Consider the following 57671-nt stretch of genomic DNA (forward strand, 5'->3'; position numbering starts at 1 on the left):
ACGCCCGTGCGTCCCGTGCGAAGTGTGCGGGCGACGAGGTTGGGGCGGTAATCTAGCTCGTCGACCGCCTGCTGGACGCGGCGGCGCATCTTCTCGCTCACGTGCTCGTAGCCACTGATCACATTCGACACGGTGCGGATCGACACGTTTGCGCGGTCCGCGACGTCCTTCAGTGTTGCGGGCACGTCCGCTCCCATCGGTTCTGAACTTTCTCCCAGCATAGTGTTTGCAACGTGTGCAAATGCGATATAGAATTTGCACACGTTGGCAAATAGGGTAGCGTCGCTGTCAGCAAGCGTGAGGTGCTACCTGAATCCGGTTACCCCGACCGGTTTGCCCGCTCACAAAGGAGTGTTCATGGAAACCCCGTACGCCCCCCGAGGCGACCGGAACAAGCGGAACCGCGCTCGTTCACGTCGTCGCCTTACCGCAGTAGCCGCGGGCATCACGGCCGCTGCAGTCGCCGTCGTGCTCACGGGCTGCGGCCCGCAGATCGAGTCTGGCTCGCCGACCCCCGCAGGCAAGGATGTCCTGCAGGCGCCGACCGCTGCATCCCCCAAAGGCACGATCACCATCTGGGACCGCTCCGGCGACCTCTTCAACGTCTTCGACGCGACGATCAAGAAGTTCAACGAGAAATATCCCAACATCAAAGTCAACCACCAGGCCGTCGACATCGACGCGAAGCTCCAGAACACGCTGACGACAGGCACCGACGTGCCCGACGGTGTATTCCTCGACGATTCCCTCGTAGCCGGCTATTCGCAAAGCCTGTGGAACCTCTCGGATGTCCTCAAGCCCTTCCTCGGCAAGATCGCCAAGCAGAAAGTGGCCGTCAACTCCATCAAGGGCGGCATCTACGGCGTGCCGTTCGACCTCGACCCCGGGCTGCTCTTCTACAACGCGACGGTTCTCCAGAAAGACGGAATCGATCCAGCGACGATCAAGACCTACGACGATCTGCTCGCTGCCGCACGCAAGGTCAAGCAAGCAGACCCGACCTCTGGTCCGATACACCTCGAGAATTCCGCCTTCCTCGCACAGCTCTGGCTCGAGATGTTCGCAAGCCAGCAGGGAACGAGCATGACGGACGCCTCGGGAAAGCTGCGCCTCGACTCGCCCGCCTACAAGCAGATCCTCACCTGGCTCGACACCGTCCAGAAGGAGAAGCTCGGAATGCGGGCCGACTACCTCGGCCCGACCGACATCAACACTCTCGACAGTGGCAAGCAGGTCTTCGTTCCGTGGGCGATGTGGTTCGACTTCGCTCCGCAGCAGCTGCTGAAGAAGACAAGCGGTGACTGGCGCGCCATGCCGCTTCCCGCCTGGTCCGACGGCGGAGCGCGCTCCGGCGCAATGGGCGGGTCGTCATTCGTCATTCCGAAAGACGCCAAGAACCCGGGACTCGCGTGGTTGTTCTACAAGTTCCTGATGTACGACAAGCAGGGATACTCAGCCGTGTACGGGCCGAACTCGGTCTACCCGAAGGGGCTCAACACCTCGATCCCGAGCTACCAGCCTGCGGCCAACCCGGCGAAACCGCTGTTCGGAACGGTTGACGCACTGGGCGGACAGAACCTGTGGAAGACCGCGGTCGGCGCCGGCAACCAGATTCCGGGCGGAACTCCCACGCCCAAATGGTGGGCGAGCGCCGTGAACTACCTCGGGAACAACCTCGAGAAGATGTTCGACGGCACGATGACACCCGACCAGGTGATCCAGCAATCCACCCAGCAGATCCAAACCAATCTGATCGACCGCCAGTAAGTCCGTCGCCGTATCGCACCACGACCGAAAGAGACCGATCCACCATGACCGTCACGACAACCACGCCGGTGTCGCGGACGGCTCCGCACGCGTCGCAGCGGGGGCCACGCTGGTCCCTGGTGCGACGCAAGGCGGCGCCCTATGTCTTCATTCTGCCGTTCCTGGCGATCTTCGCTGCCTTCACGATCTACCCGCTCGTCTTCACGTTCCGGCTGAGTTTCACGAGCTGGCACGGCGAAGGGGCTGCGCGCTGGATCGGCTGGGACAACTACACGTACCTGTTGTCGAACCCGGACTTCTGGGCGTCGCTGGCAACGTCCGGGATACTGTGGCTCCTCATCGTTCCCGTCCAGGTCGGCGTCGGGCTCATTGCAGCCGTGCTGCTCAACAGCGCGAAGTTGAAAGCTCGCGGGTTCTACCGCACGGCCTTCATTGTCCCCTTCGTGACGCCCCTTGTTGCGATCGCACAGGTATGGATCGTCGTCTTCGACCAGAACTACGGAGCCGTCAACAGCTTCCTCCACCTGTTCGGACTGCCCGATATCGGGTGGCTCACCACGACCACCTGGTCGAAACCCACCCTCGCCTTACTCTTCCTGTGGAAGACGACGGGTTTCGCGATCATCATCCTGCTGTCCGGCCTGCAGTCGATCGACACGTCGCTGTACGAGGCGGCGAGCCTCGATGGAGCCTCGCGCATCCGGCAGCTCTGGAGCATCACGGTACCGCTCATCCGCCGGACGATCATGTTCCTCGTCGTGTTGCAGACGCTGGCGGTGTTCCAGATGTTCGCGGAACCGTACGTGGTGACGAAAGGCGGCCCATACGGATCAACGACGACGGCTGGACTGTACCTTTACAACCACATCTCGGTCGCCGACCTCGGAACCGGGGCCGCGAACTCGTTCCTCCTCGTCGTGATCCTCATGACGTTGTCTCTCTTCTTCGTTCGACTCCTGAGGGCGCGCGACTGACATGTCCTCTCTCACTGCATCCCAGACACGCCTTGACCGACGCCCACGCCGGAGCAGGCCCGCGATCGCCTCGCACCTGTTTCTCCTGCTGCTGATGGCGGCGTTCCTCGCGCCCGTCGTCTGGACCCTCGTCTCAGCCTTCAAGCCGGCGAACGACATCATCTCCAACCCGCTGGGCTTCAATCCCTCGGCATTCACCTTCGAGAACTACCGCCAGATGTTCGCCGACGTCCCCATCGGCTCCGGCTTCCTGAACACCGCCGTGGTCCTGGTCTTCAAGGGAACGATCACCCTCTTGTTCGCACCCCTCGCCGGGTACGCCTTCGCGAAATACGACTTCCGTTTCAAGAGCCTCCTGTTCGGAACAGTGATGGTGACGCTCACCCTCCCGATCATCGTCCTGATCATCCCGATGCTGCTCGAGATGAAGGAACTGGGCTGGATCAACACGTACCAGGCGCTGATCCTCCCAGGCTCGATCGACGCGTTCGCCATCTTCTGGATGCGTCAGGTGATCTCGTCGGTACCGGACGAGCTGCTCGACGCAGCGCGCGTCGACGGATGCGGGGAGTTCGGAATATATTGGCGCGTCGTCCTGCCGGTCATCCGACCCGGGATCGCCGGCCTCGCCGTCCTCACCGTCATGAACGTCTACAACGACTTCGTGTGGCCGGTCGTCGCCACGACCGCGACGAACAGGCAGACCCTGCAGGTCGTCCTTTCCACGCTCGCGCAGAACATCACCGGGAACAAGATCGGGGCGGACTACGCCCACGTGACCGGGGAACTCCTGGCGGCGAGCTCTATTGCGCTCGTGCCTCTCCTCATCATCTTCATCGTGCTCCAAAAACACTTCATCAGTGGGCTCCTCGCGGGGAGCGTCAAAGGATGAGCACCGCAATCGACCTGAAAGGCACACCCCTCATGGCTTCACCGCTCCCGAAACCGGAGTATCCGCGTCCCGACTTCGACCGTTCGTCACGCTGGCTCTCGCTCAACGGGTCTTGGGAATTCGAAGCCGGCGACCGGCGCACCACGATCTCGGTGCCGTTCGCTTGGGAGACCGAGGCGTCAGGAGTCGCACTGACATGGCTCGAAAACGCACGCTACAGTCGCGAGATCACGATCCCGGCCGAATGGGATGGCTCCCGGGTCTTCCTCTGCTTCGGCGCCGTGCACCACCGCGCGACCGTTGCGATCGATGGGATCGTCGTGGGCATCCACGAGGGCGGCTATACGTCGTTCGAGTTCGACCTGAGCACTCACCTGACCGCAGGCTCCACCGGAATCCTCACGGTCGACGTGGAAGCGCCGTCGGACAAGCGCTGCATTCCCCACGGAAAACAGCGGTCGTTCCCTCGCGACGACTACGACGGCGTCTCGTTCACGCCCAGCTCGGGAATCTGGCAGAGCGTCTGGCTCGAACCGCGCGGCCGGACCTACGCTTCGTCCGTCGTGGTGCGCGGGGACTCACTCGACGGGTTCGAGGTCACGGTGCGCGTCGACGGAGACGCACCCGACGGTGCGGAAGTCACGGTCGCTGTCGTCTCCGGTCATGAGCACATGCAACTCGTGGCCGACAGCCACGGAAACGCCCGTGGCTTCCTCCGGATCGCACATCCGCAGCTCTGGTCACCCGACGATCCGTACCTCTATTTGCTTCGCGTCGACGTCGCCGGGCAGGACTCCGTGACCGTGACCTCCGGGCTCCGGAGTTTCGAGACCCGTGGCGAAGAGCTGTACCTCAATGGCGAGCGCTTCTACATGCGAGGCGTGCTCGACCAGGGCTACTGGCCGGCCACCGGCATCACCGCACCGGATGACACCGCCCTGGTCACCGACATCCGGTTGGCCCACGAAGCCGGGTTCAACCTCATCCGGAAGCACCTCAAGTTCGAAGAACCGCGTTGGCTCCACTGGGCGGACCGGATGGGAATGCTGGTGTGGGCGGAGCCCGCAAGCACCAGCCGGTTCAGCCCTGAAGCCGCCCGCAATTTCGAGGCGCAGATCGATGACATGGTGTGTCGCGACGGCAACCATCCGTCCATCGTCATCTGGGGCCTGTACAACGAAGAGTGGGGCCTCGACTGGGATATCCCCGGAGACGCGGCCCGCACTGCTGCGGTCGTGAGCGCATACGAGCGACTCGCCTGCCTGGATTCTTCGCGGCCGATCGTGGACAACTCGGGTTGGGCGCACGTGAAGACGGATCTGGCCGACTGGCACTACTACGACGAGCATCCGGCGTCCTGGGCGAAGAACGTCGCCGGAATCGCATCAGGCGAACGCGAGAGCTTCCCTGTCCCGCTCGGGCCCGGCTTCGTCGTCGACAAGAGCATCTACGCTGACGATTCCGTGCCCCGGTCTGGCATTCCCCTCGTCAACAGCGAATACGGCGGCGGTTTCACCAGCATCGAGCGGGCGTGGCACGTGCGATGGCAGACCCAGGAACTGCGTCGCCACGACAGGATCGCGGGCTACGTGTACACGGAACTGGCCGACGTCGAACACGAATCGGCCGGACTCTTCACGGCAAGCCGCGAGCGAAAAGACCTCGGCGGGATGAACGCGGCCGATCACAACGCGGACACCGTGATCGTCCTCGACCTCGTCCCTGTACAAGCCGGGACGGACATCGAACCGCCGCAGACGACGACGGAATTCGTCGTGCGCGTGTCCCATCACGGGAGAGAAACACTCAGTGGCCGGATCTTCGGCGCCTGGACACTCGCGGGGCAGCCCGTCGAATGCGTCACCGATCCGCAGACGTGCAGCGATGTGTTCGCTGTCGAACCTTTCGTGGTCAGCGAGCCGACGACGATCATGGTGCCGCCGCCACCGTCCGACCGTCATCGTCGTCTCGCACTGTGGTTCTCGGGGCCGGATGATGATGTGCGGGCACGAACGTTCGTGGATGCGGGGCCGCTCGAGGTCACTGCCCGCTGACGGACTGGCAGCTGACGGGACTGGCGGCACGCTGTTCTGCGTCGACTCGCAAGAGCTACACACCCGGGGCTGCTTCGGTGGCGTTGCTCCGTTTTCGTCTCGGGTTGTCTCACGGGCGCCCTCCGAGGCGAATGGGAAGATGCTCGCGTTGGCTCCGACGTCGGCACACCAGCCATCGGCGCCACGACGATCGGTGCATCCGAGAGGTTCAGGTTCTCCATCAATCCGACATCGCCAGAACGGGCACCCCTGAGCGACCTCTAATACGGCCTCCATCCACCGAGTCTCGATCGCGTAAATGGTCTCTCCCGGTGCGCACCCGTTGCACTTCCAAGTGCTGGCGTGGGTGGTCAGTGACTGGGTGCCGAGTCGCTGGCTGGAACGTGCTCCAGCCCTAAGCCGGCGTCCCCATACGTGCTTTTCACTTCAGCGATGACTACCCGGTGCGGCCCGATCCACCGCTCGTGCTGCCGCTTGGCTTCACGGTGAGTGTCCATTCCGATCAGCTGGTGCAGCGATTCGAGGCTCTCCCAGTAGTAGACCTCTGAATAGAGACCGTTCTCGTCGTTGCTCCACGCCTCCTCGCCGAGGAATCCGGGGATTGTCCGAGCGCGCTCAGCGATTTCGCTATTGAGGCGATGAAACTCGTCGTCGTAGGGTTTCGCCTGGAAGCTGAACGTTGAGGTGTACACACCGACTCCTTCTGTGTTGGCCCGATGCTAGCAACAATGCCCTATGACATAAAGGTTTGATTGGCATTGTCGGCTGCCGACGATACTCCGACGCGAGGGCGTGCTTTTATCCGGAGCACCCTCGCCACAAAGCTGCCCCTGCTTGGTATGTCCTAGGACATATGGCATTCTGGGGCGATGGCTGTGTTCGAAGGGATCACGGGATCCGCTGCATCGGAGATCGCGGAATCGATCCGCGCTCAGGTGGATCGGGGCGATTTGGGTCCGGGCGTTGCGCTCCCGTCGATCCGTGATCTCGCCGAGCACTTGGCGGTGAACCGTAACACGGTTGCGGCCGCGTATGCACAGCTTGCGGGAGCTGGACTGGTCGAGTCGCGACGGCGCGGTGGAACGGTCGTGCTCGGCGTGCCCTTGTTGGAGGCGGAGGGGGTGTCCTCTGACGCCGCCACGACCAACCTGGCAAGCGGGAATCCTGACAGGCTTCTCCTTCCCAGCCTCGGCCGGTTTCTCGGGGGCGGATATGTTCCTCCCCTCTACGGTTCGTCTCCGGTCTCGGAGAATCTGGGTGCGTGGGTCGAACGGCACATGGTTCCGGACGTCGAAGGGGAGTGCGATCTGGTCGTCACGCATGGAGCTGTCGACGCGGTGGAACGACTTCTGGGCGCCTATCTGACCAGGGGGGACCTCGTTGCGGTGGAGGACCCCTGCTTTCTCTCGAGTATCGGAACGCTGCGTCTCAACGGCTTCCGGACTGCCGCCGTCCTCGTCGATGCCGAAGGGATGGTTCCGGGCGCACTGGAAGCGGCATTGCGTGCCGGGGCGCGCGCCGTCATCTGTACCCCGCGTGCACAGAATCCCACCGGCGCCAGCATCACGGCTGGACGATCACATAGCCTCTCCGCGATCCTCGAAGCATTTCCCGATGTTCTCGTGATCGAAGACGACCACTTCTCCGCGATCTCCGATGCCCCATACCGCCGCATCACCCCCGCGTCGTCAAGGCGTTGGGCGCTCGTCCGTTCCGTATCGAAGTTCCTCGGCCCCGACCTGCGGGTCGCCCTGGTGCTGTCCGATCCGGAGACATCACGTCGGCTCGGAGCGCGTTTGAGCTCCGCCACGACGTGGGTCAGCCACATTCTGCAGAACGCCGTCGCGACGATGCTCGCTGACCAGGGGACCATTCAGCTGCTCGGTAAGGCCAGAGCTACGTACTCGAGACGAAGCAGCCGGCTTATCTCCGAGCTGCGCCGCCACGGTATCGAGGTGGCAGGCCCGGCCGACGGGCTCAACGTGTGGATTCCCCTCGGGGGCCGCGAGCCCCGTGTCGTCGATGCGTTGCGTGCGCGCGGCTGGGCGGTACGCGCCGGGTCCGCTTTCTCCGTATCCGACCATCCCATCCGGGCAATCCGAGTGACGACGGCCGGGATGACAGAGGACGAGGCTGCGAGGTTTGCCAACGACCTCACGGGGGTTCTTGGAACGGCGGCAGGCAATTCGTGATGCTCGCCGCTGCGGAAACGAACGGCTTCAGGAGGATGACCATGTTCCACGGCCTCAGCGCCTTTCCGATCACACCGCTGCGCGACGACCGAATCGATGACGCCGCGTTCCGCTCCCTGATCCAGCGCCTCGCAGCATCCGGGGTCGACTCGATCACCGCACTCGGCTCGACGGGCTGCTACGCGTACCTGAGCCGCGAGGAACGGGGAACTGCCATCGCCGCCAGCGTCGCAGAAGCAGGAGACACTCCAGTGTTTGCGGGTATCGGCGGCCTACGGACCAGTCAGGTGCAGCAGCTTGCAGACGACGCGCAGCACGCTGGAGCCGCGGCGGTCCTTCTCGCACCTATGACTTACCAAACCCTCACCAACGACGACGTTTACACCCTCTACGAAGATGTCACGAAGGGACTGTCCGTCCCCCTCATCGTGTATGACAACCCCGGAACAACCCACTTCACCTTCACGGACGAGCTCTACGCCGCAGTGGCGACACTGCCGAACGTCTCCTCGATCAAAATCCCCGGCGTTTCGCTCGGGGCAGACGAGCTCCGGGCGCGCATTGCGGATCTGCGGAGGATCCTTCCTCCGCACGTCACAATTGGCGTTTCCGGGGACGCGTATGGGGCTGCCGGTCTGAACGCAGGCTGCGAGGCCTGGTACTCGGTCATCGCCGGCACCCTCCCTCAGCACCCCCTGGCGATCACGAGGGCTTCTCAGCGCGGCGACGGAGATGAGGCGATCGCGCTCGCTGCACAATGGCAGCCCCTCTGGGTGTTGTTCGCGAAACACGGCAGCCTGCGCGTCACTGCGGCGATCGCCGAAATACTCGAATACGTTCGGCGCCCGTCGCTACCGAGACCCATCCTGGGCCTCAGCGAGGCCGACCGTAATGTGGTCGCCGATGTGCTCCGAACGATCAGCGTGACCTTGTGATCGCGCCTTGAAGCGTCCCGCATAAATCGACCGCTTCCTCATATTGAGGGACCCACTTGGCAATAGGTATTGATCTTAATCGTGGTGCTTGTCGCAGCATCTTCCAGGGCGGTTTCATTCCGTTCTTTGCTCGACTGTTCCGGGCGCCGATGCACCTTGTCGACCCGGAACCGTCGGCTCTCGGACTGCGTTTCAACGAAAACCCTTGGGGCTCCATCGCCACACAGTTGGGCCGGGCTCGCAGGCTGACGGATCCACAATCGAAGATCTCAACCTTGGCGACGACGGATGGGTCAGCATAATGACCGCGAGGGCCGGCTCCTCCAAGTCCGCGGCAGCACCCGACTTCAAGCCAGCGACGTCGTTCTCACCCTCACCGAGCCCGACGCGCAGCTCGACCGCATCTTCGACGCAGGCGCCGACCCTGACTAGAGGACGCTGCCGAGCCGAACTCAATTGTGACAACGTTCTGACAACACTTCTACTAAACCGGAGAGCACTGACATGAGTCGCGGTGAGCCAACGAGCCGCGGAATCACGCAGAATCGTGAAGTCGATGTGGCTGTCGCCCGGGAGGGAATAGAGTTCGAATCCCACGCCCTCCGCTTCAGAATGAGCGCTCGTATCCCAGTGAATTACTGGGGTCTTGGGTCGAAGGCTGGAACGCGAACCGACAATTTGACAACTCACTGACAATAATCGCGCCGTCAGAGTCGAGTCACACACCCCGTTGAAGGCGTACGCGGTCGCCTGCTTCACCCCTTGGGAAGCCTGCCCGCGTTTTCATCTGATCCTTGCTCCCATCATGTGCCACTTCTGGCTTCCGTTTCGTTGTCTTACATTGCCGCCATCGCCGTTACCACCGCATCCGGCGCCGGCGATTTTCGGGACATCGCAGTTACACCCGCGACGCCTCGAGTCCCAGCCGCCTAATACGAGCGGATCCTTTCGAAGCGGCCGGGTCGCGCCAACATCGGCTCACTATGGGGTGCGGCGAAATCCATCACCGCCGAGCGAAGCGAGTCCTGACGGTACCGTGCAGAGGATGCCCAGATGGCTTCTCCCAATCCCCGATCAATTAGGCGATGCTGCGGGTCCGTTGCTCAATGCCTGGCGCACCGTAGGGGTAGTCCGATGGTGCCGGGTCGCTTGCCGCGTCAAGCGATTCGATTTCGTCCGGGTCAAGGTCCAGATCGAATGATTCGATGTTGTGGACAAGCTGGTCCGCGGTGCGAGCGCCCAAAATGATCGAGGCGATTCCGGGCCTGGACGCGAGCCACGCAAGCGCGACGTTCGCCATCGAAACATTTCGCGATTCCGCAATGCGTCTGAGCGCGGCTAGTACGTCCCACGTGCGCGCGAGGTCCTTTCGTCGGCCCCAAGCTTCCATTCCGTCAGCGTCTGGATTTTCGCCGAGCCTCGTATCTCCGTGAGGTGCCAGGTCACGCGTGTACTTGCCAGTGAGCCAGCCGCCACCGAGTGGTGACCACGGCAGCAGGCCGAGACCAGCGTGTCGGGAGGCAGGCAGGATCTCCCACTCGACTTCGCGGACGAGCAAGTTGTATTGGGGTTGCATGGAGACGAGTGGGAAACGACCTTTCGCCTGTGCGGCTGCTGTGGCGATCTGCCAACCAGTGAAGTTCGACAATCCGACGTAGGAGATCTTCCCTGCTCGAACCGCGTCATCAAGGAAGTCGATGCTTTCGTCGATCGGTGTGAGTGGGTCCCAGGCGTGCAGTTGGTACAGGTCGATGTGATCGACCTCTAGCCGGCGTAGCGAACTTTCGAGAGCGCGTCTCAGATGACGCCGTGAGAGGCCCGCATCGCGAGGGTCGACTCCCACGGGAAACCGCGCTTTGCTTGCTAGAAAGACCCGTGATCGCGTTATCGGCTCGAGTGAGCTGAGCCACTCGCCGATGATGCACTCGGAAGCCCCGGAGTTGTAAATGTCTGCGGTCTCGACGAAGTTCCCGCCATGATCGAGGTAGCTCGCAAGCTGTCGTTTGGCTTCATCACCATCGGTGCTGGAGCCAAATGTCATTGTGCCAAGTGCCGCCTGCGAGATGACCGCGCCTGAGCGGCCCAACGTTGTGTATTTCATTCTCAGCTTTCGTTTCCTGGTGTCGCTTTACAGTGTCCGCGGGCGGTACGCGTCGACGAGAACGTCCATCGTTGCGTCCAATTGCCGGTTGACGATGCGACGGCCGGCATCGGCGTCGTGCCATGCAACGATTCCTCGCGCTCCGTCGGTGAACGACATCTGCGGCGCGAACTCCGGCACGAGTTTCTTCACCTTCGTGTTGTCGAACACCATCGAATGGGACTTGTCGCCGAGCAACGCTGCGCCCCACTCGGAGTCGGCTTTCGCGATTGCATCGGAGGCGATGTGGACGAAGTCGGGTTCGACGCCGGCGGCGGCGGCCATCGCGTCGTAGATGTGATTCCACGTCATCGGATCCTCGGATGTGATGTGGAAGGCCTGGCCAATCGCACGCTGGTTTCCGAACAGGCCAACGAGCCCGACCGCAAAATCGCTGCTGTGCGTCATTGTCCAGAGTGATGTTCCGTCTCCGGGTATCACGACCGGCCTGCCCTGTCTCATTCGTTCGATCACCGTCCAACCGCCATCGAAGGGGACCATCGTCTCGTCGTATGTGTGCGACGGTCGGACAATAGTGACGGGCAGGCCCGTCTCGAAGTATTCGTCGAACAGTCGGTTTTCGCAGGCGATCTTCTGTCGCGAATACTTCCAGAACGGATTGCTCAGTGGCGTGAGTTCTGTGATCGGAAGTGAGGCTGGCGGGGTTTGATATGCGGACGCGGAGCTGATGAAGATGTACTGGTCGGTGATGTCCCAGAACAGTTCACTGTCCCGGGCGATATCCGCCGGGGTGAACGCAACCCAGTCGACGACGACGTCGAAGCGAAGCGTGCGGAGTGCAGTTCGGACGTGTTCGGGGTTGTTCACGTCAGCGAGTAGAACGTGCGCACCTGCGGGAGACGTTCGAGCAGAGTTCCCGCGGGTGAGAAGGTACAGTTCCATTCCCCGTTCGATTGCCAATTCCGCGCAGGCGGAACTGATGATGCCGGTGCCACCGACGAAGAGGACCTTGAGTGGGGACACTTACTTGACGCCTCCGGCGGTGAGGCCGCTGACGATGCGGCGTTGGAATATGAGAACGAGTATGAGGAGCGGGACGGTCACGACGACGCCGGCGGCCATTTGAGTGCCGAACGGTTGGCTGTATTGGGAGATACCCGTGAATTGGGCGATGGCGACGGTCACCGGCTGCGAGTCAGGAGTCTGCGACATCGAGTTCGCGATCATGAACTCGTTCCAGGCCGATATGAAGATCAAGATCGCGGTGGTGAACACCCCTGGAACGGCGAGCGGCAGGATGACCCGTCGAAAAGCCTGTATCGGGGTGCAACCGTCGATTCGGGCTGCTTCCTCGAGTTCCCAAGGCATCGCACGGAAGAAGCTGGTCAAGATGTAGATGCCAAGTGGCAAAGAGAAACTGATGTCAGGGATGATCATCGCCTGGTAGGTATCGATCCAACCCAGGTTGGCAAAGAGCTGGAACAAGGGGGTGAGGATGGATGCTCCTGGGAACATCGCTGTCGCCAGGAAGACCGCGAGCACTACCGCCTTTCCTCGAAACTTCAGCCGCGCCAGCGCATACGAGGCGAAGATCCCGAGTATCAGGGCGAGGATCGTGACCGAGCCGGCGATGATCAGGCTGTTCCGAAGTGCGAGCGTGAAGCTGTTTTGGTCGCCGAATACGGCTTCGTAGTTCTGAAGTGTCGGATGGATCGGTATCAGACGGTTGTCGAGGATGTCTTGAGGCCCCTTGAGGCTTGAGACGAGCATCCAGTAGAACGGCAGAACGCAGAACAGCACGAGGAGGACGATCGCCGAATAGAACCAGGCTCGTTGGGCCGCCCGGGGACTATTTGGGCGGGGCGTGCGTTGGCTGGCGGTGGGCTTGATCGCGGTGAGGGTCGTCATGGTTTTTCCTGTCCGCTGACGGCGTTGGCGCCCAGCAGGCGAACGAACAGGTACGCCGTCACGAAGATGAGAATGAAGGTCAGCGTCGAGAGCGCTCCGCCATAGCCTGGTTTCAACTCGCTGAGGGTCGCTCGCACAACCAGGATCGAGAGGGTGGTGGTGCCATTGGCGCCGTGCGTGAGGATCTGCGGGAGATCGTACATTCGCAGCGCATCGAGCATCCTGAACAAGATCGCGACGAGCAGCGCCGGTTTCACCAGTGGCAGCGTGATGAGCCGGAATCGTTGCCAAGCATTCGCGCCGTCGATTCGGGACGCTTCGTAGACCTCCTCGGGAATGATCTGAAGGCCGGCGAGGATCAGGAGGGCGATGAACGGCGCCGTCTTCCACGTGTCGGCCACGATGATCGCGAACCGGCTGGACCATTCAGCGCCTGTCCACACCACGCTCGATCCCGTGACAGCGTTGATGATTCCGGCTGGATCGAAGGCCCATTTCCATAACACAGCCGTGACCGCTGTGGGAATCGCCCACGGGATCAACACCGAAGCGCGGATCAGCCCACGACCGCGGAAGGCCTTGTTCATGACCAGTGCCATCGCGAACCCGATCGCCGTCTCGAGAATGACCGTCACGACCGTGAAGAAGTAGGTCGTTCCGGTTGCGTCCCAGAACTCTGCGCTGTTCTGTCCCCAGAGAGCACTGACATAGTTCGCCAAGCCGACAAACGGTGGTGCGGTTGCGATCGTGTCGCCGAACAGGGATCGGATGATCGCGGCGATGACCGGATACCCGATGATGATCGTGAGCACGAGCATGGCTGGCAATACCAGCCAGAAGGCGAGCCGGCCTTCTTTCGAGTTCTTGACGCGTGGTGCCCGCTCGGGCGTCGTCGTCAGGACGGTTCGTCTTTCATCGACTTCGATGGACACGGCTCGCCTTTCGTGGTTGGAGGTTGCGAGATCGTTCTACTGGATGGCCTGTTTGAGATCTGCCGCCATCTTCGTGATCGCCTGGTCGACCGTGACCTTGCCCTGCAATGCGGCGTACGCGTTCTGCTGGATCGCCAGCGTCACCGCGTTGTAGTTAGCCGTCTTCGGGCGGGGGTTGGCCCCCAGGAGCGAGTCCTTCAATTCGGGGAGGTACGGCGACACTTTCACGAGCGCGGGGTCGCTGTACAGGCTCTGCAATACCGACGCCTGGTTCATGACCGAAACGAGGATCTTCTGGCTCGATGGCGATTGCATCCAGGCGACGAAATCCTTGGCGGTCTTCTGGTGCTTCGAGTACGCGGACACGCCCAGATCGATTCCGCCCAGTGAGGAAACGCCAGGGCCGGCCTTACCGGGAAGGGTCGTCATCTGGAACTTTCCGGCGATCTTCGATGTCTTGTCGCTGGCAGCCGTGTAGACGTATGGCCAGTTGGTCAGGAACAAGGAGTTTCCGCTCAGGAAGGCATCGGCGCTCTGCTGTTCCTGGTACGTGATCGCCGCCGGCTTCACGTCACCCTTCTTGAACAGATCCACGAGATGCTGGAGTCCCGCACGCGCCTCGGGCGAGTCGACGGTGACCGTCTTTCCGTCAGGGCTGAGGAACGAGCCGCCGGCCGAGTTGATCGCCTGCGCGACGTTCACCGTCAGGCCCTCGTACTGGGCGAATTGTCCGCCCGCGTAGCAGGTCATGTTGTGCGCGGTGGCGATCGCGCAATCCGCTTGCATCTCATCCCATGTCTTGGGCGCTTCGGGGATCAGATCCGAACGGAAGTAGAGCAGCTGCGCGTTCGTCATGAACGGTGCGCCGTACATCTTTCCGTTGTACGTGGCGGTATTGACCGCGGCCGGGAGCACGTCGCTGCCGCCTACCTTCGACTTGTCCAACTCCGCAAGCCAACCGTGTGCGGCGAACTCCGAGGTCCAGACGACGTCGTCCCACATCACATCGTATTTGTCGCTCTTGGCTTGAAGATCCTGGATGAATGAGTTTCGCTGGTCGTCAGGGGAGGCCGAAAGTTCGATGAACGTGACCTTCTGATCAGGGTGAAGCTTGTTCCACTGGGCAAGCAGCTGTGGCATGGCGCCGGTCAGGTCTTTGCCTGACGCGAATGTGATCGGGCCGACACCGCTGTTGCTGGTGGCGCTACCGGACGCGCAACCGGCCAACGCCCCGGCGACCAGCGACGCCGCAGCCAACGTGAACGCGACGGCCTTAACTTGCTTATGCACGATGTCTCTCCTATGAGTTGCTGTGCTCGACTCGATGTTCCGTCGGAAACAAATCGGTCGAAGTGCGCCGAATGACTCACTGCCAATCAGGATGCATGGGCCGGGAACCGATGTCAAGTAATCGGTTACTTTGCAATCTCGAATGTAACGAAATCGAAAGCTATGGCAGCGCACTCGCTGGAAGATTCCAGCTAATGCAGAGTACGAACCCAGCACGTAATCGGTTACAGTAGCGATGCGGGCAGATCACGGCGCCAGCGCGTGATGGAGAGCATTCCCGCGAGAGACGAGGACCGGGTGGGAGTTACTGTCAAAGATCTTGCGCGTGTCGCGGGTGTCTCGACTGCTACGGTGTCGCGCGCACTTCGCGGCTTCGACTCGGTCGATCCCGTGATCCGTCAACACGTCCTCGACGTAGCGAGCCGTCTGGACTACGTCGCCTCGCCCGCCGCCGCGGCATTGTCGACCGGCAAGGCCGGAAGCATCGGAATCATCACCCCGTTCGTCGATCGACTGGCTTTTCTGCGAATGCTCAAGGGGATCGAGAGCGAAATGCGGGCGGCGAACATGGATCTGCTTCTGCACTGCACCGGAGACCCGAGTGACCCTCACCCGGTGCCCCCGCACAAGCGGCTCGCCCGACGAGTGGACGGGTTTCTGGTGCTGTCGGTCTCGGCCGAAAGCCCTGACCTCGAGGGGATTCTGAAGCTCGGGATGCCCGTCACGATATTCGGTTCGACCGGGCCGCGTGCGTCGAACATCAACATCGACGATCGGGCTGGAGCCGCCAGCGCGATGGACCACCTCCTCGAGCGGGGCCATCAGCGGATCGGAGTCATTTACGGTCGCGAACTCGACAACCCGATCGTTCTCGAACATCAGAGGTATCTCGGCTGCCTCGACGCGATGAAGCGTGCGGGACTCCCTCTGAACGATCGTCTCCAGGTGCCCGGTGACTACACGATTGCGGGCGGTGAGCGGGCGATGACGCAGCTTCTCGACTCGGATGAACCACCCACCGCCGTGTTCGCGTTCTCTGACGAGATGGCGTTCGGGGCGATCCAGGCAATGAAGAACCGCGGCGTCAGACCCGGGCGCGACATCGCGATAATCGGATACGACGGGCATGAGATCTCGGCCGTGCTCGACTTGAGCACGATCAGTGTTCCGTTCGAGCTGATCGGAGCTACGGCGGCGCACGACCTTCTGCGGGAACTCGGAGCGCCGACGGAGCGGCGGACCGCGAAGGTCTTCCCGACTCAACTGATCGCGCGCGCCACGACTTCGCAGGCATCCGTCGGTTAGCGCGACTCGGCGCGCAGCGTGAGGCCCACGCAAAAGACCTACGCGGGCGTAGCGAGGGAGGATCGTCGCACCACCGGCATGGGAATCAGCGTCTCTCCGTTGTTTTCGCCGGAGAGCAGAAGTTCGACCGCCTGTCGCCCCATCTGCTCATGGGGGAGACCGACCGTCGTCAATCCGGGACGAAGGTATGCGGCCAATTCGTCGTTGTCGAATGAGACGACGGAGACGTCATCTGGCACAGACAGCCCGGATTCGGCCAGTGCCTGGTAGGCGCCGAAGGCGATTCGGTCGTTCATGCACAGCAGTGCCCGAACCTCCGGGTGTTCGACGAGCAGCGATTTCGTAGCGACGTATCCGTCTTCAGGTTCCCAGAGCCAGATCGATTTCTCCGCGATGAATTCGAGTGCGTTCTCGGCCATCGCCGAGCGGATTCCTGCGATTCGGCGCGCGACTGTCGCAGATCGGAACATGTTACGTTCGACTTCGTCGTTCTGGCCGATGAGGGCGATTCCGTCGCGGTAGCCAGCGTCGACCAGCAATTGCACCGCTGTTCTGCCCCCGGATTCTTCGTCTGGCAGGACCGATGCGGAGTGGAGTGCGTTGGTGGCGTTCAGCATGACGACCGGAGTGCCGGCGGGTAGCTCGGGCACGAACAGTTCACGGGCCCTCATCGTGGCGAAGATGATGCCGTCCACCTGGCGGTCGAGAACGGCGGCGATGGCTTCGGCTTCACGCGCGGGCTCTCCGCCGGTTTCGAGCACGAGTACGACATGGCCGGCTTCCTCGGCCGCCTCCAGCGCACCCTTGATCAGGCCGGATGCGAATCGAGTGGTCGCGACGACGTCTGAGATGAAACCGATCGTCAGTGTCTTGTCGGTGCGTAGCCCGCGTGCGGCGACGTTGGGCCGATATCCGAGCTGTTGGGCGGCGGCATTCACCCTGTCATGGGCGTCTTGCGACAATCGAGTATCGGGACGCCCATTGAGAATCATCGAGGCGGCTGTTTGCGAAAGCCCGGCTAGACGCGCAACGTCGGCCAAAGTCACGCGCTTGGTCGTCATCAGTTTCCTCCCTTTGAGTGATCGTAGCCATCGTCGGGCACCGCAGAAGCATGCCCGTCCGAAGAATAGTCGAATCGGTCTACTCCGATGCTAAACCGATTCAACCAGATCGGCACCTAGAAACATGCAGAACAACAAAAGCTTGACAAGCTAAGCCATCGGAGGGAATATACAGAAGCTAAACCCATTTAGCAGCTACCATTCCCTCGAATGGGAAGTCGCCATTGCACCCTTGCATAGCCCGACGACAAAGGAGTCAACCTATGAGCACATCCACTCGCGCCACGCGCGCGATAGTGCTGGCAGCCGCCGCGGCGGTGACGCTGTTCGCCCTGGCCGGTTGCGCCCCGGGAAGTTCGAACACGTCCCCAGGCCAGAGCGGAAGCGCGAGCACAAAACTGACGTCGAAGAACGTCACATTGAAGATTCAAGACGAGACGGGCTTTCCGGTCACCTCCAAACTGGCTGCCGAGTTCACGAAGCAGCACCCGAATGTGAAGTTCACGATCGTCCGCGACAGTTTTCAGAACCTGCTGGCCAACGGGCCGCGTCTCATGGCGAGCGCAGATGCTCCCGACCTGATTCGGCTCTCGACGCTCGGCTCGACGGTCAAGGACGGACTGGTCACCAACCTCGACCCGTACTTCAAGGCGTACGGCTGGGACAAGTTCTCTGCCGGCCAGTTAGCCACGGCCCGTATGAACGAGGCCGGCGTCCGGGGCGAGGGTTCGCTGTGGCAGTTCGGCATCGGCTACTCCGTGACCGGCATCTACATGAACCAGAAACTTGCCGACAAGGTCGGGATCACCTCGATCCCCGCGACCATCGACGAGCTCGAAGCCGACCTGCAGAAGGCCAAGGATGCAGCTGTGCTGCCTGTGCAGACGGGAATGCAGGACGGGGTCGGAACATTCGTCTCGCAGGCACTCATCAACCAGTACGGCGATAAGAAGAAGCTCATCGACTGGATGTTCAACAAGCCGGGCGCCACATTCGACACTCCGGCTTCGCTGAAGGGTGCGACCACATTCCAGGACTGGGCGACGAAGGGCTACCTGCCCCCCGACGTCAACGCCATCAACTACACGACGATGGTCGCGAACTTCTCCGCAGGACAGGGCCTGTTCATGTGGGACGGCAACTGGGATGCGGCCAACGTCCAAAAGGCGCTCGGCAAGGGCGGAGCGCAGTTCTTCCTCATGCCCCCTGAGACCAAGGGCGGAAAATACGTCGCGATGGGCACGGGAAACACCTTCGCGATTCCGTCGAAGTCGAAGAATCACGACACCACCGCGTACTTCCTGAACTGGATCGCGACCGACGAGAAGGCGCGACAGATCGTCGTCGACGTTACGGGCGCCTCGCCCGGCGGGGACCCGTCGCAGAAGCTCCCAACGGTCGAGAAGGGTTCGCTCATCGAAACCGCGCTCAATTTGTCTGCAACGGTGGGCAAAGACGACGGATTCACCGACTTCATCGCCAACACCACGGCAGGCATCTACCAGGGTGCGCTTCAGCCCGACCAGCAGCTCCTGCTCTCGAACAAGATGACCCCTGAGGCGTTCACGAAAGCCATCCAGGCCTTCTACCTAAAGGACCTGGCCGGACAGTGAATCGTCCCCAACCGCGCCGCGCTACTCGAGGAGCCTCTCGGCTAGCGCGGCGCGCGCTGCTGACCGGATACCTCTTTCTGCTCCCGGCCGTCGCCGCCTATTGCCTCTTCGTTCTTTATCCCTTGCTGACAGCAGTGCAGTACTCGTTCTACAAGTGGAACGGAATAGGAGCCTCCAGCTGGATCGGACTCCAGAACTACGCCCAGATATTCACGGATCCGACCTTGCTGGCACCGATCGCCAATGCCCTTGTGCTCATCATCTATTTCACGATCATTCCGGTTGTCAGCGGTCTGATCTTGGCCACGCTCATCCGAAACATGCGGCAGGGCGCGTTCTCGAGCGCGGCGCGCACCATCCTCTTCCTCCCTCAGATCGTCCCTTTGGTGGCGGCGGGAATCGCATGGTCCTGGATGTACGCGCAGACGGGAACGATCAACTCCATCCTCAACGCAGCCGGCCTCGGCTTCCTGTCCCGTTCCTGGCTTGCAGACTTCGGTACGGCCCTTCCGGCGGTCGGTCTGATCGGTTCGTGGGTCCTCACGGGACTATGCACGGTCTTGCTGTTGACCGGCATGGGAAAGATCGACCCCGCGCTGTACGAGGCAGCACGCATCGACGGCGCCGGATGGTTCCGGATGTTCAGCGCCGTGACGCTTCCGGGTGTCCGCCAAGAGATCGTCGTCCTCGTGACGATCACGATCATCGCGGCCCTCAGCAGCTTCGACATCATTTACACCACGACCAAGGGCGGCCCCGGCACGACGACGCTCGTGCCGGGTATCTCGATCTTCCGGCTCGCGTTCGTGCAGGGACAAGTCGGTCTTGCGTCGGCGCTGGGGATCGTTTTGCTCATCCTCGTGCTCGCCGTCGTTCTGCCCGTTCAGCGCATCGCGAGAGAGAGGGACTGATGGTTACCAGCAAGACTGAGGTGATCGTCGGCCGCATCATCCTGGTCGTGATCCTCGCAATAACCGTGTTGCCGCTGCTCAGCATGCTGTCTGCAGCACTCCAACCGGCCGACCGGTTGCCGACCGGCCTGACATGGCCGACGCACCCCCACTGGGAGAACTTCGTCACCGCCTTCACCGTCGGGCATGTCTGGGTACTTCTCGGGTCCAGCCTTCTCATCGTTGCTGTCGTCGTACCGGTCAGCCTGCTTTTCGCAACGTTCGCCGGATACGCGCTCGGTAACCTTCGCGTGCGCGGTGGACAGGTCGTCCTCGTGGCCATGGTTCTCGGGCTCACGATCCCCTTCGAGGCGATCGTCATCCCGCTCTATTACCAGATCACGTCTTACGGACTACTGAACACGCAATGGGCGATCATCCTCCCGCTGATCGGCCTGTACATGCCGTTCGGGGTGTTCTGGATGCGGGCGCACTTCCTCGGCGTTCCCCGCGACCTGTCGGAAGCCGCTCGAGTCGATGGTGCCGGCGTCATGCAGGAGTTCCGGCGCATCCAGATCCCGCTCGCCCGGCCCGCCCTGTCGGCCTTGGGAATCTTGCTGTTCCTCTGGACCTGGAACCAGTTTCTGCTCCCCTTGGTTCTCGTGGACGATCCCGACAAGCGCACCATGGCTGGCGCCTTGGGTGCATTCCAGGGGCAGTACATCGATGCGCTGCCTCTTTTGTTCGCGGCATCGTTGATCGTGATGCTGCCGACGATCGTCGTCTACGTGATCTTCCAGCGCCAATTCATCGGCGCACTGCTTCAGGGCGCGATCAAAGGCTAGGGCGCGCGAAACACACCCATTAGGGCGCGCTTCGTCGTCGCCTCACGATACTGCAAAGGACCGAATGACCTTCTCGCTCGAAAATCACTGGGTGTGGGATTTCTGGCTTGCCGACGATGGCGACCTGTTCCACATGTTCTACCTCCGCGCGCCCAAGGCGCTCGGAGACCAACACCTTCGACACCGCAACGCAGAGATCGGGCACGCGACCTCATCCGATCTCGTGACGTGGACGGATAGAGGAGTTGTGCTTCGGCCAGGCTCGCCCGACGAGTTCGATGCGACAGCCACCTGGACCGGGAGCGTCGTTCAGGGTCCCGACGGAATCTGGCGGATGTTCTACACGGGCTCCCGTTTCCTGTCGCCGACGTCGCACGCGAATGTGGAAACGATCGGGTTCGCCACGTCAGTGGACCTGCACACGTGGGTGAAGGCACCCGGCCCGACAACGAGTGCAGACCCCGAGTGGTACGAGACGCTCGGCACCTCCAGCTGGCCAGAGGAAGCGTGGCGCGATCCGTGGGTGTTCGCCGATTCCGATGGGGAGGGGTGGCACATGTTGATCACGGCCAGATCCAACAATGGTCCCAATGACGAGCGCGGTGTCGTCGGGCACGCAACGTCCACCGACCTCGTGTCCTGGAAGGTGCAACCGCCGCTGAGCGCCAGCGGTGCAGGCTTCGCGCACATCGAAGTACCTCAGATCGCTACTATCGACGGCAGGGACTTTCTTCTCTTCTCGTGCGACACTGCCGCACTCTCGGACGAACGCAAACGGCGGGGGGAGCGCGGCGGGATCTGGGCAGCGGAAGCCATCTCGGTGACCGGGCCGTTCTCGATCGAATCGGCCCGACTGATCGCGTCCGAGTCCCTCTACAGCGGACGAATCATTCGAAACAGGCTGGGGGACTGGGTGTTGCTCGCCTTCGAGAACACCTCCGGCGACGGCGAATTCTTCGGCCGAGTGGGCGACCCGATCGGCATTGCGTGGGCAGCCGACGAACCGTCGATCCGGCTCGAATCAGAGGAGATGAACTCGTGACGGTGACGATCAATGGAACCGTCTCGGCGGGGTTCGAGCCAGTGCTCAGGGCATTCACTTCCTCGTTCGAGGGCAAGCCCGATATGGGAGCGGCATTGTCTATCCGGCACCACGGTCGCACGGTAGTCGAGCTATGGGGCGGGCTCGCCGACAGTCGAACAGGAAGGGAATGGCAGGACGACACTCTGGGTGTGATCTTCTCGTGCACCAAAGGCCTTTCGGCGATTCTTGCCGCACGGCTCGTGCAAGAAGGACGCCTCGACTACGACGCACGCGTCACCGATTATTGGCCGGAATTCGGCGCAGCGGGGAAGGCGGCGGTGAGAGTCAAAGACCTCCTCTCGCACCGGTCCGGTGTATCCGCTCCGCGCGCGGATCTGACCCGCAGAGACGTCCTGAGCTGGGGGACGGTCGTGAATCATCTTGCCGCGCAGGAACCCTTGTGGGAGCCCGGCTCCGGCTGGGGATACCACGCGATCACCCACGGTTGGCTGATCGGAGAGGTGATACGGCGCGTCACCCACATGACCGTCGGCGAATACTTCCGACACCTTGTTGCCGATCCCCTGGGCGCAGAGGCGTGGATCGGGCTGCCGGCTCCATTTGTTCCTCGCGTAGCCGGCATGCAGGTCGGTTCGACCTTGGCCGAATTGATTAGGCAACAGGCGGCTGTTCGGTCGCCCGACGAGGTCGACTGGTCCGATCGGGCGATGACGCTCGGCGGCGCATGGCCCCCGTCTCTCGTGGGCGACGGCGTCGGCTTCAATGACCCGCAGATCCAGCAGGCTGAGATTCCTGGAGCCGGCGGAATCGCGAGTGCGCGAGGGCTGGCAACAATCTGGTCAGCAACTGTCGTAGAGACGGAAGGGGTTCGCCTCCTCGACGATGCCACGCTTCGCGACGCCCTGGCTGTGCAGTCCGACGGTCCTCCGGTATTTGAGGCACCGGGGCCGTGGCCACGTTGGGGAATGGGATTTCAGTTGGATTCGGAAGCGCGCCGTTACCTCACCCCTTACGGCTTCGGACACGACGGAGCCGGCGGACAGGTTGCCTTCGCCGACCCCGACTCAGGGATCGGATTCGCATTTCTCACCAACCAGATGGAGGCCATCGACGACAGGCGTGCGACGGACATCGTGGATGCGCTGCGCAAAATCCTTGATTGATGTTGCAGTGCCGCCGAAATGCTCTGGGCCACAACGCTGTCGTCGACGCGGACGTGGCCGTTTTCGGCGAGTGAGATTTGGGCGGGGCTGACGCCGAGTGCGGCGGTATAGCGTCACGGGCGGGAATCGCTCGATCAGAGGTGGCCCACAGAACCAGTGGTCCCTGTGCCCGTGGGTGGCGTAGACGTGCGTCAGGGTCTTACCCGACTGCTCGGCCCACGCAGCTACGGCATGCTGCAGGGTGAACGGAGGTCGACCAGGACAGCAGACTCCTCGCCGGCGCGGCCCAGCCCGTCGGATATGAATAAGTCAAAGGTTAGACTGCCCATGATCTGCTCCTGCTGCCTAACCCGCGTCGAGGTGTTACACCATGCTGGGGCGGCAGGCGGCAACTTTCATCCGGCGGCTGCCTGCGCCGGGTCTGCGAGAGCGATGGCTGCGTCGATGAGCGATTCCGCCAGGTTCTGCGCATCGTGGAAGGGTCGGGTGTCATTCAGGGAGGTCGCGAGGGCGCGCGCTCCCTCGAACAGGACTGCGAGCTGTCGACCCAGCCTCTCGGCGTCTGATGCGCCTGCGGCCTCGGCGGTCGCGATAAGGTTCGCGGCGAGCTCGCGCTTGTGGCGCTCGACGATCGAGGAGGCATCCGGCATCATCCCAGCCGCCTCGACCACGGTGTTGTGGAACGGGCATCCGCGCACCACGTACTCGGAGTGGTCGTCGCCCGACGGAACAGCGAACAGCCTGATGAGGCGTTCGCGCGGGGGAAGATCCTCTCGAAGGAGGACGGTTTCAATCTCGGCCGGTCCGCCAGGTTCCAATTCGAGGCGTTCGAGGTAGGCGCTCACGAGCGCTTCCTTGCTCGGGAAGTGTTGGTAGAGCGTGCGGGTCGAGACGTGTGCCACGTCCGTGACTTTGGCGATTCCGGTGGCGTGGATGCCTTCGCGGGCGAAGAGTTCGACGGTCGCTTTCAAGATTCGCTCGCGCGCGCCCCGTCCCCCCTTGGTCGGGGCAGTCGTCAGCTCGGCTGAATTCATACCCAAAGTATAGCGATCATTTTACTTCGCGTCGAGAGAGCGCTACAGTCCTCAGTACATCGATCGCTTTACTTGCGGAGGCCAGACGGCTCCGCTGATTCGAGAGGAGTGGAGCAACCGTATGTCTGACAACATCGTCATCTCCGTCGCCCATCAGGTGGTGCGGTGGTCAATCGACACAGGCGCGTCCTTCGAGGACTTCCGCGCTCGGTTCGAGGCCGCCGTCCCCGTGTTGGACACGGATCGAATGACCCAGCTCCGTGCCGAGAAGGCCGACTGGGACACCGTGCTCGAGGCCGCCGGGGAGAACGCGCCGCATGGCTTCATGCGGTTCTGGAGCACCGACGTCGGCGGAACCATGCAGCTGGCCGGAGACGCCGGGGACTGCGCTTCGTATCTCATGGGGAACCACACCATCGCGGAGCGGATGTATCGCCACGACCCCGCCGTGATGCTCTACGCACCGCTGCGGGTGGCGATCCATACCGATGCCAACGGGGTCACCCGGTTCTCGATCGACCAGCCCAGCACACGGTTCTCCACCTTCGACAGTCGCGAAATCGCCGCCGTCGGTGAGGAGCTGAACCGGAAGGTCCTTCACCTGCTCACGGTGCTCGGCGTCGGTGTCCCCGACACTCTGCTCTCGGCACGGGTGAACCCGTGACCGGCGTGGAGGAGATTCCGTCGATCAGCGGCGGCGATGACGAGCTCACGGAGCTCGGCGTTGCGGCAGCGGCCCACGCGATCAGGACCGGCGATATCACCGCGGAGTCGTATGCCGCCGCGCTGCTGCGCCAAGCCCGCAGACAGTCCGATATCCACTCGTTCGTAACGATCGACGAGGCGGCCGTGCTCGCCGCGGCTGTTGCAGCCGATCAGGCACGTGCCGCCGGATCGACGGCGCCGCTACTCGGTGTCCCGCTGGGCATCAAGGATAGCTACCAGACGCGCGAGCTGCCGACGACGATCGGCCTGAAATCATTACAGGACTTCACCCCCGCAGCGGATGCGGAGATCGTCACGGCGGTCAAGGATGCCGGTGGGATCGTGTTCGGCAAGAACAACCTCGTCGAGATGTCCTACGGGGTCACCGGCCACAACGAGGCTTACGGACAGGTACTCAACCCGTACCACCGTGAGCATCTCTCCGGCGGATCGTCAAGCGGCTCTGCCGCCTCCGTGGCCGCACGCATCGTGCCGGCGTCCTTCGGTGGCGACACGATCGGTTCGATCAGAATTCCCGCGGCCCTCAACGGCGTCGTCGGCTTCAAACCAACCACCGGCCGGTGGCCACGCGGCGGAGTCGTCCCGGTATCGCATACGCTCGACACCACGGGACTCCTCGCCCGACGCGTCGAGGACGTTGCCCTCCTCGACCACATCATCACCGGCGAGCCGGCTGCGCCGGCGCGCTCGGGCCTGACCGGTGCGCGCTTCGCCTACGCACCGAAGGACTACCTCCAACTGGTCGACGCCGAGGTCGAGCAGCAGTTCTGGGAGACAGCCCACCTGCTTCGCGGAGTGGGTGCAGAGGTGGTCGAAATCGACCTGGGCGATGACTTCTCCGACCTCGCCGATCGGGTCGGTTGGAACCTGTTCCTCCGTGACACCCACCGGGCCGTCACCCGGTTCCTCCAGGACAATGACTACCCGGTCAGCTTCGACGAGGTGTACGACGGCCTCAAACCGCAGCTGCATGCCGTGTGGAGCGCTGTAGTCGTTCCCGGTGCACCCGGGTACCTCTCTGAAGACCAGCATGCTGCAACGCTCGGCGTCGACCGTCCCAAGTTGCAGCGACGCTTCGGTGACGTCTTCTCGCGTGACGGCTTCGACGCACTGATCTTCCCCACGACTCCGGCACCCGCGCCGGCGATCGCGGACCAGTGGGAATTCACCGTCGCCGACGAAACAGTGCCGCACCTGTTCCTCTCCAAGAACACCATCCCCGCCAGCGGTGCCGGCACCCCTGGCATCACCCTCCCAACAGGGCTGACCAGAAGCGGACTGCCCATCGGAATCGAACTGGACGCCGCTCACGGCCGCGACACGGAACTCCTCGCTCTCGCTTTGCAGGTCGAGAGTGCTCTCGGCTCGCTTCCCTCACCCGCCTAGCCCGACCACATCACCATCAGAACGGACCTCACAGATCATGAACCTCCAGGGAACAACGGCCGTCGTCACCGGAGCGAACCGAGGCTTCGGCCGCCACCTCGCACAGCAACTCCGCGACCGCGGTGTGCACGTCTACGCCGGCGCCCGAAACCTTGAAACGATCGACCTCGACGGGGTGACACCGCTCCAACTGGACATCACTGACCCCGCCTCTGTCGCCGCCGCAGCCGCGACGACCAAGGACGTATCGATACTCGTCAACAACGCCGGCGTCGCCACAGGTGCAACCCTCATTGAGGGCGAACTGAGCCACATCCGCCACGAATTCGAGACGAACTTCTTCGGCACCCTCGCCGTCACGCGAGCATTCGCCCCACATCTGGCCGAACACGACGAAAGTTACGTGCTGAACGTGCTCTCCGCGTTCTCCTGGTTCAACGTACCCGCCGTCGGCGGGTACAGCGCATCCAAGGCCGCACAGTGGTCTCTCACCGACGGACTACGCCAGGACCTCGCCGGCCAGGGCACCCGCGTCGGAGGCCTGCACGTCGGCCTCATGGACACCGACCTCACCGCAAGCATCAAAGCCCCGAAAGAGGACCCCGCGAAGGTTGCACGGCTCGCTGTCGACGCCATCGAGGCCGGAGCATTCGAGATCCTCGCGGACGCGCAGAGCACGGGGATTCGCGCCGCACTCTCGGGTGGCGTCGCCGCCCTCTACCCCAATCTTGCGTAACCAAACCCACCGCACACAAGGAGCACCATGATCACCGAAGATGAAGACCGCCAGTACGCAATCGCCCTTGACGAGGCGGAGCGAATGCTCGGCTTTCGCCTCGAACGATTCCTCGGCACCGCCGACACCGAACCTGCCAACGCAGCCGACTTCAAGCGACTCGCCACCGTGCAGGCATTCGGAGCTGCATGGCCGCGCGTCGACCACCTCGACACTCGCACGCGGGCACTGATCTCGATAACGATCGCCGCGACGCTAGGCGTACTCGAGCCGCTGCGCGGACAGTTGCGCATCGCGCTTAACAAGGGCGTGACGAAAGAGGAGATCGTCGAGGCGTTTATCCAGATCGCCGCATACGCCGGCGCCGCTCGCGCGTTCGAAAGCTACGGAATCGCCGCTGAGGTATTCGCTGAATAGTGCGCCGGGCTCATCCAGGTCGGCGACATTGCCCTGCCCTTCGCGCCCTTCCCCGGGACGCTGCAGGCGCCGGAGGCCGGCATGGTCTTCTCGTGGATCCACAACAACATCTGGGACACGAACTTCCCGTCCGGCCGGCGTTCGACACGCTGTTCCGGTACCGGGTGCGCGGATTCGCGTCGGACTCGGCCGAGGGGGGCGGATGGGCGCATCCGCCTGATCGGTGTGACGCGCACGGCGCGCGGCACGGTGCTGGCGCGGCTGCAGTCGCTCGCGGAGTCGGAGGTCACGGTGGGCGTCATCGCGGGATCGGACGTCGCCGAAGCCTGGCGCGCGAGCGTCATCGGTGTGCGGCGTGCGCCCATCGAGGTCGACGGTCGTCGGGTCGAGCTTCAGATGCCGCGGTTCGGGACGACAGCTCTTGAGCTGAGACTGGAGTGAATACACCCTATGACTAGTTGATCGTCTCCATAGGTAGTTACGGCCCTCGCTACCTACAGGAGACGGCGTCAGATGGACGAGTGGGACCTTGGCTACGGCAGTTATTCGGGCCCGGTCTGGCTCTCGGATGTGTGGTGCGGGGTGGCGTTTGCTATCCGCTCGTAGGCGGTTTTGAGGTGGACGCGCATCATTTCGGCTGCATCGTGGGCGTTCCCTTCGCGGATCGCTGCCGCGATCGTTCGGTGTTCCTCCCAAGTGGTGCTCCAGGCTCCGGGATGCTTGTAACCGGAATAGAGGCTCATGCGCGCAAGCGTGTTACGGACGCTTTCGCTGATCACGCTGTTGCCCGCGAGGTCGGCGATCTGCGTGTGGAACGCTTTGTCGAGTTGCGCCATCTCTTCGATCTCGCCTGCAGCAAAGAGCCCGTCAATGCGTTTCTTCTCGCAGAGCTCTTCGAGCGTCGATGCTTTGCTTTCCACTGCGCGTAGCGCCGCGCGGGCCGCTGTCGGGGGTTCGAGAATCATCCGGTATTCGTAGAGTTCGGCTATCGTGCGCGAGTCGAGAAGCTGCGATGCTGCGAACCCCCGGTAGGGCTCCTTTGTGACCAGGCCCTCCGACTCAAGCCGGGCCAGCGCCTGCCTCACCGGCGTGTTCGATACGTGCATCTCACGCGCGAGACTGTCGAGGTTCAGCCGTGACCCGGGCCCGATCGTGCCATTGATCAGGCCTTCCCTGATGATGTCGTAGACATCGTCGGCGAGGAGGCTGCGTTCAGGCATGCGGAGGACTGATCTATCCGTGTCGCTCGCCATTCGGATCCTTTCCTGAACACGATTTCTCGGACGGCCCCTAATATCGTGCGAAATCGCTCGTTCGGATTGACCGCACCTCATCCGCAAGCGACACTAGCCGAATCGTGTACGAAGTGTCCAGCGTGATGCACCATCAATTTTGGACTGGCAAACACACCGCGATTCACCACTCATAGGAGAGCAAAGTGAAACCACAGAAGGTCAAGAAATGGGCCCGGCTGGCCGCCGTGCCTGTCGCTGTCGCCATCGCCTCCGCGGCGCTGGCGGGCTGCAGTTCCAGCCCGTCCTCGACAGCGCAGGTCGCCCAGAACAGCAAAGCGACGACCACCGTCTGGGTCGACGCGACGCGGAAGCCGGCGGTCGAGGCCTACCAGAAGGCTCACCCTGATGCGAAGGTGAAGGTCGAGGTACTCGACGCAACGACCTTCCTGAGCAAGATCCAGCTCGCCAACCGTGTGGGTTCCGGGTGGCCCGATGTGATCTTCGACTCGATCCCCAGCGACATCGCGGCGCTGCAGAGCCCGCTGTTCAAATACTCGCAGAAACTCGATGACCTCGTGCCGAAGGATGTGCAGGACAACTTCGCGACGAAGAACGCGGCCTGCACGATCGACGGCCACCTGTACTGCCTGCAGAACGACCTCGCGCAGGACGTGATGTGGTACAACAAGCCGCTCCTCGACAAGTTCGGCTACACCCTTCCGACAACATGGGCGGAGTACGCTGACCTGGGCAACAAGATCGCCAAGGAGCACCCGGGCTACCTCATCGGAGGTGCGGGCGAATCGACCCTCTACTACGACTACCTGTGGGCAAGCGGCTGCCCGCTCCAGACTCTGAAGAGCAGCACCGAGGCCGTCATCAACACCGCGGACGTCAAGTGCACCCGCGTCGCGGGCATGCTCGACCCGCTCCTGGCGAACGGATCGGTTTCGCGTCTCAGCCCGTTCAGCCCTGAATTCACCGCGATCGCCAAGTCGGGCAAGCTCCTCATGATGCCGGCCGCCTCGTGGGTGGGCCCGTATGTCTTCAAACCGTCTACCGGCTATGCCTTCCCCAACGGATCGCTGGCGGCCGGCGCCATGCCGACGTGGCCCGGTGAGAAGACGAACTACTCGGGAGCACAGGGCGGTGGAATCTGGGTGGTCTCGTCGCACTCGGCGAACACCAAGGGCGCGGTCGCTCTTGCGCAGTGGGTCACCACCGCGAACGAGTACCAGAGCACGGCGCCGACCTACCCGGCTTACATCCCGGCCGCCAAGGTGTGGCTTGAGACGACCTCGAAGGATCCCGTCTATGCGGAGGACCCGTCAGCAGTTCTCGTGGACCAGGCGAGCAAGATCAACCCGGCCGAGTCGGCGACGCGCTACGACGTGGCCAGCCCGGTAACGTCGACCATCGTCGCGTCGGTCAAGAGCGGCGGCACGATCGCATCGGCACTGCCGGCCCTGCAGACGCAACTCGCAGGACTCGCCGCAAGCGCGGGCTACGCGGTCTCCGCCAAGTAGCTCGTTCCGCCACCCGGGTGCCAGTACAGCTCTCTCTGGCTGTCACCCGGGTGTTCACCATAAGAAAGGCCCGCAATGCAAAGCAAACGGGGCGCAGTGAGGCGCACCATCACCGGGTGGTCGTTCTCGGCTCCTTATCTGGCTTTCCTAATCGCTTTCGGAATCGGTCCCGCGATCTACGCGATCTACGAGTCTCTCCAACAGTCCCTGAACCCCAGCATCGTGACCTTCGCGAACTACAGCTCGGTCTTCTCCGACTTCCGCTTCATCCCAGCACTGCTCAACGTCCTGCTCTTCATGGCGATCTGGATTCCGGTCATGGTCGTCGGAACGCTGATCCTCGCGTTGATGCTTCATCAGCGGATCAGCCGGGCTAGCTCCCCGCTCCGGCTCGTCTACTTCCTTCCTGGGGCGGTCACCGGCTCCGCGGCTGTGATGCTCTGGTACTTCATGCTGAACCCTGCGATGAGCCCGTTCGCGCCTGCGCTGAAGGCGCTCGGACTGAACACGACAAACGATGTGTTCACGCCGGGGCACCTGGCACCGATCTTCGCGCTCGTCGCCTTCATCACCGGGGTCGGACAGTGGATCCTCATCATGTTCGGTGCCCTGCAGTCCATCTCCCAAGAGGTCCTCGAAGCTGCGCGGATCGACGGGGCCGGTCCGATTCGGACTGCCGTCTCGATCAAACTCCCACTCATCGGAAAATATGTCTCGTACATGGTGATTCTGTCGTTCGCCGGCGCTCTTCAGGTGTTCGTCGAGCCTTCCCTCTTCTATGCGATCACGCAGGCTGGATCGAACTGGTGGTCGCTGAACCAGTTGAGCTACTCGTTCGCGTTCCAGCAGGGCGATTTCGGGATGTCCGCGACGGTCTCCGTCATTCTCCTTGTTCTTTCGGCCGTTGCCGCGGCAGTGCTCGTCTTCCGCACCAACTTCTTCCAGACAGAGGTGGACGACTGATGGCACAGACTGTCCTCGACCGGCAGGTCACGACCCCGAATACTGTCGCTCCCGAGCGCAGAAAGAAGCGGGTTGGTGCGCTCACCGTCGTTCGTTGGCTCGTGCTCTACGGGTTCGCGATCTTCTGCGTCGTCCCCCTCGTCTGGCTGCTCCTTGCGCCGTCGAAGAACGACGCCGAGCTCGTCGCGAATCCGCTGTCGTTTGGATCGCTCGATCGAGTAGTTCTCTCATGGCAGCACCTGGCGGACTACAACGGCGGCGCGATGTTCGAGTGGATGCTGAACTCGGTCGTCTACGCGTTCGTGCCTCTCGTCATCACCGTAGTGATCTCGTTGCTGGCGGCCTATGCGCTTGCGACCATGCGCTTCCGCGGACGCAAGATGATCCTCATGGCGACGCTGCTTGCCATGGTGCTGCCGGCGGCTGCCCTCGTGCTACCCCTCTTTCTCGAACTGAACGCAGTCCACTTGATCAATACCGCGTGGTCAGTGATTCTTCCGGCATCGTTCTTTCCGTTCGGGGTCTACCTCGCGTTCGTCTACTTCGCGACGTCGCTTCCGAACGAACTTCTGGAAGCAGCACGCATCGATGGATGCTCAGAGGTGGGCGTGTTCATGCGGGTCGCGCTTCCCCTGGCGAAGCCGGTCATCGCCCTACTTGCCTTCTTCAGCTTCGTCGCGAACTGGAACAACTACTTCCTGCCTTACGTGATGCTCACCGACGACAGCAAGTTCAACCTTCCGGTGGGCTTGGGCACTCTCATCTCGAGCACTCCCGCACTTGCACCCACCAAAGGCGGATCGCTCCTCCCGATCACCTATCCGGAGGCGGCGATGGCAGGCCTGATCGTGGTGGTTCCGGTCGCCATCCTGTTCCTGTTCTTCCAGCGGTTTCTCATCCGGGGAATCCTGTCCGGCTCGTCCAAGGGCTGATCCGTGCTGTATCGAAATGGAGCTTGTCAATGAAGATTGTCGACGTAACCGTCCAACTGGTGGACAAGGGGCCCGTAGAGCCCGCTTTCAAATGGCGCCAGGGTCTGCCCGGCTCCGAAGGCAGGCACACCGCGGGTTGGCTGTCGATCCACACCGACGAGGGTTACGTCGGCTACGCCTACACGGGCCGCGGTCTCATCCTGAAGGATCTGGTGAACCGGCGCATCCGCGACGAATTCATCGGCACCGATCCATTGCGTCGGGAGTGGCTGTGGCACCGGATGTGGGAACTCGACCGGATCGAGGAGTTCCCGCTCTACGTGCAGGGCATCGTCGATGAGGCGTTGTGGGACATCGCCGGTAAGGTCGCCGGACTCCCTGTGCACCAACTCATCGGCTCGTTCCGGGAATCCATCCCGGCCTACGCATCGACCGTGACCTTCGGCAGCATCGCCGAATACCTCGACATCGCCGACCAGTGCCTCGAGCTCGGCTTTCCGGCGATCAAGCTGCACGCGTGGGGTGATGCCCGCAAGGATGCGAGGCTCTGTGAAGCGCTTCGCGAACACGTCGGCCCCGATGTTCCCCTGATGTACGACGGCTCGGCCGGCTTCGACCTGCTCGATGCCGTCTACCTGGGCCGCGTCCTGAGCGATGCGAACTACCTCTGGTATGAGGAGCCGATGCGCGAGTTCAGCATCGGCGCCTACCAACGCCTCGGCGAACGGGTCGACGTACCACTTCTCGTGGCCGAAACCAGCGACGGCGCGCACATGAACACTGCGGACTTCATCGCTTCGGGATGCGCGACCGCTGTGCGCACGAGTCCCGGCCTCAAGGGCGGGCTCACAGGAGCGCTTCGCATCGCGCACCTCGCCGACTCATTCCTGCTCCGTGCCGAAGTGCACGGGGGTGGGCTTGCTGCCACGCACCTGTGCATGTCCATTCCGAACACCACATACTACGAGAGCCTCGTCGACTCGAACCCGGTGCGCCGCGCGCCCGAGGTCGACGCGGATGGTCTCGTGCATGCTCTGACCGGCCCTGGCATCGGGCACGAACAGGTGTGGGGGGCCGAGGTGCCGCCCATCGTGAGTGGTCGCCTCGTCGAGGCCATCCCGGAGCCGGCCTCCGTCATCAATGCGTGAACCAGACAAGGAATTCTCAATGCCGACTCCGTCCCGTCCCGCGGTAGAGGAAATACTCGTCCTCCTCCACAGTCACCTCGACGTCGGCTATACACACTCGCAGCCCATACTCTGGGAGTTGCAGAACGAGTACATCGGCCAGGCGCTCGACTGGCTCGAGCGCACCGCGGAGCTCCCTGAGGCGCACCGTCCGAAGTGGACGTGTGAGGCGACGGAGCCGGTGCTCCGGTGGATGCGCGGAGCGTCGCCTGAGGATGCGGCCCGATTCCAGCGGATGTACCGCGAGGGGCGGATCGGGTTGGGTGCGCTCCGGTGGCACACAGCGGGCCTCGCCGACAGCGCAGGCCTTCGTCGATTGCTCGACGGGAAGGATGAGCTCGAAGACTTTCTCGGTGGCCCGATTCGCGTAGCGTGCCAGCACGATGTCAACGGCGTCACTTGGGAGATGGCGGACATCCTGATCGATGCGGGCGTGGACCTGCTCGTGATGGCCGTGAACGTCGGCCTGGGCCACGCACTCGAATCGCGGCCCGGAATGTTCCACTGGGAAGCGCCCTCAGGCCGCCGGTTGCGGGTGTTCAACGGCCACCACTACACGATGTTCGACCAGCTCTTCTACGCCTGGGAGGACTCGGTCGACCGGATGGCAGACGGTTGGGCAGAACTCGACGCTCACCTGGAACGCAAAGGTTACGCGCTACCGTTCGTCTACCTGACCAGCACCGCCTCACCTGTCATGTGGGACAACGCGCCGCCCAACCCATACACGGTCGACCTGATTCAGCGATGGAACGCCGCTGATCGCGGTCCCCAGGTGCGTTACGCGACGTTCGACGATCTGCGGCTTCGGGCTTTGGCCGTCCCCGACGAGGAATTGCCGGTGCTTCGCGGTGACTGGACTGATTATTGGATCGACGGCTACGGCAGTACGCCGATCGCAACTGCAATCAACCAGCGTTCCAAGCCCCTCCTGGCCGCGGCGGAGCTGCTCGCCGACCGCGACGCGCACCCGATGATCAAGCAGGCGCGTGACGCCGTCGACCTCTTCGACGAACACACCTGGGGGTACTACCTGACCGACATCGAGCACCCGCAGGCACAGACCGGCGAGATACTCAAAATGGTGCAGGCGCACGAGGGCTACGAGCGGGCGTCGTTCGCGCTGATGGATGGGCTTGAACGACTGGCGGGGAACCCTGTGGCGGACCGCGGAGTCAAGGGCGTACTCGTCGTGAACCCTGGGCCGCATCCGGTTCGGGTGCGGCCACGCGTGCCCCGAACGTGGTTGGCAGGCGAAAACGGGACGGGGGAACGGACGTACCGCGCGAGCCGCATGATGTTCAACGGCCGCTCCTGGGAGCCGGCCGCCGACGTCGAGAGCGAGCGTTACGAACCGATCGATCTGGAGCCGCACTCGTGGCGGACGATCGATCTCACCCGTCTCACCCTTGACCAGAAGCCGAGCTCGGTCACGCATGGGCTCGAATCGGTTACGCGGATATTGTCGAACATGAACCCGGACGCGCCGAGGACACAGGAGCAGCTCATCGGCAGGATCGAGTCCCCGTTCCATGTCCTTCGTTACGACCCCGCCACCGGGCGTGTGATCTCCCTGCACGATCGGTCCCAGAACCGTGAGCTTCTGGATCAGGAAAGCGCATACGATCTTTTCGCGTTCGTTCGCGAACGAACCGATCCACTGGTGGAGCCGAGCCGGGAGGCCTTCTACAAAACGGATCTCCAGCGCGAGAAGTTCGACGAATCGGGCTGGATCACATGGAACCCACTCCGTGAACGAGCGAGCCGTGTCGTCTCCTGCGAAGTCAGCGTCGGCCACGACAGTGTCACTCTCGAACGACGATTCGACGCGCCGGGGATGCTCACGCTCGTGCAGCGAATCACTCTGCATGCTGACGAGCCGATCGTCTCCGTCGAGGTGGACATGGAACTCGTGCCCGACGATCGGCCTCAGGGTATCTATTTCGCGATTCCGCTCGCCATGGGGGCCGGGTGGAAGGCGTCCTACGACATCGCCGGCCGTGTCATCGCGCTCGACGACGACCAGCTGCCCGGCGCATGCCGAAACTGGGTCGCCGCCGAGTCCTCAGCCGTCATGTGGGACGACGAGGGCTGCGTAGCTCTCCTCACGCCGGACGCTCCGCTCGTGCAGTTCGGCGACTTCCATTTCGGGCCTCCGCTCGACGAGATCCCGCGCACGGAGAACCCGCTGCTGCTCGCGTGGCCCGCAAACAACTACTGGTTCACCAATTTCCCCCGCCGCCAGACGGGCCCGATCACCCTCCGATATGGGCTGGTGTCGATGGCCGAGCATGATCACGACGAGATTGCCCGGTTGGCGCACGGATTCCGGTCCGCTCCCCTGCAATGGCCGATCACCACCGGCGGTCGGGAGGCGGGCACGGGCATCTTGCTCACGGATAGAACGAATGGAGAGACCCCGTGACACGCAATGCGACCATCATCTCGGCAGAGGCGTGGCTGGTGGACCTTGAGGTCGAGACCAAGCGCACGGATGCTGTGCAGTCCTTCCTCAAGCAGGAGACGATCTTCGTCCTGCTGACGACCGCCGACGGGATGACCGGGCTGGGCTACAGCTACACGATCGGAACCGGCGGTCGTGCTGTCTTGGAAATGCTCCGGGGCGGCCTGCTCGACGCGGTCATCGGCCAGGACGCAGACCGCCCTGAGGCTGTCTGGTATGCGGCGTTCAACTCGACGCGCGCCACCACCGTCGGTCCGATCACGTCTCTGGCGCTCGCCGCGATCGACACCGCGGTGTGGGATGCGCGTTCCCGGCGCACCGGAGTGCCGCTCTGGAAACTGGCTGGCGGCTCCTCGCCGTCTGTGCCGATCTACGACACCGAGGGTGGCTGGCTCCACCTATCGCCCGACGAGCTCGTGACCCAGGCGCTCGCGACTCGGGATCGCGGGCTGCCCGGCGCGAAGATCAAGGTTGGCCTGCCGAACGCGCATCACGACCTGGCCAGGCTCGCTGCCGTGCGCGACGCGGTCGGGCCCGACTTCCACATCATGATCGACGCCAACCAGTCGCTGACCAGCGCGGAGGCGATCCGCCGGGCGCACCTGTTCCGCGACCTGGACATCTTCTGGTTCGAGGAGCCGCTGCCGGCTGAGGACGTCGCAGGCCACGAACGGCTCGCGCAGGCGACAGCCATTCCCGTCGCTGTCGGCGAGAGCATGTACTCGGTCGGGCACTTCCGCGAGTACCTCCAGCGCGGGGCCGCCTCGATCGTGCAGGTGGATGTCGCCCGCATCGGCGGCATCACGCCGTGGCTGAAGGTCGCACATCTGGCCGAGTCGTTCAACGTCACGGTCGCTCCTCATTTCCTCATGGAGCTGCACCTGTCCCTGGCGTGCGCGATCCCCAACGCGCTGTACCTCGAGCACATCCCGCAACTGCGTGCGATCACGACCTCCGAGATCACCATCCGCGACGGCCGTGCGTGGGCTCCGGATACGCTCGGCCTCGGTATCGAATGGGATCGAGACGCGCTCGACGACCAACGGCTGGCCTAACCCGCCTCGAAGGAGAACAACGCATGAACGCTCAGGTCCGGCCCTTTCCTGTCGACGATTTCCGCGGTCGTCGTGCGATCGTCACGGGTGCCGGTTCGGGGATCGGCCTGGAGCTGGTGCACGGGCTGCTCGCGCGCGGTGCCGAGGTCGTCGGCATCGATCTGGCGACCGACAACATCCCGGACGGTGTGCTCCGGCTCAGTGCCGACATCGCCCAGGCCGACCAGGTCGAGGAGGCGGTCCGGGCGGCGCTCGCGGAGGGTCCGGTGGACACGCTGTTCAACAATGCCGGGATCGGATCGACGAAGAACCTCATCGACTGCGAGCCGGAGGAGTGGGATCGCGTCTTCAGCGTGAACGTGCGCGGCACCTACCTGATGAGTCGTGCGGTGCTGCCCGGGATGCTCGAAGCCGGCTACGGCGTGATCGTCAACACGGCGTCGGTGGCGGGCACGATCGGGCTCCCCGATCGGGCGGCGTACTGCGCGAGCAAGGGTGCGGTGATCGCGCTGACCAAGCAGATCGCTGTGCAGTGGGCGACAGCGGGCATCCGCTGCAACTGCATCTGCCCGGGCACGGTCGACTCGCCGTGGGTGGGTCGCCTGCTCGCGGAGGCCGGTGATCCCGTCGCCCACCGGGCCCAGCTGGTGGCCAGGCAGCCGCTCGGCCGGCTCGGCACTCCGAACGAGGTCGCCGCCGCAGCCCTCTACCTCGCCAGTGACGCCGCCTCCTTCATCACGGGCTCGGAACTCGTCATCGACGGCGGCATCACCGCCGCCTGAGCGGCCACTCAGCTCCCGAGGAGCAGCGTCTTGACCTCGTATCCAGACACGTCGATGCTGACTCTGCCGTGCGCGTCCACCGGAAGTTCCATGAGTCGGTCTTCGACGGCGGTGCACAGCCATGCGCGCCCGGCTTGACCGCGAGGATGCTCGACGGCCGCGTGGCCTCCCTTTTCGGACAGCGAGGCGATGCGGAGGAGGACCCCTGGCGCGGCGCGCCCCGCGAAAGCGGTGACATCAACGCCGTCGTCCAGCTCGACGGTCAGGAGCGAACCCTTCTTAGGGAGGACCGCTTGGCGTCTCTGAGTGAAGTCCTGAATCACGATCTCGTTGACCAGGCCTGGTTCGCGGAAGTCGCGTACGCGCGCCGACGCCGCTGCTTCGTCCCATTTTCCACTCGGCCAGAATGCGAAGCGGAAACGCGCTTTGCCGCTTTGCCCTGCAGGCGTGTTGGTGTGCCAATAGTTGTTGAGGATGTAGGAGAAGAGGTGGCCGTTCGTGGCGGTGAAGGTGCTCGGCCAGTGGCCACGGAAGATGTCGCTGGACGTGAACAGGGGTGCGTCCGGGCTGGCCCAGAGTACCGATCGATCAGCTCCGACCGACGCACCGTTCTGAAGCGCGAACCACTCGCTGCCGGCGCCCGGTAGGGCATCCTTCACGGGATCGACCCAACTGAGGTGACGGTCGTAGCGGACAACGGGTTCGTCCACCAGGAACGGAAAGGCAACGTAGATCGCCTCCTTGTCGCGCTCGTCGATCTTCTCCAGGTCCACGGTGATCTCGACCCGGTCCGTGTTTTCGAACAAGCGGATCTCGATCGCGAGCTCCGAGAGTGTCGGGGATTCTCCAACGAGTCGTACGACGACGCATCCGTTCTCGCGGCGCACGCCATGGACCCGGGTCGACGCTCGTTCCACATTCAACTTCGGCACCGGGTAATAGGGGTTGCGATCGTTCAGCGAGGTCACAAGCGTCCGGTCGATCGTCGGATCACCTGAGACGTGGACAATGTCAGCGAGACCAAAAACGCTTGAGGGATCGATGAGCTCACGCTGCGTTGCCCGATGCCGGAGGCTTCTGAGCCGTCCTGTATCGGCATCGATGGTGAGGGTGTATCGGCTGGTTTCAACCGGTCCGTCCGCGATCTGCCAGGCGGGCGCCGATTCGATTGCTCCTGAGACATCCTGCGGCAGCCAGTTCGGGCGTGCCGCGTCCTTCACGTTCTTGTGGATGGTCAACAGCTCATAGCCGAACGGTTCCATGCCGATGAGCTGGAATCTCACCCTGCGAAGACGATCTCTCGCCTCGGTCTGTGGTTCGAGAGTCACCGGATGTCCCGCTGAATCGACAAGGTGCACGTCGTCAGGCAGCTCGATCTCGAACGCCACGGTCCGGCGTCGAGATGACGGGTTGTACACCACAAGCGACGAACCCTTATGCCCGATCAGTTCTGCGAGCTGGCTGAGCCCGCGCATCACCTCATCGTTGGTGAGAATGAAGCTCCGCTGCAGGTGGTGAAGCTTCCACTCGAGTTGCAGGACCGAGGTGTCCGAATCGGGTTGACTGACCGAGAAGCCCGACCCCCAGGTGTGTTCGTCGCCGATGAGGATGTTGTGCCAGGCCTCATCGAAGGCACGGATGTTCGGTCGCACTCTCGGCGATTGCTCGGCCACCAGCGCCGCGAGACCTTCGGCCGCTGGCAGCAGGCGCTGCACGGCACGCGTTCGAGTCCAGATCAAACCCTGCGTGCCCGCGCCATCCTCCCAGTAGCTGCCGCCATCGCCGGACACCACGGGAAGGTCGTCGTACAGGTGGCGGATCGAATCGAAGTAGTCGGCGACGGTCGAGAAGCGGAGCTTCGGGTACGCATAGCGGGAGTTCCACCGTTCGACGAGGTCTGCGTAGCTCGAGCCGAGGTCTTCGTTGTCTGCGTGTGTCCCCATGATCGGCAGGGTTTGCGGAAGATAGTCGTCCCGGTCGTAGCGGTTCACGTAGCGGGTGAACGCTGAGGCCATGCCGACGATGGTGGGCGGATCAGCGGCGAGATAGCGCAGCTGGGTGTAGCAGTCAGAGAACGCGGCAAGGACTTCGGCACCGTCAGGACCCCGCCACCGCAGAGGCGACAGCATATGCATGACATCGGAGTCGTCGTTGCCACCGTGATAGTGGTTGATGATCCCCATGAAGTCTGCGACTCCAGCGGAGGCGAGGATCGAAGGAAGCGAACTCGTGTACGAAGGAACATCCGTGATGTTTGCCGGACCGACCTGGAGCCCATGCTGTCGGGCGAACTCGGCCGATCGGTAATAGGAGCGGTAGAGATCTTCCAGACCGCTGACGCCTGTGAGCATGTTGAAGTAATTGGGGTTGACATGGATCGAGCCGCCAGCCATCGCCTCTGTGAGTGCATCCACCGCATCCGCGCTACGCGTTGCAACGAAGTCATCGAGGATATACGTGCCGTCGACGCTCAATCTGAAGTCCGGAACTGTGTCAAGGATGTCGAGAGCGCGCTCGATGTTGCGACTGTTCACCTCGATGGTCTTGCCGGGGTAATCGGAGTAGCCGAGATCGATGTGAGTGTGGGGTATCAGTTGAAGTTCCCACTTGCGTGCCGGGCGGAACACAAAGTCGTGGGTTCCCGTCCAGCCATCGGCGACAGCAGCGACGGTCGCCTCGACCGTTTCGGATAGATCCTCGACCTCGAGCCTGAACACCAGGTCGCCGAATACTCCTGGCGAGCGGCGCCGTCCGGACGAGACAGAATGCGAGCCGACCGACAACTCGACCGATGCATCCGACACAGCAGTTACCACAGTGACGATGACGTCGACGAGTTCGCATAGGTCGCCGTTCTTCTCCACGAAGAGGGGGAGCGGACAGACTCGGACCACGGGAACCGCTGGCCGATTCGAGCGCCGCAAGCTCAAGCCTCGCCAGGCAACGGCACTGCCGAACCAGACTCCGATCGGCAGCAACTGCTCCACCAATTCTTCTTCGGTCGGCCGTTCCCACGACGTCGTCGAGATCGTGATGATGTTGGTCCCCGCCACGATGGATCCCGGTGGCAACGCGATCGAGCGGAGGACGTGTGCGGTAATCGGGCTGAGCCCGTAGATTTTCGTCCGGTCCACGCGCTTGGATTCCAGCAACACGCTTCCGAGGACACCGTTGACACGGATGTCCAGCTCCGGGCACGGCCCGGTTTCCTGGATGAGGTCGAGAACCAACTCAAAGCATTCGTCACCGGGATCGTCGATTTCGAATTGAACGCTTACAGAAACGTCCCGGAACCCCGTCGCCTCGTTCAGCGGCCCGGGTTGCACCTGCGGCCAGTCCCGCGCAGGGTCGGAAACACCGATCACGAACGGGGGAATGTCGGCTCCGTCGATTAACAGGGCGCTGTTGAAGGCAAGAGGATTCGGATCGTCGGCGCCGATGTGCCAGACGATTGCGGGATCAGTCATTCAGGTGCACTTTCACTTCAAGTACCTCGCCAGCGGGAGCGAGCGCGCAGGATCGCAGGCTCGCGTTTCGGCTGATTAGCACAGTTGGCACCAGTGACCCTAAGCGAAATCCTGGCCAGTGCGGGAGTCCGGGGGAAGACAAACACGATTCAGACTGCGAGGTGAAGCTTCGTACACCCTCCGGCACTCAGCGGTTTGCGGGACGGATCAAGCATGATTTGTCGGACATGGGTCGGGATCCTTCTGGTTGTTTGACGACGCTACTTGCGGATATCACACTGTCTGGTGTTCCCCACGGCTAAGAGCGCTTGCTCCTTTCAAGTGTTTCTCCAATAGTTCTGCCCTGTCGGGTGGTCTCGCCATGTTGGGCGACGCGTTGGTGGGTCTGGACGAGACGAGGGAGTCTTGGAAATGGTGCGGAGAAGGCTGTTTTTGGGGTCGTTGGCAACTCTGGGTGTTGTCGCTGGGCTGCTGGTGAGTGGTCAGGCCGCTCAGGCAACAGTGGCGTTCACGTTGTATGCGTCACCGTCCGGGAGCGGTTCGGCGTGCTCAAGCTCTGCGCCGTGTTCCCTGGATCAGGCGAAGTCGACCGCGCACGATGATGCGGCTGCAGCGTCGGGTGACATAGATGTGGTCCTGGCCGATGGCACCTATCAGTTGTCGTCGACGTTGGCGTTCACGGGTGCGGATTCGGTCAGCGGTAGCACGGTGACGTATGAGGCGGCGGCGGGCGCGCACCCGATTCTCAGTGGCGGCGTTCCCGTCACCGCGACGTGGAACGAGATTGACACGACGAGGCACATCTACGAAGCGTTGGTGCCGGACACTAAAGTGACGGCGGCGACCCGCCAGATTTATGTGAACGGGGTTCGGGCCGGTGTCGACACGAAGAACACTGCGACGGTGTTCACCTCGATGTCGCCAAGCACGGACGGTGCGGGCTACACCTACACGGCGACGGGCCCGGATTCGTGGACGAACACGGGCGATGTCGATTTCGTCTATCCGGGCACGGCGGCGGGCGCAACCCAGTGGACGAGCAGTGTCTGCCCGGCGACCTCAATCGGCTCGGGCAAGGTTACGATGGCGGAGCCGTGCTGGGATCTGCGTCACGATTTCAATTGGGGTACGCCGTCGGCGGTGCAGAACAACCAGGCTTTGCTGGGAACCCCGGGGCAGTTCTACTTGGACATGCATTCCACTGCTGACGCCAATGAACACCAGCTCTATTACGTTCCCCGGCCGGGTGAGAACATGAGCACGGCGCAGGTGATCGTGCCGCAGCTGCAGACACTGGTGCAGCTGACCGGCGCGTCAGGCATCACGTTCCAGGGCATCGGTTTCGAGTACGGCACCTGGACCATCGATGAAACCGGCGCTACCGGTTCGCAGGAGGGCTCGTTGTGGCAGGGCCCGGATCCTGTTACAACGCAGAAGATGCTGCACCCGAACGTACTGTGTAACAACTGCACCGACGTGACGTTCACAGGTGACACGTTCACCCATCTCGGCGGGTCGGGTTTGGGCTTCGACCAGGGCGGCGCGAACAACACGATCACCGGCAACATCGTCACCGATATCTCAGGCGACGGCATCCAGGTTGGCGATCTCGGAGCCCCATGGACCCTAGTCACCGGGACGGTCATCAACGACAACTATGTCTCTGACGTGTCGAAGGAATATCTGAACGGGGCCGGTATCTTCACCGGTGTGGTGTCCGGCACCACGATCGATCACAACGAGGTCTCGAACATTCCATACGACGGCATCACAGTCGGCGGCCCCGTATCAGGCACCATCGTCCAAGGTAACAACAAGGTCGAGAACAACTATGTTCACGATGTCATGGGCTCGAACCTTCGCGACGGAGGACCAATCTACGTCACCGGCTACCAGTCTTCGACCATAAGGTCGACGATCCGGGGCAACTACATCACTGACGACCCGCAGCCGTTCGGTTCGATCTACCTGGATTCCGGTGCCAGCTATTGGGACGTTTCCAACAATGTGGTGTCCGGGTACGCCAACTCGTGGGTCTTTGTCCAATATGGGAATGGGGCAGCATCGTATAACAACCACGTGACCGACAACTATGTTGATGCCCGGGCCGGAGCCGGCAGCGGCAACTACGGAGTGGGGACTGGCAATACGCAGAGCGGCAATCAAACAGGGTTGACGGATTCACGATGGCCGGCCGCTGCCCAAACGGTAATGGGTCAAGCTGGCCTCGAGTTGGCGTATCAGGGCCTCAACCCGGCATCACCGCAAACCAACCTCGCCCTGGCCAGGCCGGCAACCGACACCACCGGGACGCCGACCGGTAAGGGCAACGACGGGGTTGCGGGTACCGTCTTCAGCACCACGGCGGTCAGTGGGACAGCGCACTGGCAGGTCGACATGGGTTCCCTGCATGCGCTCTCTCACCTGCAGATCCTGGAGCGAACCGACGGCAACGTGCCCGACGAGCTTGCCAACCTTCAGGTGCTGGTCTCCAACAGCCCTAGTCTGACAACCGGAACCACGACGGCGCCAGCGTGCACGACCGGGAGCCTGGACCTTCCAGCGATGTCACTGTGGGACTGCGCGCTCCCGGCCGGGCCATGGCGATATGTCACGATCGAAAAGACCGACGGGCAGGCCCTGGCGTTTTCGGAGGCGCACGTCTTCGGCACCGCCGCCACCGTGACCACCGTCGATGATACCGCCCCCGGGATCAGCTACACCGGAACCTGGACGGCAGAGAACTCGTCCCCTCACAGTCGAACCAATTACAACGTGACACAGCAGATCACTGCGACCAACGGTGACTCGGTCAGCTACACGTTCTACGGAACCGGGATCAACGTGATCTCCGCACTGGACACCAACCGCGGGCGGATGAGCGTCGCGATCGACGGAGTCAGCAGCCAGACCGTGAGCTGCGCATCAACAACGTTGATCTACCAGCAGACCTGTGCCGGCGTCTCCGGCCTGGCCGCGGGCACACACACCATCACGGTCACGAAAGTCGACGGAAGCTATATGAGCCTCGACGCGTTCCAGGTGATCGCCCCATACAACATCGCACAAACCGCGTCAACGACCGCTTCGAGCGTCTACGGTTCCGCCTACCCGGCTAGCAACGCGATCGATGGGATATCGCGGCTGTGGGGCACGGGGGAGTGGGCATCGGCCGGGGTCCAGAATCCGTGGCTCACCCTCACCTGGGCCTCCGCGGTCCCTGTCACCCAGGTCACCTTCTTTGACCGTCCGAACACAACGGACAACGCCAACGGCGGCACGCTGACCTTCAGCAACGGCGATACCGTCCCCGTAACCGGGATCCCCACCGACGGCACCCCTCGCACGGTGACCTTCCCAGAAGAGAACACCACCTCAATCAAATTCCAGGTTGCAGGCGGAGCAGGCACGAACGTCGGCCTCTCCGAAATGGCCGTGGCCGACACCAGGCGCCCGGATCTGGCATTGACCGCGACAGCCACCGCATCCTCAGCCTTTGCGAGTACCTATTCACCTGTTGCCGCAGTTGACGGCATCACGGGGATCAGTGACGTGGGAGAGTGGGCGTCCAACGGCGAACTCAACCCATGGTTGAAACTCGTCTGGTCCAGCAGCCAAACCATAAACCACGTCACCATCTACGACCGCCCAAACACGACCGACAATGCCAACGGGGGCACCCTGACCTTCAGCGATGGGCACACCGTCCCGGTGTCCGCGATCCCGACCAACGGAACCCCGGTGACGGTCAGCTTCCCCGCCGAAACTACGACCTCCCTGACATTCCAGGTCTCAGGCGGCGCCGGCTACAACGTCGGACTCTCCGAACTGGAGGCATCCAACTACTAGCTGAGAACCCGGTGGGGCCCTCTGCGGGCCCCCCGGACCATCGATAAGGACAAATTGACGTGACCACATGATCCCAGTGGATCACTGGAAGATGACCCGAGATCTCGCCATCTCGGGTCTTTATTCACACGGAAGATCACTCGGCGGTCTGGATGAGCTGGTATAGGTCGTCGGGTCGTTCGGTCCAGTCCGCCGCGCGTCCACCGATTGAGAGAAGTCTTGGCACGCCCGCCCGGGCATGCGCGGCCGATTGCCAGCGGCCGATCGCCACGAGGTCCCCTGATCCATCATCCCGAAAGGACTCGAGGGAGAGCAGGCCGTCGGTTCCGCGCATGCCATCTTCCACGCGTTTCATGAACGCGGCAAAGTCATCGAGGTGCTCCGGGCGGGGGTGGTGGAAGGCGAGTGTTACGAACATGATGACCTCATTCTGTGGATGCCGAGACCCGATTTTCCCGGATGGTGGCGTCAATATCGAGATGGTTCAACTGGTTCACAGCCGGTCCGCCAGCAGGGCGAGCAGCGGAGCCGCGTCGGAGAGCGCCTTGCGCTCTGAACGTGTCAACTCCTGCAGCGCGCGAGTGAGGCTGTCCACGACAACCCCCTCGCGTGCGCGGAGTGCCGACCGACCGGGGCTCGATATTGTCACGACGACCTTGCGACCGTCACGGGGGTCGCGGGATCGGCTGACGAGGTCGCGCGCCTCGAGGTTGGCGAGATGAGCGGCCACGGCTTGAGAGGTTACGCGTTCATTGCGTGCAAGGGTCGTGGGTGAACTCGGACCCTCGCGCAAAAGATGAGTCAAGATGGCGCCTTCGGTGAAGGAGATGCCGTCCCGCTCGGCGCCGGAGTCCCAGATCTGGCGGAGGCGACGAGCGACCCGCCCGACGGCAAGACGCAGGTCCTGGGCGGGCGAATCGGATTCCGGGTGCGTGATCGTCTCCTCCTCGGTCGGTCTAATTTACGTAAGATACCTTACATAAATCCGGTTGACGATTCGAGTCTGTTTCGCTGTAGACTCCCGTTCCGCACGACGGCATCGCACCGCTCGATGAAACCTGCGAAAGGTGTCGCGTCGTGTTCACTCGCACTGAGAGGGTCTCGCAATGCCGAACAGTACCGAAGTGTCCGACTTCTTTGCCCAGCGTCTTCGTTTCGCCCCGGAGTTCATGAGTGCCGACCCCAACGGGGCCGTGCCGGTCGTTCGTGCCGAACTCGCCCAGGCATTGCCGAAGCGAAAGGCGATGTTTGAAGCGGCCGGCGTCGGGCCCCTCACGCTTCGTAGCCTGACCGACACGGTTCTCGACGATAACTATGTCCTCGCCGAGACGACCTGGGCCGGTCCGATCGCGGGTGGCGGAGAGTTCGAGACCGCGGCAACTTACATTCTCCGGCGCACGCCAGAGGGGCTTGAGATCGTCTTCTACCTCAACCATGTCGATGTGCGCGCGGGGCTCAGCGCCCTGTCCCACAAGGTGACTCGGGAGGATGGCTGAGCTCCAGAGCACGCTCTGGCAGTACGCGATCGATATTGCGGACAGAAAGTGACCGCATTGCTGCTTACTGTGGAGTAATGACCAGCGACACGACGATCCATCCCTTCCGAATCGAGATACCGCAGGCTCAACTCGACGACCTGCACAACCGGTTGGCGGCAACGCGCTGGCCGGACGAGCTGCCGGGCGTCGGCTGGACTTTCGGTGTGCCGGTGAGCTACGCACAAGCTCGAGCCGAGTACTGGCGAAGCCGGTACGACTGGCGGAAGGCGGAGGCGCGCCTCAACGAGTTCCCGCAGTTCACAACCCAGATCGACGGACAGAACATCCACTTCCTCCATGTGTGCTCGGCCGAACCGGGTGCCATGCCGCTGATGCTGACGCACGGTTGGCCGGGCACGTTCGCGGAGTTCGAGAAGACCATCGGACCACTGACCGATCCGGTCGCCCACGGCGGAGACCCGGCCGACGCGTTCCACCTGGTCATTCCCTCCCTTCCCGGGTTCGGATTCTCCGGACCGACAACCGAGCAGGGTTGGGACCTCGAGCGGATCGCCCGCGCCTGGGTCGAACTCATGTCACGTCTCGGCTACGAACGATACGGTGTCCACGGCACCGACAGCGGCTCGGTCATCTCTCCGGCTCTGGGAAGAATCGCGCCGGAGAATGTCCTCGGCGTGCACGTGAATGGTGCGCTCGGTTTCCCGACCGGCGATCCGGCCGAGTTCGAGGGTCTCAGTCCGTCAGAGCTCGGTCGTCTCGCCCAGTATCAGGACCTGGACCGCGCCGGCTACGCGATGATCCAATCGACACGACCGCAGACCCTCGCATTCGGGCTGCATGACTCGCCCTCGGGGCAACTCGCATGGATCGTCGAGAAGTTCAAGGAGTGGACAGATCCGGCGCACGATCTGCCGGAGGATGCGGTCGACATCGAGCAGCTGCTCACCACTGTCAGCATCTACTGGTTCACTCGGACCGCGGCCTCGTCCGCGCGCCTCTACAAGGAGGGGCAGAACGCATGGGGAGCCACCCTCCCGTATGCGCCGCTCCCGCACGGTGTCGCCGTGTTCCCCGGCGATGGGGGAGTGCGGCGCATCGCCGAGCGCGGCCACAACGTGGTGCACTGGTCCGAATTCGACCGCGGCGGCCACTTCCCAGCCATGGAAGCACCAGACCTCCTTGTGCCGGACATTCGAGACTTCTTTCGAACCCTGCGGCAAGGCCGCTAGCTCTCCGGTGTGGGTGCAGCGGAGTCGCGCGTCCTCGGGAAGTCGGGGCACGATCGCAGTCTCGATCCGATTCCCTGCCGCGCGGAAAATCCGCCGCCGCTGTCGAAATGCCCCTTCCGCGTTCGTTGCAGTGGTGAGAGAAAGGAACTCACTATGAAACTCACGATCAGCCTGCAGGTCACCCTGGACGGAGTCGCCCAGGCGAATGGCGGGAACAACGAGGAGATGGACCCCGGATTCACGCGCGGCGGCTGGGCGCTCTCGTTCGACGACAAGGATGCTACCCAGTACATCCTCGATACCTGGCGCCGTCCGGATGCCTTCATGCTCGGCCGCAGGACGTTCGGCCTGTTCGAAACGTTCTGGGGGGCCAGGAGCGACGACGGTTGGTTCGGTGAGGCGATCAGCTCCAAGCCGAAGTACGTGGTCTCGAACACGCTGACCGATCCGGCCTGGGAGCACACCACCGTGATCGCGGGTGACATCGCCGCCGAGATTCGCGAACTCAAGGCCAAGCAGGATGGCGAGCTCCTGCTCGTCGGCAGTGCTGCGCTCGCCCGCTGGCTCCTGGAGAACGAGCTGGTCGATGAGCTGAACCTCGTCCAGTTCCCGGTGATCGTCGGGGAAGGCAGGCGCTTCTTCCCGCAGGACGGCCTGGATTTCGGGCTGGAGCTGAAGGATTCGACGGTGTTCGGCACCGGGATCGTCGCACTCACCTACAGCGTGGGCGGCCGCCCCGTCTACGCGGAGTGAGAGGATCGACGACATGCAGTACTTGGTCAACGTCATCGACGGGCGCAGCGAGTCAGGAACCGACGAAGAGGCTGCCGCGATCGACGTGTTCAACGAGAAGCTGGTGGCCGGCGGGAACTGGGTGTTCGCGGCCGGCCTGGCCGACCCGACCGCATCGACCGTCATCGACGGCCGCGGCGACGAGCCGGTATTCACTGACGGCCCGTTCGTGGAAGCGAAGGAGTGGGCAGCGGGTTTCTGGATCATCGAGGCCCCCGACCTGGACGTCGCCCTGGAGCTGATGGCAGAGGGCTCGCGAGCCTGCAACCGCCGCCTCGAGATTCGCCCGGTTCTTCCGCCGCCCGAGTGAGCGACGTCCGCGACGCACTGATCCGTGCCCACCGTGAGGAGTGGGCGCGGGTCGTCGCGACGCTCGCCAAGCGGTTCGGCAACCTCGACACCGCAGAGGACGCAGCCGCGGAAGCCTTCGCGACCGCAGCAGAGCGGTGGCCGGAGGACGGCATCCCGCCGGCACCGGGCGCGTGGCTGACGACGACGGCGACGCGGAAGGCGATCGACAGGATCAGGCGCGAGAGCACGCGCGACGCCAGACACAGGGAGGCGATGCTCGTGTACGACACGGAGCAGGAGCCCCTCGGCGTGATCGACGACGATCGACTGCGGCTGATCTTCATCTGCTGCCATCCGGCGCTCGCGATGGAGGCGCGGATCGCCTTGACGCTCCGCATGGTCGGCGGCCTGACCGTACCGGAGATCGCCAACGCGTTCTTCGTGCAGGACACGACGATGGGCGCCCGCATCACACGCGCGAAATCGAAGATCACGGCGAGCGGCATCCCCTACCGCATGCCCGCCGCTGTCGATCTGCCCGCCCGGGTGTCGGGGGTGCTGGCCGTGCTGTTCCTGATCTTCAACGAGGGCTACCTGGCGTCGGGCGCCGATACTGAGCCGGTGCGCGAGGAGCTTACGGCGGAGGCGATCCGCCTCACCCGGATGCTGCGCGGGCTGCTGCCGGCGAACGGCGAGATCACCGGGATGCTGGGGCTGATGCTGCTGACCGAGGCGCGTCGTAGGGCGCGCGTCTCACCGTCGGGTGAGCTGGTCCCGCTGGCCGAGCAGGACAGGGCCTTGTGGGATGCCGCGCTCATCACCGAGGGGCACGACCTGGTCCGGGAGCGGCTGGCTTCCGGTATCGCGCCTGGGCGATATCAGCTGTTGGCCGCGATCAACGCGGTGCACACCGACGGCACCGCGACCGACTGGACGCAGGTCGTCGCACTCTACGATCAGCTGGCGCGGCTCGACCCTTCTCCGATCGTGCAGCTCAACCGGGCCATCGCGGTCGGCGAATGCGACGGCCCCGACCTGGGACTCGCGCTGGTCGACCGGCTCGCGGACGAGCTCAACGGGTACCACCCCTTCCACGCTGCCCGGGCGCTGTTGCTCGGACGTCTTGGCCGGGGCACCGAAGCGCGGGAAGCATACGGTGCCGCGAGCGCGCTCGCGGAGAACTCCGCCGAGATCGCGTATTTCGAGCGGCGTCGGCTGGAGCTCCGCTCTTAGGCCGATAGCGGGCAGCGAGACGCGCTGGACCGCATCCCGTCAGTGAACACGCCCGCCCGCCAATCGCATCCATCGCAATCGGGCGTGACCCTATGATTGTGGAACGATGGACGAGGGAGATGAGACGCCGCCGACCATCGCGCGTCATGGGCGCCTGAAGTCGGGCGGCGCCGTCGCGACAGTGTTCAAAGTTCTCGCGGCGACGCTGGCGGTCGTGCTGGTGAGTGGAGCATCCGTCGCCACCATCGCACTCTGGGACGTCAGTCGCAGCGTGAAACCGTCGGTTCACCTGGTCAGCGAGACGACCGCGGGTCCCATCCCGCAGATCGGCGCCATCGACGGCGGGGTCAACCTGCTTCTCGTCGGCAGCGACAGCCGCCAGGGCCAGGATGCGGTGTTCGGAACGGGGGCGGATGCGGAAGGCGTGCTCAACGACGTCACGATGCTGCTACACATCTCGCAGGACCACAAGAACGCGACCGTCGTGAGCTTCCCCCGGGACATGTTCGTGCGCATCCCCTCCTGCCCTGACCCGAAGGGCGGCAGTTTCTCTGCGATGTCGTCGCAGAAGATCAACACGACCCTCACCTATGGCGGTCTGCCGTGCACGGTGGAGACGGTGGCACAGCTGACCGGCCTGGACATCCAGTTCGCCGCCCTCATCCAGTTCTCGGGCGTCATCGCCATGTCGAACGCGGTGGGAGGCGTGCCCGTCTGCGTCGCCGACAAGATCGAGGACCGCCACACCAACACGTTCCTCGATCCCGGAATGCACACGCTCAGCGGGATGGCGGCACTCCAGTTCCTGCGCACCCGGTACGGCGTCGGCGACGGCTCCGACCTCGGGCGCATCAGCAACCAGCAGGTGTTCCTCTCGTCGCTCGTGCGCACCATCAAAAGCGCAGACACTCTCGCCAACCCGGTCAGGCTGTATGCGCTCGCGAAGGCCGCGGTGAGCAACATGCAGCTCTCCGACAGCCTCAACAATCTCGACCGGATGGTGCAGATCGGGCTGGCGCTGAAAGACATCGACCTCGACAAGGTGGTGTTCATCCAGTACCCGACAGGCGTTTCGGATGGTGGCGTCAAGCCGATCCCGGAGGCGGCGGATGCGCTGGTCGCCGCCCTCAAGGCGGACCGGCCGGTCGTGCTGTCGGGTGGAACCGGACCGGGTGACATCGGCTCCGTCGTGCAGACTCCGACGCCTGGCGCGTCTGCGCCGCCTGTCGCCTCCGCGACGCCGAACCCGTCTGCGACAGACGGCGCGACGGTTCTTCCGGATGCGGCCACCGGCCAGACCGCGGCACAGATGACCTGCTCCAAGGGGCGTACGCTCAACAACCAGTGAAGCCGTTTCACGGAAAGGACGAAGCGATGACGGATGCACGAACCGGCAGCCCGACCCCACCCGGCTGGCTTCCCGACCCCACAGGGGTCGCGAGGCTCCGCTGGTGGAACGGCCACGACTGGACCGACCACTACGCGCCGCTCCCGCAGGCGGGGCCGGGTGTCCCGCTTCCCGGAGAGCGGCCCAGGCTGCCCGAAACGACGCCGGTCTACAACGTGTACATCTGGCTCGTCATCGCGGTGCCGTTCCTGTCCATCCCGCTGCTGTTCCTCTTCTCTCCGAGCGTCTTCGAGTTCAATCCGCTCGGAACGAGTGCCGACCTTGCGCGGGCGACGACCGCGATCCTCGTCGTCTCGCTCGCCGTCGGAGCGCTCAGCTGGGTGCTCTGGGCGGTGACTGTGCTGTTCTCCTGGCTCGACTACCGGGAACTGAAACGGTCGGGCGTCGAGCGGCCGTTCCACTGGGCGTGGTCGTTTCTCTCTGCGCTCGTCTACGTCATCGGACGCACCGTCATCGTGCACAAGGTCGCCCGGCCGCGTGGCCTCACGCCGATCTGGTGGCTCATCGGCGTCACCGTCGTCTCGCTGATCATCGCGATCGTGTGGAGCATCAACCTGACCTCGTCGATCCTGCAGTACTACTACGACAGCGGGTACAGCGGGGCGCTCGGGATCTGAGGTCTGGGGGCTCTGGCGGGCACGGGCCACGCGGCGGCCGCCTGAAAGAACGCTGTCCGGTGTTGGGCGCGGCGTCCGTTATGATTGCTGTCGTGCGTCCGCGAGCCGGTCGCGCTGGAGACGTCGCATAGTTCGGCCTAGTGCACCACCCTGCTAAGGTGGAGAACCCTTTACAGGGTTCCGTGGGTTCAAATCCCACCGTCTCCGCCATAAGATGCTGGTCGGAAGCTATTTTTGTTGACTGCGATCAATGCTTTTACGCTCTGTTTGACCACAATTGAGGCGTATTGGGAAATAGTCCCACCGTCGCAGGGCCGGACAGGCCTATTCTGGCAATGTCTAAGTGCATCGGGGCCACCCTTCTGGCTTTACCCTGCGTATCGCTTCTCTGAGCACTTCCCTTTGCCACGTAACTCCATCAGCTTGGTCCTTCGTGGTGCCCTGGATTGCGTTTCGCCCTTGTCTCTCCGTTCCGCCCAGCTGGCCCGTGCAATGGCAACAACAGTCAAGCTCACCGGCCCTCTGGCTCGCGGCTAAAGGCGCATCGGCCGTGACGGTGCTGCTAGCACAGCTGACGCTCACACGCGCCGACCCGACGGTCGGGCCGGTCTAAGTTCGGCTGGTCAGCTCGCTCAGCTCTTGTGTGACCAGGTCGTTCCATAAGTTCAGGAAGCGTTCGGCGGTCGGGCGCGTCTTTGGCCGGCCAGGCTGAGGCGGTGCCGATTGTGCACCCTTCCCGAAGGATACCGCGACGCCTCAGCCGGCTGCTGTCCGGCGTCGTCGGCCAAGCCCTGAGGTAGGAGCGGATCTTGCGTGGACCATGCGTTCTAAGTGGGCGCCTAGAGAACCCGGGGCAGGCGGAACGACTCGAACACCGAGCTCTCGAAGCGGGTGACGGCGCCGATCCGATCACCGCTGAGGGTGAGGACAAAGAGTCCGCTACCGCGCCGCGCCCCGTCCGGCGTTTCGAGGTACACCCCGAAGGCTGGCTGCCCGTTGGCACGAGTGGGCACGAGGACGTAGCGGTGGTCCGCTGAGAGGAAAAGTGACCAGAAGCGGTGGATCGCTTGGCGTCCAAGGTATTCGAGGGGCAACGGCGGCATCGTAATGAACGCGGTGTCGGTCAACAGAGCGACGAGCTCCTCTACGTCCGAATTGCCGTACGCATGAAGGAACTTTGCAAGCAGAGCCCGTTCCTCGGGCGAATGAACTGGAGGTGCAGGTGTCAGCCCGACGCCGCGATCCGTTCGGTGCCGCTCCAGGGCGCCCCTTGCGCGCGTTAAGGCACTGTTGACGGAGCCGCCGGTCGTGTCGAGCATTTCGGCGACCGCGCTGGCCGGGAACCCGAGCACGTCGCGCAGAAGCAGGACGGCCAGTTGGCGCGGCGGAAGGAGCTGGAGCGCAGTTATGAACGCCAGCGAGACCGACTCCAGGATTTCGAAGCGGGCTTCCGGACCGAGCGTCGAAGCGGGCAATTCCTGTAGGAAGTGTTCGGGGAGCGGCTCAAGCCAGACCACATCTCCCAGCCGACTCGGAGCGGGAGGCTGCACGCCGTCAACGTCCCAATCCTTCGGGGCACGTCGACGGCTGGCTCGCCGCATATTGAGACAGCGGTTCGTCGCAATTCGATACAGCCAGGTGCGCAGTGACGAACGCTCCTGGAAGCCGTCCAAGCCGCGCCACGCGGCAAGGAAGGTCTCCTGTACGGCGTCCTCCGCGTCCTGTAACGAGCCGAGCATTCGATAGCAGTGCACTTCCAATTCGCGCCGGTACGGTTCGACCAGCTGCCCGAATGCTTGGCCGTCGCCTGCACGCGCACGGTCCAAAAGTGGCTGCATCTCACGGGTCATTACAAGTCCTCTCTCCAGATAGACACCCGCCAGCACCAGAACTGGGCGCTTCTTGGGCGCCTAGTCCGGCCGCGTTGGACGTCACATCGGTCTCCGCATTCCTTGGCCCGAGGGTGCCGAGTCAAGAGTCTGTGACCACGCTGAGTAGTGAACTCGCGAACGTATCGATGCCGTCGATGACGTTGTCAAAGCGCGGAGAGTGGAGCAGGTCGAAGGAGTGAAGCGTTCCGGGCAGGCTCAGATAGACGACCGGACTCGACGACGTGGCGGCGAGCTGATCGGCGAAGGCCCTCGCGAATCGAAGCGGCACAAGCGTGTCCTCGGCGCCGTGAACAATCATGAATGGTGGCGCGTCGCGCCGGATGTGATCGTGCGGCGAGGACGGCGCCGCATCGTTCGTTCCGAGGGCACCGTAGTAGCCGTAAAGGCAAACGGCGCCAGTGACCGTGGTTTCGGCGCGTTCGAATCCGGGTTGGTAAATGGGGTCGTTGATGGTGAGTGCCGCTATCGCCGCTAGGTGGGCGCCGGCAGAGCTTCCTGCAACGATGAGGGTGCCGGGATCCGGGTGGAAGCTCTCGGCCGCCGCAGATCGCACCCACGCGATTACTTGCTTAGCGTCGATCAGGGCGTTCGGGAAGCGACCGGCCGCGCCCAGGCGGTAGTTCGCGCTGATGCACAGCCAGCCTTGCGAGGCGAAGCTGTGCAGCAGAGGTAGGGCTTCGCGGCTCTTCGCGCCGACCTGATAGTGGCCGCCATGAAAGTGGATCAGAATCGGACGCGGACCGGCGTTCTGGTCGCGGCTGAGGTAAAGGTCGAGCTGGTTGTGTCGGCCGTGCGGACCGTACCGAATGTTGCGGACGCGCCGCACGCGCCTCGGCCGCCACGGGAGAGGCAGCAGCACCTCGCGAATGCGGCGCAACGCATGCAGCAGCCGTGAGTGTCGGCTGGGCGGTTCCACCGCCGGGCTGAACGCACCGTTCAGCGCATCCTCTACAGCGCGGCCGGACCGCAGCCCACGACGCGTCACCTCGATCAACCCGGCTGCCGTGAGCACAGCGAGAGCGGCGACGGCTGCGCCGCCCACAGACGCCAGTTGGTCACCGGCGACTGCCAGCGAAGTGCCGATCAGGAGCCACGCCCAGCCGATCACCGGGGCCTCGTTGAACAGATGGGTCAGAAAGAACACGAAACGGGCGACCCCGGCCGGCCTTCGCGGAGGCCACAACACCGCCGCGGTGAACAGTGCCACCGGAAGCACCGTTTCCAGATACCCAAGCGCCATTTCCTCTCCTATCTTTCGATCACAGCCAGCCCGCGTCGCGGGCCTTGCTCAGTGCTTCGCTGCGGTTCCGGGAGTCGGTCTTGCCTATGGCGGACGAGAGGTAGTTGCGGACAGTGCTCGTCGACAGACGTAGCGTGCGGGCGATGTCGGCGATAGTCGTCCCGTCGGCAGAGCAGGCGAGCACCTGCAGCTCCCGCTCGTTCAGTGGGTTCGGGCTGGCACTGAGCGCCTGTGCCGCCAGCACCGGATCAACCACGACTTCGCCGGCCACCGCTCGCCGAATTGAGGCAGCCAACTCCTCGACCGGATCGTCTTTGACCAGGAAGCCTCGTGCGCCGGCTGCAAGAGCACGCCGCAGATAGCCAGGCCGGGCAAAGGTGGTTACGACGACGACGATGCAGTCGGGGTGCATAACTGCGAGTTCCGGCAAGATGTCTAGCCCGCTTCGGCCGGGTAGCTCGATGTCGAGAAGGACCACATCAGGCCGCAGGCGCCCCACCATTGTCGCCACTTCGTCGCCGCGGGCGATTGTCGCGACAACCTGCAGGTCGTCCTCGAGGTCGAGCAGTGTCGCGAGTGCCGATCGCATCATGCCCTGGTCTTCGGCGATCAGCACCCTCGTTGCAGTGGGCCGATCAGGCATCAGTGCGCTCGGGATGACACTAGGGCCGGAAGAGAGGCGGCAACCCGGAACCCGGCATCCGTCGGCGTCGCGGCGAAGTCGCCGCCGAGCGCCTGGACCCGTTCACGCAGGCCGATCAATCCGTTCCCGAGCGTCACCGAGTCGAGCCCCCGTGCACTGGTTCCATCATCCGACACCTCGATCCGCACGGCGCCCCGATCGCTCGTGATGGAGATCACACACCGGTCGGCGTAAGCGTGACGGAGGACGTTCGTGGTGCTCTCGCGTACGATCCGGCCGAGCAACGAGTCGATGGACACGCTCAACCCCGGCGGAGGCTGTGACATGCTCAGCCGGACGCCGGCCACCGACAGCGCCGATTTTGCGTTGGCGAGCTCCTCGGCGCAACGGAGCGCGCGGTATCCGGTGACGGCTTCTCGGACCTCGTTCAGCGCCTGGCGGCCGATCGTCTCGATGTCTCGGGCGTGCGCAGCGGCGGCGCGCTCGTCCCTCCCCAGCAGCCGCCGGACTGCTTCGGCCTGGACCACGATCAGGGATAGGGTATGGCCGAGCACGTCGTGGAGGTCACGGGAGAATCGCAGGCGTTCGTCCGCCACCGCGGACGCCGCCAATCGCTCGCGCGTCTGGGTGAGGTCAGCGATCACCCGGACCAGGTAGTGAATCACAAAGATGCCGGTCCCTGCCATGAAGGTCGCGACCCCGAGGAACACACCAGCGTCCAGCGATCCCTCTCCTGCGCCGGCCGCGAACGCTCCAGAGACCGCCAACGCAGTGATGAGACTGAGCGCCCAATGTTGCCGAATCGCCACTGCAGCCGCGATGGCCAGAATCGGGAAGATAGACTCGCGGTCGGCCTCGAAGAACACAAGATAGAACGTGCAAAGTGCAAGCAGCGCGCCGTAGACCATCTCCGACCCCCACCAGCGGCGCGAACGCGGGGGCCGGAACGGAAGCCAGACGGTAACGGCGAACACGACTCCGATCCCGATCAGGACGCCGGCCCGGTCCGGTTCCCGACCCGCGATTGCATCGATCAGCGGAGCGATCAGAAGTACGGGCGCCCAGATCAGGGCGAGCCACGGCCCTGCATGCCCGGCAATCCACTCCATCGCGGGCTCCGCCTCGGAGTGCACGCACGTATCGCTGTCGAGAAGTCTCATGCCATCCCTCCGTCACGCCATACCGGCTGGGAACTCAAACTACTCGCCACCGGGCGTCGCAAAGCGGGTCAATCCGAAGATCAGCGTCACCCCGACGACGATGTGCATCGTGATCAACGTCACCGCACTGCTCGCACCGACCCCGAGAGAGAGCGGGCCCAACACGGACAGCACCAAGATGCTCCAGCCGAGGATGATCCATATCGAACGAGCCCTCGGAGTCATCCGCTCCAGTATCGCGAGGAGGGCCCACCCGGCTCCGCCGGCGATGAAAGGCACGATGAGGATGGATGCGAGGCCCACGGCCTGCGTCGAAGTTCCGAAGTGGACGTCAAGCTTGACGCGTGCGCCGGAAACGGCGACAACCCATATGGCGGCGGCCGCGATGGATGCCGCCGCGAGGGTACCGGCGCGCCGAAGCCGACGGGACCTGCGGAAGCGCTCCCGCTCGCGAGAGGTTGGGATAAGAGTTTCAGTCATAAGTAGCCTGCTTCCTTCGCTCCTCACGCTACGCAGTGGAAACGACCGGCAGAGGAAGAGATCCCGGGAATCGAAGTACGAAAGTCCTATGCAGGGAAGCTGCCGTGGTGTGACCCGGTTCGTTACAGCTGTCAGTCCTCACGGGCTCGTCGGAGGATTTTTGGGCGGACGGTCTCGTTACGATCTGAAGGCCACCTCGAATATTTCGGAAAGAGGCGAGTCGAGCCGGGACTCGACCTTTACCTTCTCACGCACCGATGCATTGTTCGCCTCAAGATGACGTAGGTCGGCCTCCGTCTCCCAGAAGGAGACAACGAGGGCCTTACCATTGTCGTGATCGACGAGGTAGAAGAAGTCTCTGAACCCAGGGAGTGCGGACGCTGTGGCAACTTGTTCCGCGGCCAGCTTGGCCAGGGCGTCGAGCTTCTCAGCGGGTTGGTGAACGGTTTGAACGCGTGCAA

52 protein-coding genes and 1 tRNA gene (2 of these 53 cut by a window edge) are annotated in these 57671 nt (G+C 63.3%); 34 read left to right on the plus strand and 19 right to left on the minus strand.

All coding sequences use genetic code 11. The features are described from left to right. A protein-coding gene (locus AAYO93_RS00250) for a LacI family DNA-binding transcriptional regulator (protein WP_345763025.1) crosses the window boundary here: on the minus strand, positions 1–185 show its beginning. Its footprint begins 832 nt before the window's first position; the window shows 185 of its 1017 coding nt (coding positions 1–185); its start codon is at positions 183–185; the stop codon falls past the left edge of the window. A gap of 172 nt (positions 186–357) precedes the next feature. Between AAYO93_RS00250 and AAYO93_RS00255 the strand changes: the two genes are divergently transcribed. From AAYO93_RS00255 to AAYO93_RS00270, 4 genes are read left to right on the plus strand one after another with little or no spacing between them, the layout of a single operon-like run. Beyond that, entirely contained in the window at positions 358–1767 is a 1410-nt protein-coding gene (locus AAYO93_RS00255) for an ABC transporter substrate-binding protein (protein WP_345763026.1), read from the plus strand. 44 nt (positions 1768–1811) lie between these two features. After that, a complete protein-coding gene (locus AAYO93_RS00260) occupies positions 1812–2741 on the plus strand; it encodes a carbohydrate ABC transporter permease (protein ID WP_345763027.1) in 930 nt (309 codons plus the stop codon). Between the two features lies 1 nt (position 2742). Continuing rightward, on the plus strand, positions 2743–3633 hold the full coding sequence (locus AAYO93_RS00265) for a carbohydrate ABC transporter permease (protein WP_345763028.1): 891 nt from the start codon (positions 2743–2745) through the stop codon (positions 3631–3633). Further along, on the plus strand, positions 3630–5687 hold the full coding sequence (locus AAYO93_RS00270) for a glycoside hydrolase family 2 protein (RefSeq protein WP_345763029.1): 2058 nt from the start codon (positions 3630–3632) through the stop codon (positions 5685–5687). Before AAYO93_RS00265 ends, AAYO93_RS00270 begins: the two co-directional genes overlap by 4 nt. A 350-nt stretch (positions 5688–6037) precedes the next feature. Here AAYO93_RS00270 and AAYO93_RS00275 read toward each other — a convergent pair whose 3' ends face one another. Continuing rightward, positions 6038–6379: an antibiotic biosynthesis monooxygenase family protein gene (locus tag AAYO93_RS00275; RefSeq protein WP_345763030.1), complete on the minus strand. Its 342-nt coding sequence runs from the start codon at positions 6377–6379 to the stop codon at positions 6038–6040. Between the two features lie 177 nt (positions 6380–6556). On the opposite strand from AAYO93_RS00275, the gene AAYO93_RS00280 reads away from it, so the two are divergent. The 3 genes from AAYO93_RS00280 to AAYO93_RS00290 all read left to right on the plus strand — a co-directional run bounded on the left by AAYO93_RS00280 (position 6557) and on the right by AAYO93_RS00290 (position 9246). Then, a complete protein-coding gene (locus tag AAYO93_RS00280; protein ID WP_345763031.1) occupies positions 6557–7879 on the plus strand; it encodes an aminotransferase class I/II-fold pyridoxal phosphate-dependent enzyme in 1323 nt (440 codons plus the stop codon). A gap of 41 nt (positions 7880–7920) precedes the next feature. Next, positions 7921–8814: a dihydrodipicolinate synthase family protein gene (locus AAYO93_RS00285; RefSeq protein ID WP_345763032.1), complete on the plus strand. Its 894-nt coding sequence runs from the start codon at positions 7921–7923 to the stop codon at positions 8812–8814. Between the two features lie 288 nt (positions 8815–9102). Further along, positions 9103–9246 carry a hypothetical protein gene (locus AAYO93_RS00290; RefSeq protein ID WP_345763033.1) on the plus strand — a complete coding sequence of 48 codons (144 nt, stop codon included), beginning with the start codon at positions 9103–9105 and terminating at the stop codon, positions 9244–9246. 646 nt (positions 9247–9892) lie between these two features. Here the strand turns inward: AAYO93_RS00290 and AAYO93_RS00295 are convergent. From AAYO93_RS00295 to AAYO93_RS00315, 5 genes are all read right to left on the minus strand, one after another. Continuing rightward, on the minus strand, positions 9893–10915 hold the full coding sequence (locus AAYO93_RS00295) for an aldo/keto reductase (protein WP_345763034.1): 1023 nt from the start codon (positions 10913–10915) through the stop codon (positions 9893–9895). Between the two features lie 27 nt (positions 10916–10942). Then, on the minus strand, positions 10943–11938 hold the full coding sequence (locus tag AAYO93_RS00300; protein WP_345763035.1) for an SDR family oxidoreductase: 996 nt from the start codon (positions 11936–11938) through the stop codon (positions 10943–10945). Beyond that, positions 11939–12823 carry a carbohydrate ABC transporter permease gene (locus AAYO93_RS00305; protein ID WP_345763036.1) on the minus strand — a complete coding sequence of 295 codons (885 nt, stop codon included), beginning with the start codon at positions 12821–12823 and terminating at the stop codon, positions 11939–11941. Then, on the minus strand, positions 12820–13722 hold the full coding sequence (locus tag AAYO93_RS00310; protein ID WP_434056698.1) for a carbohydrate ABC transporter permease: 903 nt from the start codon (positions 13720–13722) through the stop codon (positions 12820–12822). Before AAYO93_RS00310 ends, AAYO93_RS00305 begins: the two co-directional genes overlap by 4 nt. Positions 13723–13791: 69 nt before the next feature. Continuing rightward, complete coding sequence (locus AAYO93_RS00315) at positions 13792–15045, minus strand: ABC transporter substrate-binding protein (RefSeq protein ID WP_345763037.1); 1254 nt, start codon at positions 15043–15045, stop codon at positions 13792–13794. 351 nt (positions 15046–15396) lie between these two features. Between AAYO93_RS00315 and AAYO93_RS00320 the strand changes: the two genes are divergently transcribed. Continuing rightward, entirely contained in the window at positions 15397–16350 is a 954-nt protein-coding gene (locus tag AAYO93_RS00320; protein ID WP_345763038.1) for a LacI family DNA-binding transcriptional regulator, read from the plus strand. 38 nt (positions 16351–16388) lie between these two features. On the opposite strand, the gene AAYO93_RS00325 is transcribed toward AAYO93_RS00320, so the two are convergent. Then, complete coding sequence (locus AAYO93_RS00325; RefSeq protein ID WP_345763039.1) at positions 16389–17411, minus strand: LacI family DNA-binding transcriptional regulator; 1023 nt, start codon at positions 17409–17411, stop codon at positions 16389–16391. A 263-nt stretch (positions 17412–17674) separates the two neighbouring features. Between AAYO93_RS00325 and AAYO93_RS00330 the strand changes: the two genes are divergently transcribed. From AAYO93_RS00330 to AAYO93_RS00350, 5 genes are all read left to right on the plus strand, one after another. Further along, entirely contained in the window at positions 17675–19024 is a 1350-nt protein-coding gene (locus tag AAYO93_RS00330) for an ABC transporter substrate-binding protein (RefSeq protein WP_345763040.1), read from the plus strand. 122 nt (positions 19025–19146) lie between these two features. Beyond that, on the plus strand, positions 19147–19935 hold the full coding sequence (locus tag AAYO93_RS00335; RefSeq protein WP_345763041.1) for a carbohydrate ABC transporter permease: 789 nt from the start codon (positions 19147–19149) through the stop codon (positions 19933–19935). Next, entirely contained in the window at positions 19935–20759 is an 825-nt protein-coding gene (locus tag AAYO93_RS00340) for a carbohydrate ABC transporter permease (protein WP_345763042.1), read from the plus strand. Before AAYO93_RS00335 ends, AAYO93_RS00340 begins: the two co-directional genes overlap by 1 nt. A gap of 64 nt (positions 20760–20823) precedes the next feature. After that, positions 20824–21801, plus strand: coding sequence for a family 43 glycosylhydrolase (locus AAYO93_RS00345; protein ID WP_345763043.1), 978 nt, complete (start codon positions 20824–20826; stop codon positions 21799–21801). Beyond that, the gene (locus AAYO93_RS00350; protein WP_345763044.1) at positions 21798–22967 is read left to right on the plus strand and encodes a serine hydrolase domain-containing protein; all 1170 of its coding nucleotides are present in this window, start codon (positions 21798–21800) and stop codon (positions 22965–22967) included. Before AAYO93_RS00345 ends, AAYO93_RS00350 begins: the two co-directional genes overlap by 4 nt. A gap of 395 nt (positions 22968–23362) precedes the next feature. On the opposite strand, the gene AAYO93_RS00355 is transcribed toward AAYO93_RS00350, so the two are convergent. Further along, on the minus strand, positions 23363–24001 hold the full coding sequence (locus AAYO93_RS00355; protein WP_345763045.1) for a TetR/AcrR family transcriptional regulator: 639 nt from the start codon (positions 23999–24001) through the stop codon (positions 23363–23365). Between the two features lie 121 nt (positions 24002–24122). On the opposite strand from AAYO93_RS00355, the gene AAYO93_RS00360 reads away from it, so the two are divergent. The 5 genes from AAYO93_RS00360 to AAYO93_RS00380 all read left to right on the plus strand — a co-directional run bounded on the left by AAYO93_RS00360 (position 24123) and on the right by AAYO93_RS00380 (position 27707). Continuing rightward, the gene (locus tag AAYO93_RS00360; protein WP_345763046.1) at positions 24123–24665 is read left to right on the plus strand and encodes a DUF302 domain-containing protein; all 543 of its coding nucleotides are present in this window, start codon (positions 24123–24125) and stop codon (positions 24663–24665) included. Next, positions 24662–26113 carry an amidase family protein gene (locus tag AAYO93_RS00365; RefSeq protein ID WP_345763047.1) on the plus strand — a complete coding sequence of 484 codons (1452 nt, stop codon included), beginning with the start codon at positions 24662–24664 and terminating at the stop codon, positions 26111–26113. Before AAYO93_RS00360 ends, AAYO93_RS00365 begins: the two co-directional genes overlap by 4 nt. A gap of 37 nt (positions 26114–26150) precedes the next feature. Beyond that, positions 26151–26849, plus strand: a complete 699-nt coding sequence (locus AAYO93_RS00370; protein WP_345763048.1) for an SDR family oxidoreductase — start codon at positions 26151–26153, stop codon at positions 26847–26849. Positions 26850–26876: 27 nt separating this feature from the next. Further along, complete coding sequence (locus tag AAYO93_RS00375) at positions 26877–27266, plus strand: carboxymuconolactone decarboxylase family protein (protein WP_345763049.1); 390 nt, start codon at positions 26877–26879, stop codon at positions 27264–27266. 81 nt (positions 27267–27347) lie between these two features. Next, positions 27348–27707, plus strand: a complete 360-nt coding sequence (locus AAYO93_RS00380; RefSeq protein ID WP_345763050.1) for a hypothetical protein — start codon at positions 27348–27350, stop codon at positions 27705–27707. Between the two features lie 101 nt (positions 27708–27808). Here AAYO93_RS00380 and AAYO93_RS00385 read toward each other — a convergent pair whose 3' ends face one another. Continuing rightward, the gene (locus AAYO93_RS00385; RefSeq protein WP_345763051.1) at positions 27809–28519 is read right to left on the minus strand and encodes a GntR family transcriptional regulator; all 711 of its coding nucleotides are present in this window, start codon (positions 28517–28519) and stop codon (positions 27809–27811) included. Positions 28520–28704: 185 nt separating this feature from the next. On the opposite strand from AAYO93_RS00385, the gene AAYO93_RS00390 reads away from it, so the two are divergent. The 7 genes from AAYO93_RS00390 (at position 28705) to AAYO93_RS00420 (ending at position 37410) form a co-directional block, all read left to right on the plus strand. After that, the gene (locus tag AAYO93_RS00390) at positions 28705–30027 is read left to right on the plus strand and encodes an ABC transporter substrate-binding protein (RefSeq protein ID WP_345763052.1); all 1323 of its coding nucleotides are present in this window, start codon (positions 28705–28707) and stop codon (positions 30025–30027) included. Between the two features lie 75 nt (positions 30028–30102). Further along, positions 30103–30990 (plus strand): carbohydrate ABC transporter permease, encoded by an 888-nt coding sequence (locus tag AAYO93_RS00395; RefSeq protein WP_345763053.1) that lies wholly within the window; start codon positions 30103–30105, stop codon positions 30988–30990. Then, positions 30990–31922: a carbohydrate ABC transporter permease gene (locus AAYO93_RS00400; RefSeq protein ID WP_345763054.1), complete on the plus strand. Its 933-nt coding sequence runs from the start codon at positions 30990–30992 to the stop codon at positions 31920–31922. Before AAYO93_RS00395 ends, AAYO93_RS00400 begins: the two co-directional genes overlap by 1 nt. 29 nt (positions 31923–31951) lie before the next feature. Next, complete coding sequence (locus AAYO93_RS00405; RefSeq protein WP_345763055.1) at positions 31952–33070, plus strand: enolase C-terminal domain-like protein; 1119 nt, start codon at positions 31952–31954, stop codon at positions 33068–33070. Between the two features lie 19 nt (positions 33071–33089). After that, positions 33090–35534 carry a hypothetical protein gene (locus AAYO93_RS00410; RefSeq protein ID WP_345763056.1) on the plus strand — a complete coding sequence of 815 codons (2445 nt, stop codon included), beginning with the start codon at positions 33090–33092 and terminating at the stop codon, positions 35532–35534. Further along, entirely contained in the window at positions 35531–36628 is a 1098-nt protein-coding gene (locus AAYO93_RS00415; RefSeq protein WP_345763057.1) for a mandelate racemase/muconate lactonizing enzyme family protein, read from the plus strand. Before AAYO93_RS00410 ends, AAYO93_RS00415 begins: the two co-directional genes overlap by 4 nt. Before the next feature lie 23 nt (positions 36629–36651). Continuing rightward, entirely contained in the window at positions 36652–37410 is a 759-nt protein-coding gene (locus AAYO93_RS00420; protein WP_345763058.1) for an SDR family NAD(P)-dependent oxidoreductase, read from the plus strand. An 8-nt stretch (positions 37411–37418) separates the two neighbouring features. On the opposite strand, the gene AAYO93_RS00425 is transcribed toward AAYO93_RS00420, so the two are convergent. Beyond that, positions 37419–40877: a hypothetical protein gene (locus AAYO93_RS00425; RefSeq protein ID WP_345763059.1), complete on the minus strand. Its 3459-nt coding sequence runs from the start codon at positions 40875–40877 to the stop codon at positions 37419–37421. A gap of 411 nt (positions 40878–41288) precedes the next feature. On the opposite strand from AAYO93_RS00425, the gene AAYO93_RS00430 reads away from it, so the two are divergent. Then, complete coding sequence (locus tag AAYO93_RS00430; protein WP_345763060.1) at positions 41289–44726, plus strand: DUF7402 domain-containing protein; 3438 nt, start codon at positions 41289–41291, stop codon at positions 44724–44726. Positions 44727–44862: 136 nt separating this feature from the next. Here AAYO93_RS00430 and AAYO93_RS00435 read toward each other — a convergent pair whose 3' ends face one another. Together AAYO93_RS00435 and AAYO93_RS00440 are read right to left on the minus strand one after the other, a co-directional pair. Continuing rightward, positions 44863–45144 (minus strand): antibiotic biosynthesis monooxygenase family protein, encoded by a 282-nt coding sequence (locus AAYO93_RS00435; RefSeq protein WP_345763061.1) that lies wholly within the window; start codon positions 45142–45144, stop codon positions 44863–44865. A 75-nt stretch (positions 45145–45219) separates the two neighbouring features. Continuing rightward, positions 45220–45531: a MarR family winged helix-turn-helix transcriptional regulator gene (locus tag AAYO93_RS00440; RefSeq protein WP_345763062.1), complete on the minus strand. Its 312-nt coding sequence runs from the start codon at positions 45529–45531 to the stop codon at positions 45220–45222. 301 nt (positions 45532–45832) lie between these two features. Between AAYO93_RS00440 and AAYO93_RS00445 the strand changes: the two genes are divergently transcribed. From AAYO93_RS00445 to AAYO93_RS00480, 8 genes are all read left to right on the plus strand, one after another. Continuing rightward, positions 45833–46222 (plus strand): hypothetical protein, encoded by a 390-nt coding sequence (locus AAYO93_RS00445; RefSeq protein ID WP_345763063.1) that lies wholly within the window; start codon positions 45833–45835, stop codon positions 46220–46222. A 77-nt stretch (positions 46223–46299) separates the two neighbouring features. Then, positions 46300–47454 (plus strand): epoxide hydrolase family protein, encoded by a 1155-nt coding sequence (locus AAYO93_RS00450; RefSeq protein ID WP_345763064.1) that lies wholly within the window; start codon positions 46300–46302, stop codon positions 47452–47454. Positions 47455–47607: 153 nt separating this feature from the next. After that, complete coding sequence (locus AAYO93_RS00455) at positions 47608–48207, plus strand: dihydrofolate reductase family protein (protein WP_345763065.1); 600 nt, start codon at positions 47608–47610, stop codon at positions 48205–48207. A gap of 13 nt (positions 48208–48220) precedes the next feature. Continuing rightward, positions 48221–48556 carry a YciI family protein gene (locus AAYO93_RS00460; protein ID WP_345763066.1) on the plus strand — a complete coding sequence of 112 codons (336 nt, stop codon included), beginning with the start codon at positions 48221–48223 and terminating at the stop codon, positions 48554–48556. Further along, positions 48553–49770: an RNA polymerase sigma factor gene (locus AAYO93_RS00465; RefSeq protein WP_345763067.1), complete on the plus strand. Its 1218-nt coding sequence runs from the start codon at positions 48553–48555 to the stop codon at positions 49768–49770. The genes AAYO93_RS00460 and AAYO93_RS00465 overlap by 4 nt, the downstream gene beginning before the upstream one ends. 106 nt (positions 49771–49876) lie before the next feature. After that, complete coding sequence (locus AAYO93_RS00470; RefSeq protein WP_345763068.1) at positions 49877–51118, plus strand: LCP family protein; 1242 nt, start codon at positions 49877–49879, stop codon at positions 51116–51118. 26 nt (positions 51119–51144) lie between these two features. Next, the gene (locus tag AAYO93_RS00475; protein WP_345763069.1) at positions 51145–51795 is read left to right on the plus strand and encodes a DUF2510 domain-containing protein; all 651 of its coding nucleotides are present in this window, start codon (positions 51145–51147) and stop codon (positions 51793–51795) included. 116 nt (positions 51796–51911) lie between these two features. Then, positions 51912–52005: transfer RNA gene (locus tag AAYO93_RS00480), tRNA-Ser, on the plus strand. Positions 52006–52634: 629 nt separating this feature from the next. Here the strand turns inward: AAYO93_RS00480 and AAYO93_RS00485 are convergent. The 6 genes from AAYO93_RS00485 to AAYO93_RS00510 all read right to left on the minus strand — a co-directional run. Beyond that, positions 52635–53645 (minus strand): RNA polymerase subunit sigma-70, encoded by a 1011-nt coding sequence (locus tag AAYO93_RS00485; protein ID WP_345763070.1) that lies wholly within the window; start codon positions 53643–53645, stop codon positions 52635–52637. A 121-nt stretch (positions 53646–53766) separates the two neighbouring features. Next, entirely contained in the window at positions 53767–54699 is a 933-nt protein-coding gene (locus AAYO93_RS00490) for an alpha/beta hydrolase (protein ID WP_345763071.1), read from the minus strand. A 247-nt stretch (positions 54700–54946) separates the two neighbouring features. Next, positions 54947–55543, minus strand: a complete 597-nt coding sequence (locus AAYO93_RS00495) for a response regulator transcription factor (RefSeq protein WP_434056657.1) — start codon at positions 55541–55543, stop codon at positions 54947–54949. A gap of 26 nt (positions 55544–55569) precedes the next feature. Next, positions 55570–56730 carry a sensor histidine kinase gene (locus AAYO93_RS00500; RefSeq protein ID WP_345763073.1) on the minus strand — a complete coding sequence of 387 codons (1161 nt, stop codon included), beginning with the start codon at positions 56728–56730 and terminating at the stop codon, positions 55570–55572. Between the two features lie 39 nt (positions 56731–56769). Further along, complete coding sequence (locus AAYO93_RS00505) at positions 56770–57210, minus strand: DUF6069 family protein (RefSeq protein WP_345763074.1); 441 nt, start codon at positions 57208–57210, stop codon at positions 56770–56772. Between the two features lie 177 nt (positions 57211–57387). Further along, on the minus strand, positions 57388–57671 hold the 3' portion of the coding sequence (locus AAYO93_RS00510; protein ID WP_345763075.1) for an antibiotic biosynthesis monooxygenase family protein. 4 nt of this gene lie beyond the right edge of the window; only the last 284 of its 288 coding nucleotides appear in the window; its start codon lies beyond the right edge, outside the window; the stop codon is at positions 57388–57390.

The organism is Diaminobutyricibacter sp. McL0608, from assembly GCF_039613825.1.
In the GTDB taxonomy this organism is placed as follows: Bacteria; Actinomycetota; Actinomycetes; order Actinomycetales; family Microbacteriaceae; genus Diaminobutyricibacter.

What these genes read in the sequence shown, in the direction of transcription:
- AAYO93_RS00255 (WP_345763026.1), top strand. Translation starts at nt 358, where the DNA reads ATGGAAACCCCGTACGCCCCCCGAGGCGACCGGAACAAGCGGAACCGC.
- AAYO93_RS00260 (WP_345763027.1), top strand. Translation starts at nt 1,812, where the DNA reads ATGACCGTCACGACAACCACGCCGGTGTCGCGGACGGCTCCGCACGCG.
- AAYO93_RS00265 (WP_345763028.1), top strand. Translation starts at nt 2,743, where the DNA reads ATGTCCTCTCTCACTGCATCCCAGACACGCCTTGACCGACGCCCACGC.
- AAYO93_RS00270 (WP_345763029.1), top strand. Translation starts at nt 3,630, where the DNA reads ATGAGCACCGCAATCGACCTGAAAGGCACACCCCTCATGGCTTCACCG.
- AAYO93_RS00280 (WP_345763031.1), top strand. Translation starts at nt 6,557, where the DNA reads ATGGCTGTGTTCGAAGGGATCACGGGATCCGCTGCATCGGAGATCGCG.
- AAYO93_RS00285 (WP_345763032.1), top strand. Translation starts at nt 7,921, where the DNA reads ATGTTCCACGGCCTCAGCGCCTTTCCGATCACACCGCTGCGCGACGAC.
- AAYO93_RS00290 (WP_345763033.1), top strand. Translation starts at nt 9,103, where the DNA reads ATGGGTCAGCATAATGACCGCGAGGGCCGGCTCCTCCAAGTCCGCGGC.
- AAYO93_RS00295 (WP_345763034.1), bottom strand. Translation starts at nt 10,915, where the DNA reads ATGAAATACACAACGTTGGGCCGCTCAGGCGCGGTCATCTCGCAGGCG.
- AAYO93_RS00305 (WP_345763036.1), bottom strand. Translation starts at nt 12,823, where the DNA reads ATGACGACCCTCACCGCGATCAAGCCCACCGCCAGCCAACGCACGCCC.
- AAYO93_RS00325 (WP_345763039.1), bottom strand. Translation starts at nt 17,411, where the DNA reads ATGACGACCAAGCGCGTGACTTTGGCCGACGTTGCGCGTCTAGCCGGG.
- AAYO93_RS00330 (WP_345763040.1), top strand. Translation starts at nt 17,675, where the DNA reads ATGAGCACATCCACTCGCGCCACGCGCGCGATAGTGCTGGCAGCCGCC.
- AAYO93_RS00340 (WP_345763042.1), top strand. Translation starts at nt 19,935, where the DNA reads ATGGTTACCAGCAAGACTGAGGTGATCGTCGGCCGCATCATCCTGGTC.
- AAYO93_RS00345 (WP_345763043.1), top strand. Translation starts at nt 20,824, where the DNA reads ATGACCTTCTCGCTCGAAAATCACTGGGTGTGGGATTTCTGGCTTGCC.
- AAYO93_RS00355 (WP_345763045.1), bottom strand. Translation starts at nt 24,001, where the DNA reads ATGAATTCAGCCGAGCTGACGACTGCCCCGACCAAGGGGGGACGGGGC.
- AAYO93_RS00360 (WP_345763046.1), top strand. Translation starts at nt 24,123, where the DNA reads ATGTCTGACAACATCGTCATCTCCGTCGCCCATCAGGTGGTGCGGTGG.
- AAYO93_RS00370 (WP_345763048.1), top strand. Translation starts at nt 26,151, where the DNA reads ATGAACCTCCAGGGAACAACGGCCGTCGTCACCGGAGCGAACCGAGGC.
- AAYO93_RS00375 (WP_345763049.1), top strand. Translation starts at nt 26,877, where the DNA reads ATGATCACCGAAGATGAAGACCGCCAGTACGCAATCGCCCTTGACGAG.
- AAYO93_RS00380 (WP_345763050.1), top strand. Translation starts at nt 27,348, where the DNA reads ATGGTCTTCTCGTGGATCCACAACAACATCTGGGACACGAACTTCCCG.
- AAYO93_RS00385 (WP_345763051.1), bottom strand. Translation starts at nt 28,519, where the DNA reads ATGGCGAGCGACACGGATAGATCAGTCCTCCGCATGCCTGAACGCAGC.
- AAYO93_RS00395 (WP_345763053.1), top strand. Translation starts at nt 30,103, where the DNA reads ATGCAAAGCAAACGGGGCGCAGTGAGGCGCACCATCACCGGGTGGTCG.
- AAYO93_RS00400 (WP_345763054.1), top strand. Translation starts at nt 30,990, where the DNA reads ATGGCACAGACTGTCCTCGACCGGCAGGTCACGACCCCGAATACTGTC.
- AAYO93_RS00405 (WP_345763055.1), top strand. Translation starts at nt 31,952, where the DNA reads ATGAAGATTGTCGACGTAACCGTCCAACTGGTGGACAAGGGGCCCGTA.
- AAYO93_RS00410 (WP_345763056.1), top strand. Translation starts at nt 33,090, where the DNA reads ATGCCGACTCCGTCCCGTCCCGCGGTAGAGGAAATACTCGTCCTCCTC.
- AAYO93_RS00420 (WP_345763058.1), top strand. Translation starts at nt 36,652, where the DNA reads ATGAACGCTCAGGTCCGGCCCTTTCCTGTCGACGATTTCCGCGGTCGT.
- AAYO93_RS00425 (WP_345763059.1), bottom strand. Translation starts at nt 40,877, where the DNA reads ATGACTGATCCCGCAATCGTCTGGCACATCGGCGCCGACGATCCGAAT.
- AAYO93_RS00430 (WP_345763060.1), top strand. Translation starts at nt 41,289, where the DNA reads ATGGTGCGGAGAAGGCTGTTTTTGGGGTCGTTGGCAACTCTGGGTGTT.
- AAYO93_RS00435 (WP_345763061.1), bottom strand. Translation starts at nt 45,144, where the DNA reads ATGTTCGTAACACTCGCCTTCCACCACCCCCGCCCGGAGCACCTCGAT.
- AAYO93_RS00445 (WP_345763063.1), top strand. Translation starts at nt 45,833, where the DNA reads ATGCCGAACAGTACCGAAGTGTCCGACTTCTTTGCCCAGCGTCTTCGT.
- AAYO93_RS00450 (WP_345763064.1), top strand. Translation starts at nt 46,300, where the DNA reads ATGACCAGCGACACGACGATCCATCCCTTCCGAATCGAGATACCGCAG.
- AAYO93_RS00455 (WP_345763065.1), top strand. Translation starts at nt 47,608, where the DNA reads ATGAAACTCACGATCAGCCTGCAGGTCACCCTGGACGGAGTCGCCCAG.
- AAYO93_RS00460 (WP_345763066.1), top strand. Translation starts at nt 48,221, where the DNA reads ATGCAGTACTTGGTCAACGTCATCGACGGGCGCAGCGAGTCAGGAACC.
- AAYO93_RS00470 (WP_345763068.1), top strand. Translation starts at nt 49,877, where the DNA reads ATGGACGAGGGAGATGAGACGCCGCCGACCATCGCGCGTCATGGGCGC.
- AAYO93_RS00475 (WP_345763069.1), top strand. Translation starts at nt 51,145, where the DNA reads ATGACGGATGCACGAACCGGCAGCCCGACCCCACCCGGCTGGCTTCCC.
- AAYO93_RS00485 (WP_345763070.1), bottom strand. Translation starts at nt 53,645, where the DNA reads ATGACCCGTGAGATGCAGCCACTTTTGGACCGTGCGCGTGCAGGCGAC.
- AAYO93_RS00500 (WP_345763073.1), bottom strand. Translation starts at nt 56,730, where the DNA reads ATGAGACTTCTCGACAGCGATACGTGCGTGCACTCCGAGGCGGAGCCC.
- AAYO93_RS00505 (WP_345763074.1), bottom strand. Translation starts at nt 57,210, where the DNA reads ATGACTGAAACTCTTATCCCAACCTCTCGCGAGCGGGAGCGCTTCCGC.